The organism is Bacillus sp. 22475 (assembly GCF_052044835.1).
GTDB lineage: Bacteria > Bacillota > Bacilli > Bacillales > Bacillaceae_G > Bacillus_A > Bacillus_A cereus.
In genome coordinates this window covers 1-49,886 of sequence record NZ_JBQENW010000032.1, presented here as the reverse complement: position 1 = coordinate 49,886, position 49,886 = coordinate 1, and the positions used below count along the sequence as shown (strand labels likewise).

The following is a 49,886-nucleotide window of genomic DNA, read 5'->3' as shown; positions in this document are numbered from 1 at the left end:
TGCTAAGAATGTAACATTGCTCTATATAGGACAAACCAAAAGAAGCTTTATACAAAAGATAAGAGAACTTAATAAAGAGTGGACTTTTGATGAGAGCGAATTAAAGATTACATTAGGAATAATAGAATTTCCTAGTGGTGAAATTTACTCTGAAAAGAAGGTAAAAGAGATAAAATCTCTTTTGATTTTACGACATACCCCATTAGAAAACGAAACATCTTTATTATACTATAGAGGGAAATTTAATTTAAAAATTATAAATAAGGGAAGAAGAGGCTTAATTGTTAAAAAGCTTTCTACAGGAGATCTAATGTGGACGTAATTGGAATCACCTTTGAATAAAATTGAAGGTTTCTTAAGTGCAGAAGCTTATCAATTTTTAATGTATTAAACTATTTTGAATAACATATGTCAGATACTTGAAAAAACACAAATTATATTATGATATGAAATCCTGTATGGAAAGTGTAGTTTATTTCTATTGTTTAATAAAAATATTAAGAATTTTAGGGATAATACATAAAGAGTAGAGGAGAAAGTAAAAACGGAGGTTTGAAGAATGGGACAAGTAAGCAGATTTCAAGAAAAACAACAGAATCGTCGTCAAAAGGCAATTTTTAATATTGCATTTACTTTGGTATTAGTGACAGTTGGTATAGTGACATACCAGTTGTTTACCCCTTCTAATACATCAAAGAAAGCAATTGCTCAAGAAAAGAAAGTAACAAAGATAGAAGAGAAGAAAACTAAAGATAAAGAAACAGCAAAGATAGAAGAGAAGAAAACTGAAGATAAAGAAACAGCAAAGATAGAAGAGAAGAAAACTGAAGATAAAGAAATAGCAAAGATAGAAGAGAAGAAAACTGAAGATAAAGAAGCAGCACAGTTAGAAGGGAAACAAAAAGTAGAAAAATCGGTAAAAACGAACGGAACTGAAAATAAAGAGGAAGAAAAAACGGTATCTCAAGAAAAGGATCCTCAAACTAATCCTTCATGGAAGCCAATTGGTACAGAGCAAGGAGCAAAACCTGATATGAAATTTAAAGAAGGAACAGTAGATTGGAGTGAGATGAAAAAAGCAATCTCTTATGCTGTTGATGTTCCAGAGAGCCAATTGATTTTCGATTTTATTGGAAATAATGGTAATAATAAAGCCTACGGTAATGTACGAGATAAACAAAGTAATAAAAAATATAAGGTTAATATTGATTGGGTAGAGAATCAGGGGTGGAAACCAGTATCTGTACAAGTGGTAAAATAAATAGTAGAAATGTAATTATATGTTTAAAAGTTTACTCTTGTAAAACTCATAAAAGAGTTTGTTTCAATCAGGACCCTTTTGCTATGTTGACAGGATTAATTACTCAGGCTCAATTGTGAGATCCTGATGCAGACAAAGTTCGAAGTTTATTAAAATCTATCTAATTTAGTGCTTCGAAAGGTTCAAAATTGCATTTTTAAAGCATTAAATAATTAATGGTACCTTTTGAAATATTTTTGGTCTCATTTCATTAGAAACAATTCCGTCTATATAATATCTTAATGCAAGGTTGGCCTATGTTCTATGAAGATATTAAAGAATTATAGGAAACATTGATAAACGGGAATTATTTTTATTACAATATTTATGCATCTTTAGGCCTAAATAGCTGGGTATTAGCTAAGAAACTTGAGATATTAGACTCCTATTAAGTTAAAAATGGTCTTAAGTGTACTTCCCATAAAGAAAATTATGTAAATAAGCTGTCCATATGGGCAGCTTATTGTATTTTTTGGCTTAGCTTGTTTTTTTCGAAGTGCTGGCGGTTCCTCTACAAGTATTCTTGCATTTAAATTATTTTTAATATATTATATTTATATGGTTATATAGAGATTGATGTATACAAAAAAGACTCAAATCTATTAATAAGATTTAAGTCCTTTTCAAAGATAAAAAGATTGTACCGAAATGGAATACAACTTATACTTTTCTTTTTAATATGTATCTAGTAAAAAGACATTTTTTATCAATAAAATTGTATTTTCAATATAAATGGAAGTTCATTTATATTCAATGATAGGAAATAGTGGGTCTAGAACATAGAGGAACAAAGAACCATACAGAGAAATCTGAAGAACCTGAAAGCTATTGTATGTAGTTTGTTCATCTCAAGTACAATAAAAGAGTCTTACCTCTGTAGGCAAGACTCCACTAGTATCGTTGTATAATATTTACATATCAACTAAAAAACAAAAACCATATAACACCAAGTAGCAGAATCCTAATATTCCTCCTACAGCTAATACTTGTTTAAACCAACTTTTAAATTTTACATTACTGTAAATACCTTGAACTTTTTCCATATTTCCTCCTATTAAGGAGAACCCTTAAAGACTCTCACTTCGTTATGGTACCATTAAAGAATGACTAATAGAGGTTAAATATTGTCAAAATGTATAAATATGCAATATTGCATACAGAAATGTATTGTTACAAATGTAAGCGTTTACTATAATAAGGGTATAAAGTTTAATCACATCCCAGTATTAACAAAAGAGGAGGAAATAATATGGAAATCGCAATGGCAGTTTTAAAATTTATAGGTGGAGCAATCCCATTAGTTCAAGAGCTTCTAAAAGCATTTATGTAAATTCACTATTTAGCAATTATTTATAAAAATTATCATTCGTATGAGTAAAGCCCCTTTAACAATATTAGGGGGCTTTTTAAATTTCTAAATATTTAAGGTTACGTCACATTAACATCAAGTTAAAAGTAAATTTTAAGAATAAATCTATAGAGGATATTTTATAGTGAATCAAGATCCTTTTACAAAGTTGTAGGCATTAAACTCCTACGGCTTTTATTATACTTTATTGAAGTAAAAAGTCTCTTCAGAAAATCTAAAAGGACCTTTTTAGATTTTTAAATACATGACCTACTGATAACTGGGGAGTGTAGAGAATATATATTTGATTTTTAAACAAATATGACAAATTACATGTGTAAGTTAGGTCGATCTTTATCGTAGATTAAAGGGACTTGAATAAAGTTCTTTTTTATTTGTAATCACATCCCAGAGTGGCCCCTAACCTAATACCGGGAATCGTCTCCTATCCCCTTATACGCTAAGATATTTTTGGAAGTAAAAACCCAAACTTAGACCCCGAATTTGCTTTAACGTGAGGAGAGTCTAATGTCGACTGTCAGAAACGTGTGACAAAAGTCTTAAAAGAATTATTAAACACCTATCGAGGACAGAAAATAGTATTAGGCACTCATGGAGCTGTAATGACTTTGATGTTGTATGAGCTTAGCTTGATAGCGATGGGGTACCGCCAACAAGACTCGAATTTTGCACGCTAAGCAAAAAAACAATAAGCTGTCCACATGGACAGCTTATTTACATAATTCTTGTTATTGGAAGTCGTTTTGAAATTCTATATGTTTACTTTTTTCTTGTTCTTACGAATAAACCACAACACCACAGTTAAAAATAATAAAAAGCTCAGTAAAAAGAGCGGTATTTTTTGAATAAAGAAAAATCCTTTCCAAAAATCTAACCTAGTACTATCAGGAGAATCTGTTGCCATCCCACCTATAAAAAAAGACAACGGAATAGTAAGTATATTTATCCCTAAACCGATCATTACGAATGATAGATTTTTACTCCAGATTTTTGGTAATGCAGCCATAATAAATAAAACTAATGCAGTAACAATTATAAGAAACAGTACTCCAAAATAAAATGCAAAATATAAAAAAATTCCCATAATCCCCCTCCAAGACTTTAATTGTACCATCAATAAGGGCAATTTTGGATGAATATGATATTCGTATATAGTTAACACAACGCCCCATTATCGGTAGCAAATAATTTCATAGAATCCTTGTATGTACAGGGGTTCTTGTTTTTTGTCTATGTATCTCTTATATAGGATTTTATACATCATTGATATAGCGGGGATATGAGGGATCCTCGCTTTTCTTTTTTTCATAAAATTTTGTATGAAAACAGTTGAGTTATAATGCTTTATGCTGAAAAATAAAAACTTTTCTTTGAATTTGAAAAGAAGGTGTTACTTTGTCAAGTGTTGAAGAAAATGAGATAGCAACTTTTGCTACAGATAGTGTAGCGGATACAGAACACGAACTTCATCACATGAGGGTCATCCGAAATCGGTACTTGAGTTAATTGTCAGCTGAGGTCTTTGGAATTGAATTGACGGGTAACTTTAACAAAATAAGGAGTACAATTAAACAGCCTAAAATATGCAAGTTTTTATGCGGAACTGCTTGCGTATTTTGGCTATTTTTGCATTCGTAAAAGATACTGCTATAAGTAAACAGCATTTTTGAATTGCAAAATACCCCCATGACATCAATAGTATAAGTACCAAAAAACGATAATAAAAACTGTCTTCATCAGTTTCTACTCCTTATGTGGATCATAAAGTTATTATCCCGTTTATTGTGGGCTGACTAAAGTTTCCCTTTATCTCTCCGTCTCAAAAAACTCAATCCACTCCCCATCAGGACCAGCGAAGAATATGTAACGTGTTCCATCTGGTAATGTTTCGATTTCTTCTCCTAGTAAAAAGGTTACGCCGTGTTTTAGTATTCTTTCAATTTCATCCTCTAATGAATCTACCTTAAAGCAAATGTGATGTACTTTTCCTTCTGCTGGCAAGGAAGAATTGTAGCCTTCAATGAGTTCGAGTATCGTTTCTTTCGATTCTTCCACACCTAAAAAAGCGAGTTTTAAATCTGGATTCGGGTGCCCCATACGTTTAAGGAGCTGTAAGCCGACTACTTCTTCATAAAATGAGATAGATGCTTCTAAGTTTGCAACCATAAGTCCTACGTGTTCAATTCTTCTAACTGGCATGTAGATTCCTTCTTTCTGAAAATTATATACAATATATTATTGAAAATTAAGAAAATAAGCAAGATAAAAACCTTACAAATTTTAGCGTGTTGTATGGTATAGTGAGAAAGTATGTTTGGGGAGAAGGAAGGAGATTATACGATGAATACAACTACTCAAACTCCTTCATTATCAGAAACGATGAAAGAGTGGCATTATGCATTAGCATATGAAATTAAACATTGGAAAACGATAGGTGGTAGTAAAATTTCTATCATGAACGGTCGTTTTTTATATACAGATTATGAGAATACAGTGTATATATTTCAGCTTATTTCGGAAGTAAGCTTACCTGAAGGTTCACCAATTCGAATTGAGTTCGATGGTGAGGAAGCGACAGGAGAAGTATTATCTGTACATGGATTAGAAATAGAACTGAAATTAAATGATTATATACAAGGTGAAATAAGAGAAGCGGTTTTATACAGTGAACCGTGGCAACTTTTAGAGCAACTGCAAGAGCGATTGAAAGAAGCACGTAAAGATAAGCTGAAACGTAATCGTATAAAGCGTCTTGTTGATGGGACGAGCAGTCCGAAACATATTGAGAAGATGAAAAATCCAAAAAATGAACTGGCATATCGTTCGTTTTATAATCCGACAACGTACGTATGGGGACCGCCGGGAACAGGGAAGTCTTACAATTTATCACGTATTATTTCGGCTCATTATCAAAAAGGAAAATCGGTACTTGTGTTAGCTCATAGTAACGCGGCAGTAGACGTATTAATGAGTGAAGTAACGAAGCAAATTGAAAAGAAAAAGAAATGGACGCCTGGCGAAATTGTTCGTTACGGTTATAGTCAGCATGAACATATACGAAATCATGAAACGTTACTTGCATCTAAGTTAGTTGAAACGACGAACGGATCATGGGGTGAGGAAAGACTCTACTTAGAAGAGTCACGCCAAGATCTTCGTGAAAAAATCTTATCGTATAAAGCAACATCTGCTGATAAGAAGCGTATACAAGAGATTGAAAGTGATCTTCGAAAGCAAAAGGCTAAAATTAAAGAAGTAGAAAAAGAGTATATTGAAAATGCGAAAGTAATTGGTGCAACTTTATCGAAATGTGCCATTGATTCACTTATTTATGAGCGTACATTCGATTTAGTTGTCGTAGATGAAGTGAGTATGGCGTTCGTTCCGCAAATCGCATTAGCTGCTTCACTTGGAAAACGTATCGTCGTTTGCGGTGATTTTTTACAATTACCTCCAATTGCGATGGCAAACCATGAACTCGTTCGCAAATGGCTTGGGGAAGATATGTTTTACCACGCTGGGATTGTTGATTCTGTAAATAAATCAGAAGCGCATCCGAACCTATTTATGTTGCAGGAACAAAGACGTATGCATGCGGATATATCGAAGTTTACGAATTCATTTATTTATAAAAACAGAGTATATGATCATCCGTCTGTTTCAGAGCGTAAAGAACTTGCGCAATTGCAGCCGTTCGCAAATGAAGCGAGTGTTTTATTTGATACGAGCCAAATGGGAGCTTTTTCGTTAAAAGATGCTGCTTCTGGTTCACGTTTTAACATTATGTCTGGTTTAGTAGCGATGCAAATGATGTTAATCGGATTGTTAGACGGTGTTCAGTCGATTGGTGTTGTGACACCTTACAGGGCGCAGTCACGCTTTTTATCGACGTGTATTAGAGAAATGTTGCAGAGAACGAAATATCAAAACATACCAGTTTTAGCGGCGACAGTTCATAAGTTCCAAGGTTCTGAAAGAGATATGATGATCTTTGATACAGTTGACAGTTATCCGCAGGAACGACCTGGCGTATTATTCTTTGATCACAAAAACCATCGCCTCGTCAATGTAGCAGTGACAAGGGCGAGAGGGAAGTTCATTCAATTATCAGATTGCCATTATATGCGTAAAAATCTTTCTAGAAAACAAGCGTTATCGCAATTAACAGCTCATATAGAACGTCATGGAGATGTGTATGATCGCACGACATCGAGACAATTGTGGGAACGGAAAATTTCGAAACGTTTACGCTGGTTTATGGAAATGAATCTTGAAGAGCCGAAAGGGCTATTAAAAGATATTCTAGCCGCAAAACGAAAAATTATTATTTCACTTCCAAGTACAAAACAAGTGGATAAGCGAGTATGGCAAGCGTTAATGCGTACAAATGCACAGATAACAGTTTATAGTGATGGACCAGTTCCACTGAAAAATGTAAAGTTACAAAGACAAAATAAAGCATTCCCGTTTATCGTAATTGATGATGAAATCTTCTGGGCAGGCGCACCGCTCACATCTCAAATGATATTTGAAGGTAGCACGGAATTTCCGTACGTATGTGCAAGACTGCAAGCACCAGAAACAATTGGTGTATTAAAAGGATTTTTAGATATTCGGTAAATTCGGATAGGAATTCCTTGACTTTTACTTGGAATGAACTTAGAATAAAAAATAATTTAATATAATTTTATGAAAATTCTTATCACGAGAGGTGGAGGGACTGGCCCTATGATACCTCGGCAGCGGATTCGTTATGAATACTGTGCCAATTCCAGCAAGGTAACTTGAAAGATAAGAAAGAAGCTCATTTTGACTGTATATACAGAAGCCTCTTTCTATCTTTTAGAAAGAGGCTTTTTTACGTGAAAATAAAAGGAGGAAGAACAATGGGAGCGACAGGAGTAACGTCACAAAGAAAAACAATTGAAGAGAGTATCGAAAGAAATAAGGAAAAGTACATAGAAACAAGTCATGATATTCATGCGAATCCAGAGATTGGTAACCAAGAGTTTTATGCATCTAGAACGTTAAGTTTATTGCTAGGCAGTGCAGGATTTCAGTTGCAGCACAATATAGCCGGACATGAAACGGGATTTATCGCGCGAAAAAGCTCTGGAAAACAAGGGCCAGCAATCGCATTTTTAGCGGAGTACGACGCTTTACCAGGACTAGGCCATGCGTGTGGTCACAATTTAATCGGCACAATTAGTGTTGCAGCAGCAATTGCATTATCAGAAACGCTTGAAGAAATTGGCGGGGAAGTTGTTGTGTTTGGTACGCCAGCAGAAGAAGGCGGGCCAAATGGTAGCGCGAAATCAAGTTATGTAAAGGCAGGTTTATTTAAAGACATTGATGCGGCGCTTATGATTCATCCGAGCGGAAAAACAGCGACAACGAGTCCTTCACTAGCAGTCGATCCACTTGATTTTCATTTTTACGGAAAAACAGCTCACGCTGCAGCTTCGCCAGAAGAAGGGATTAACGCATTAGATGCGGTTATTCAGCTTTATAACGGTATTAATGCACTTCGCCAACAACTTCCGTCAGACGTGAGAATTCATGGCGTCATTACAGAGGGAGGAAAAGCACCTAATATTATTCCTGACTATGCCGCAGCAAGATTCTTCATCCGCGCAGCAACGCGAAAAAGATGTGCAGAAGTAACAGAAAAAGTAAAAAACATTGCTGAGGGAGCAGCGTTAGCAACAGGTACAAAAGTAAAAATTCATCAATTCCAAAATGAAATCGATGAATTACTCGTAACAAAAACATATAACGATATCGTAGCGGAAGAACTAGAACTATTAGGTGAAGATGTAAATCGTAAAGAAAGAGTAGGGATCGGTTCAACCGACGCAGGAAACGTAAGTCAAGTCGTACCGACAATTCATCCGTACATTAAAATCGGACCAGATGATTTAATTGCACATACGAATGAATTTAGAGAAGCAGCACGTTCAGAACTTGGAGATAAAGCATTAATTACATCGGCAAAAGCATTAGCAAATACGGCGTATCGATTAATTACGGAAGAAGGGTTGTTAAAGAAGGTGAAGGAGGAGTTTAGAGAGGCGCAGAGGAATCAAGGGTAAGGGGATTAAAGTGCTCTTTTCAAAGAGTAATCCAATTAATAAGTAGAGATACAAAAAGAACATTGAAATATCAATGTTCTTTTTTGTTTACTAGTCATTGATTTTGTTGGTTTTTCTCAAGAAAGAGAAACTTTTACTGTTAGTGAGGATAATACGTATCCCTTTATCAAAACGACAATTTCTCCTCAAATTCACTCTTTAATACTATTAAAGGAGATGACAAGCCAAATTGCATTAAGGAGTCTAAAAATGCAGCGAGGGAATCCATCGAATCGCTCATGACCTTCATCATATAATTAAATTCCCCACTAATTCGAAATAAATCTGTTACTTCAGGAGCTGCATTACAATACTGGATAAAATCAGAGCATTGGCTCGTTTTAAACATGATGAATGCTTGAATGTTTTTATTAATTTTTGCAGGCTCAAATTTCGTTCGATAAGCCGCTATAACTCCTTGATCTTCAAGCTTGTTAATACGTTCTTTTACAGCAGGTTGCGTCATGGATATAATTCGTCCTATTTCTGAAACAGAAATTCTCGCATTTTCATACAACAAGTTCATAATTTTATGATCGATTTCATCCAGTTTTACGGCGTTTTGCATTGTGTAGCCTCCTTATTTTTGTTTTCTAAAGTAAATTACGAATTATAACTATAATATCATAAGCGAATGGACTAAATTCCCTATAAATCTATATTTAAAATGATTGGTGTTTACATGAAAATATAAGTATAGGTTTTTATCAAACGGAAATTTAGGAAGGATGGAAAAAATGAAGAATCTTGATGGAAAAGTAGCGTTAGTAACAGGAGCGAGTCGCGGAATTGGCCGTGCGATTGCGATGAGATTGGCGAAAGATGGAGCATTAGTTGCGATTCACTACGGTCGAAATAAGGCAGCTGCAGATGAAACGATTAGTGAGATTGAATCTAATGGAGGAAAAGCGTTCTTAATTGAAGCTGAACTCAATTCAATTGATGGTGTCAAAAAGCTAGTAAAACAGTTAAAGAATGAATTACAAATAAAAGTTGGTACATCAGAGATTGATATTTTAGTAAACAATGCAGGGATAGGTACACAAGGAACGATTGAAAATACGACAGAAGAAGTTTTTGATGAAATTATGTCTGTAAATATGAAAGCACCATTCTTTTTAATCCAGCAAACATTACCATTAATACGAGCAGAGGGCCGCATTATTAACATTTCATCAGCTGAAGTAAGGCTTGGTTTTACAGGCTCAATTGCATACGGCTTAAGTAAAGGTGCGCTTAATACGATGACACTGCCTCTAGCTAAACACCTTGGAGAAAGAGGTATAACAGTGAATACAATTATGCCTGGATATACGAAGACAGATATCAATGCAAAATTGCTAGATAATCCAGAAATACGAAATTTTGCTACAAACTCATCTGTGTTCGGACGAATAGGGCAAGTTGAAGATATTGCAGATGCAGTAGCATTCCTTGCTTCTTCTGATAGCCGCTGGGTAACGGGGCAGATTTTAGATGTTTCTGGTGGGTTTTGTTTATAGGGGCACTACTCCATACCCATTAAGCTAATTAAGTAAATTACTAGATATGAAACGATCCTCGTTTCATATCTGGTGATGTATAGAAAGGTAGGGATGCTAAAGAAGCCTATTCAAACATGATTTTTTCGCTAGGCAACTTGAATAAGGGGGCTATTTTTTATTGTTACTGTAAAATAATCAAATTTTATTTTACAGTAACAATAAAATAAATTATTGACCGTTTGGTACAAAAAAGGTATTCTATTAATGTTATCTTTAAAATGAGAGGAGGATACGATTGAATAAACGTGGCAGACCTCGAGAGTTTGATTATTCCTCAATTGTAGATGTTGCAATGAAAACATTTTGGTTAAGAGGATATGAAGGGTGTTCTACACAAGATTTATGCAGTGATACAGGACTTGGAAAAGGAAGTTTATACAATACTTTCGGTAGTAAACATGAACTGTATAAACAAGTATTAGAACGCTACCATGAAATTGGGATTAGGGAACAAAGGAAATTGTTACATACTTCAATTCCAGTTAAAGAACGATTAAGTAATTTTTTTGAATGGGCATTGAAAGAAGACTTTGAGAATATGGATCAAAAAGGATGTTTATTGATTAATGCCAGTATAGAACGTGCTAAAAACGATTTAATGGTACAAGAAATTTTCTCGAAGCATGTTGAACTTCTTAAACAAGCTATTGAAACAGTGATGGAGGAAGGATTGCAAACAGGTGAAATTTCAAAGAAGCAATCAGCTGAGGAATTAGCTAGTCTGCTTTTAAGCAGTTATTACGGATTTCGTGTTCTTAATGTATCGATGCAAAATCGGATGTTGTCTGAACAAGTTATCAAAGGAACAATAGAGTCTATTTGTGGCGCTTAGTGCGCTCTTTTTTCGCACTATTTTTGTACCGATCATTACAATAATGAATAAGGAGTGTTTTTATGCCATCGATTATTTATTTATTAGCTTTAGCAATCTTTTGTATGACTACATCAGAATTTATGGTTGCAGGTATGATGAATGAACTTGCTCTTGCATTCCAGGTTCCTGTATCATCTATTGGGTATTTAATTTCAGCTTATGCAGGAGCAATGGTAATAGGAGGCCCCATTTTAACTGCAATCCTCTTACGAATGCGCAGCAAACAAGCATTATTGTTTTTAATGTTCATATTTTTAATTGGTCAATCGCTCGGAGCTATCGCTTGGAACTATGATATTATGATGATTTCACGCATTATAACTGGTATTGCTTCAGCTTCAGCTTTTGGAGTTGCGATTTCCTTTTCTGCGACATTGGTTCACTCTGATTCAAGGGGAAAAGCTGCATCAATTGTACTTGCAGGTTTAATGTTCGCAACTGTATTAGGTTTACCTATAACGACCGTTATTTCGCAATATTTTGGCTGGCGTATTAGTTTTGGGGCTGTTTCTGTTCTTGTGCTAGTATCAGGGATTATGATTCAACGGTTGTTACCATCCTCTTCAAATAAAGAGCAATTAAATTGGAAAGACGAACTTCTGCGATTTAAGAATATTCATCTTTGGGCAGCGTATATAACAAGTATGTTCATTATTGGTGGTACGTTTGCAGCATTTAGTTATTTCACTCCTATCTTTACAAATGTTACAGGGTTTTCAAGTGCAAGTATTCCATATTTACTTGCTCTCTATGGTAGTGCGACGGTAATTGGGAATATAATAATTGGCAAGTTTGCTGATAAATTTACAATGAAAATACTTACGGGTGGATTAATTATATTAATCATAGCGTTGTCTTTATTTGCTTTAAGTGCAGAGAATAAATACATTGCAGTGATTTCTACGATTTTTATTGGTTTAACTGGTGTAGCATTGAATCCAGCTATGGTTGCGAGGGTGATGAAGACAGCTAGTAATGGCATAATGATAAATACCGTTCATAGTTCTTTTATTACGCTAGGTATTGTTATTGGTTCGTCACTAGGTGGTATTGGGATCAGTAAAGGATATGGTTTTGTATCTCCGCTATGGATTGGAGCTTGTTTAGCTATCCTTGGGGTAATTTCGTTATTCCCATATTTACATAAAAGCAAGGCAGATTAAGATGTTTAAAATTTCTTTATATGGGGTACCGCCGCATCACCATCAAGCTAATACTTCCATATTCCCCTAAATTAAAATTTTCTTTCTCTACAGATAGCTATTCTGAGAAGCCGCTCATTTTTTCGTTTTTGAGGCATTTCTTTTTCTTAAGTTGATGGGCAGGTATGGTGACCTCTATTAGACGATAGTGAATGAACAATTTCGGGGTTCAGTTCAACTTTATTCAAAATAAGATTTTTTTGCAGTAAAATTAATGTTAGTGGAACTTTTTTAATCAAACTTTTTTAAAAATTAACATAAATACTTGCAATATTTAAATTAGTACTATATAGTTCTAGTTATGACAAAGATAAAATTAATGAATCAAAAACGTGTGATTGAAGTAGCTGCAACATTATTTTTAGAAAAAGGGTTTGCTTATACAAGTATGGATGAATTAGTACGTGTAAGCAAAGTTTCAAAGTCTAATGTGTATTATCACTTTTCTAATAAGGAAGTATTATTAGAAGGGGTCGTTGATTATTGGATTGAAATGTATCAATCTGCAATTGATGACATACTTTCTCAGAACCAATTTTTAGTTGAAGATCGTATCCAACTGTTTTTAAAGCAATTATCACAAGGAGTTCAGTCGAGAGAGTATAAGGGGAGCTGTCCATTTATTACTCTTTATATTCAAAGTCCTAAACAGGCCACGCAAATAAAAGAAAAAATAGGTCTTTTTTTTACAGGATTACAAAAGAAAGTTTCTCTATTACTTAAACAAGGGGTAGAGAATGGAGAATTTAGAAATACGATTAATATTGATGAGGTTGCATCACTTTTTATTACAAATCTTGAAGGAGCGTTATTTATTTCAGAAACATTGAAGGATGCAACTGTAATCACGAAAACAGCAGATCATTTTTTAAAATTGCTTCGATAAAAGAAGCATTTTTTTTACATCAAATTAGTACTGATTAGTACTAAAAAGGAGATCTTATATGAGAACACTATTTTTAATTGGTGGAACAGGCTTTATTGGAAAGCAATTAGTGACAGAATTAGCCAAAGAGGATGTTAAAATTCTTCTTTTAGTGAGGTCAAAAAGTAAAGCAATACGCCTTTTTCAAGAAAGAGGCATCTTAAAAAAGGAAGTTATGCACTTTATTGAAGGTGATTTGACGAAAATAGATTTAGGTCTAAGTGCTGAAGATAAGGAGAGGGTATTGAAAACGGATGTGATTATTCACGCAGGAGGCCCCATGGATATTCAAGCGACAAGTAAAGAGGCAGCTTCCGTATTTTTAAATGGTGCCAAACATATTAGTGAATTAGCTAAAAGTATTCATCAATTGAAGGGCTTGCAACAATTTATTCATGTTGTAGGTTATATGAGTCCCTTTGATGATAAAAATAGCAAGATTGCAATTGATGTGTTTAAAGAAGGAAACAATTATTTGAAAATAAAAAATCCATATGAGAGAACAAAATTTTTAGCAGATCTTTATATCCGTCACCAGGCAGCGGCAGTAGGTTATCCGCTTTCTGTAATTAATCCGCCAACTGTAGTCGGTAGTAGTAAAACAGGGAGTACAGAGCAGATAGCAGGATTAGGTTTGCTTGTGATGAGTATGCGAAGAGGGCTCATGCCAGTGATTCCTGGAGGTAAGGGATATAGGTTACCACTTATTTCAAACGATGAGCTTGCGAAGTTTATTGTGCAGGTTTTCAGATTGGAGCAACCGACTATTCAAACATATACACTTGTTGAAGACAAACAGTACGATCAGAACATCGCTGAATTATTAAGTATTATGTCGGAAAGTATGAATATGGGGGCACCAAAAATCTCTGTCCCAATGCCACTTATGAAAGCAATTATGAATAGTGGAGTAAGTAAAATAACAAAAATTCCTTCTGATGGACTGAATTTTATTACAAAACGAAAATTTTCAAATGTTTCAGCGAAAAAAATTATGGGAGGAGATTGGTTTAAGGAGACGAATGTAATGAAATTTTTCCCTGCCGTAGTAGCTGATCTGGATTATCGAATGATGTATCAAAATGGCCAACATAATCAATTATTTAAACGAACATTATGCGATAACACTACCCTTTACCAATTACAAGGAGAGGGTAAACCGTTTATATTATTACATGGTTTATTGAGTGATGGAGAGGATTTATTTCCTTTAGCACAAGAGCTTCATGAAAAAACTGGTCAACCTGTATGGATCTTGGATCTTCCAGGTTTGGGACGTTCTCCTTTTAAACTAGAGAAAAATCTTCTAGATATCTATTTGAATGTAGTGAAAAAATTATTGGAGAAAGCTACGAATGGTGCACATCTAATTGGCCATTCATTCGGTGCGTTTATTCTTCTGGAAGCATTGGTACAAGAGTACATAGATAAGAAGTATTCAATCACTTTACTTCAGCCACCTGTTGTTAAAAAAAATGCTAAATTGTTAAATGTTCCTCAATTTATGAACAAATGGACATTAAAACTGGCAACTACTAATTTGATAGGGCGTTATTTATTAAGTAATGGTTTGTTTGAAAGTATCGAGAGTATCCCTGAACATTATATTGAAAAAATAAGAAACAGTTTTACTTCTCCTAGAATTTTAAATACTACGGTTCAGCTTAACAGTTTACTACTGAAAAACAATCAAGGTGATTTCAATGAAGTAACAAAGTATAACCTTCACATTATTTGGGGGGATTATGACAGAGGCTATTCTGCTCCATCGCATCTTGGTAAGGTTGATTTTGTTCCATATGGCCATCATTTTCCTCTTAGCCATCCGAGTGAAACGGCAACATTAGTAATAAAAAATAGTAATATTAGCAGATGAGAGTGTGGGATAAATAAAAAGTGTGTAGTAAGATCGTTGTGTCTTTGAAATAAAATCTTACTGTTTGGGGTCCCGCCACATAGCTATCAAGTTAATATTTTAAATTACCCCCATAACGAAAATTTTATATCACTACAACAGTCATTTATGAGAAGTTAGGCCATTTTATTTATTGTTATGCTGTTTTCTTGTGACACAGAGTACAATTATAGGCAACATCTAAAATATTAAAGACTTTCTTTTTTTCATAACAGTGGAACTTTCGCCGTTTTTCTGTAGGAGGATAAACAGGCGAAGCAGGATTACTTGAGTTGAAAGCTCTTGATACAATCCGATATAAGCTTCGTAAATTTCGTGGGTTTGTCCTGGTTATAGCTGGAATGAATTTGACAATTGTTACAGAAAAAAGAACTGACATTCTTACAAATCTGGAAAATTGATAATGGCTGTTTATGAAACTTTCAATATTTATAATTAAAGTTGGTGCTACTTCTTTATTGCATTAGATAGCAATGTAATTTATAATACGTTTAAATGATTAAATTATTAAACGGAAGGTAATGTTAGCGAAATGAACTGTAATGATAAAGTAATGCATATTTTAGAAAATTTAAGACCATGTTTCCAAGGGTTGGGAGATCCAACTCGTCAGCAAATTGTATCGCTTTTAATTGATAAAGATAGCTTGAATGTGACACAAATTGCGGAGCATATTCCCATGTCAAGACCTACTGTATCTCATCATTTGAAAATATTGAAACAATCAGGGTTACTTCGAGTTCAGAAAAAAGGCACTGAAATGTATTATTGTCTTGAATTTTATGAAACAATAAATCTTTTAAAAGAACTTGTTTCTTTAGTTGAAGATGAATGTAAGAATTAGGTACTCATTTATAGTTTAGGGACAGCTTTTGTCCCTTTTTTTAGCGAAATTATGTTAAAAGGTTTAAGTTTTTAATCATTTAAACATATGATCTCAAACTAATTAAAATGGAGGTTTCAGATGAATAAGAAAACAGTATTAATTGTTGGTGGGTATGGTGTTGTTGGTAGTCAAATTGCTCAAATTTTACATGATCGACATCCTGATTTGGAAATTAGATTAGGAGGAAGAACTTTAGGGAAAGCGTTACCTTTTGAATCAGATAGAGTAAAAATAGTCACTGTAGACAACACATTAGATGATCCGTTAAGAAATTTGGATGATAATTTCACATTAGTTGTTAATGCGGTTAATGACCCGCAAGATAGACTACTTCTATCTGCAGTTCAAAAAAAAATTCCATTGGTTGACATTACTCGTTGGACTGAACGTTTTAAGAGTTCTATTGATCGATTAAAAAATGTTGAGGTCCAATCCCCTGTTGTATTAGCTTCAGGGTGGATGGGAGGGACAGCAGCTCTTTTTGCTAAAATGTATTCAAAAGAACTTCAAGAGGTTACGGTTGATATCAACGCACTATATTCTCTTCAAGACAAAGCGGGACCAAATTCAACAGCATATATGGACCGGTTAACGATTCCATTTGAAGTCAAAGCTCGAGAGGGAATGCGACAGGCTTATCCAATGACTGATCCAATCAAAGTCAGCTTTCCCAACGGTTATATAACCAAATGTTATCGTTTGGATACTCCTGATCACGTAACCCTGCCAGAATCAATTCATGCTGTTTCGGCTAACTTCCGGATTGCTTTTGATAGTAAAATATCTACATATGGACTGGTTTCTCTGGTGAATACAGGAATTTGGAAACTGATCAGTGGAGAAAAATTTAATGACTTACGAAAAAATATTCTTTATAAACCCGGAAGTGGAAGTGCACATAACATAGTTATTCACCTTAAAGGTTATGATGCTAATGGTGTATTGCATAGACGATGTGTGAACATATCAGATCCGTTAGGACAGACACATCTTACTGCTTTAGGAGCAGCTGTCCAAGCAGAGAATATTTTACAAACATCTGATATTGTGGTTCCGGATGCTAAAATTTACTTTCCGGAAAATTTATTAGATTTGGGTATGAATGCATCTGTAATTTTAGATTTTTATAGGGAATATGGGGTTAATATTACGAAAGAAAATATATAAAAGGTATCGTTCTATTCGTGGTAGTACACATATGGCTATCAAGCAAAGAAGAGCAAATACCCCGAATAACTTAATGGCAGTTTAGTTTAATAAGAACCAATGGTAAAATGATGAGAATTAATTATGCTATGGGGCTGGTCAGTTGTAATTTTATAAAGGAGTTGTGAAAAGTTGAAATATCGCAAAGCAAATATCGATGATATTGATAAATTGGTCGAGTTAAGAAAGAAGCAATTAGTTGATGAGGGGATAGAACCTAATATAGATATTGGTAGAGAACTATATGCTTTCTTTAAAAATAAACTAAGTGAAGGTACTTTAATTCAATGGCTAGTGGAAGATAATGAAGAAACTATAGCTTGTGGTGCAGTAATTTTTTATGAATTTCCACCTTGTTACACCAATAAGACTGGAAAAAAGGCTTATATCACAAATATGTATACTAATGAAAATTATCGTGGGCAAGGAATCGCAACAAAGCTGTTAACTAAATTAGTTGATGAAGTTAAGATTTCAGGTATCTCACAAATATGGCTTGGGGCTTCAAAAATGGGTAGATCAGTGTATAAAAAGTTTGGTTTTATGGAAACTGATGAATTTCTAGAATTAGGGTGTTTGTGCCCATCCACCGAAAAAGGGGAATAAGACAAGATATTCAAATGTGGAAAAGTAACTCTAAAATCAACCTTTATTGTATATTTTGGAGTTACTTGACGTTTACTTTTCTACGGAAAGTTGACACTTTTATCCTATGCCTAAAGGCGGATTGAATTCCTGCATAGGCTTTCCAGTATCACTGAATTTGTAAAGAAAAGTTGTGAACAATTGAAAAAATAATGGTTGAAATAATGAAAGGTGAGAAGGAGTTTATTTCTAATAAGCGAAATATTATATTGTAATGTTTTATCCTAAATTATTTGTAAAGGTGGATACATAATGACAGTAAAGAAGCTTTATTTCCTCCCAGCAGGTCGTTGTATGTTGGATCATTCTTCAGTTAATAGTACACTTACACCGGGTAAACTACTAAACTTACCTGTTTGGTGCTATCTTTTGGACACAGAAGAGGGACTTATTTTAGTAGATACAGGTATGCCAGAAAGTGCTCTTAATAATGAGAATCTTTTTAAAGGTACATTTGTTGAAGGACAAGTTTTACCTAAAATGAATGAGAACGATAGGATCATAAATATTTTAAAGCGTGCCGGATATGAGCCAGATGATCTTCTTTATATCATTAGTTCTCACTTGCATTTTGATCATGCAGGAGGAAATGGCGTTTTTACAAATACACCAATTATTGTACAGCGTGCTGAATATGAGGTAGCACTCCACAGAGAGGAATATTTGAAAGAATGTATATTGCCGAATTTAAACTATAAAATCATTGAAGGGGATTATGAAGTAGTGCCAGGTGTGCAATTAATATATACACCGGGACATACGCCAGGGCATCAGTCATTATTAATTGAGACGGAAAAATCAGGTCCAGTGTTGCTAACTATTGATGCATCATATACGAAAGAAAACTTTGAAAATGAAGTACCGTTTGCTGGATTTGATTCGGATTTAGCTTTATCTTCAATAAAACGTTTAAAAGATGTTGTTAAGAAAGAAAATCCGATTATTTTCTTTGGACATGATATGGAGCAAGAAAAGGGCTGTAAAGTATTCCTAGATTATTTGTGATATAGCATATAAAAAGTCATGGGCTCGTTTGAGGTGCCCCCTGAAAGTTAGCTCATGACTTTTTGTTTTGGGTTGTTATAAAATTCTTAAGTTGATGGGCATGGGGTCCCGCCAACAAGACGCGAATTTTGCACGCTAAGCAAAAAAACAATAAGCTGTCCACATGGACAGCTTATTTACATTATTCTCGTTATTGGAAGGTATTTTTAACTTTTCCTGATCTTAAAGAGTCAATCTTTTTTTGTTTATATAATTTATCAATAATTATTCTTTTTTCTCCGGCTGATAGGAAAGAATAACGACACCTGAACTGGTCGTTCTTGTTTCTATAAGTTTTAATGCTTTTGTATTGCTCTGGTCTTTAAAGAGACGCTTTCCGCTTCCTACGATAACGGGATTGACTATAAAGTGATATTCATCAATGAGGTCATGTTGCATTAATGTTTGTGTAAGATCACTGCTGCCATAGATTAAAAGGTTCTGACCTAGCTGTTCCTTCAGTTTCGATATTTTTTCTACAATATTACCTTTGATAAGATTTGCATTCCATTCGGTTTTTTCCAAAGTTGTTGAAGCAACAAATTTAGGCATGCTGTTCATCTTATTAGCAAAACCCTCTTCATCAATCATAGAAGGCCAAGCAGCTGCAAAACCTTGATAAGTTACTCGCCCTAGTAGAAGCGCTTCACTTTCAAACAGTAAATCGGATTGAAACTTTGCTACTTCTTCATTGAAGTATGGAGCAGTCCAAGCTGGTTCCTCCATGACACCATCTAGTGAGAGGTACATCGATACAATTATTTGTCCATTTTGTTCTCCTTTAGTTTTAAATTGAGATTTTTACATATTGGTAACACAATTATTAATTCTTCAGTTAGAGAAATTCTTCTTTTTTAATAGTTTCGACAAAATGTATTTATGTATGTTTCGGAATAACTCAATATATATTAATAACTTCGAAATATTGTATAACAGATAATTTTTATGCATTATTGATTAGCATTGTTTATTGTGCTAACGAATCAGGATAGTGTGGCGACCGACTAAATAGTTGCTTATCCTCATTTATTTAGAAGGGAAGTTCTATCATTTCGCGAATTTATTAGACATAGACGAGTGCTATAATTTTCTATATCTACATAAAGAGGTGACTACGCATGAATCAAAGACCGTCAGAAGTAGAATATGCCGGGAGCTCCGGCGAATATATCCGTTTGGTGCCGGACGGTAACATCATCGACATTCTGCTCGCCCAGGAAAAGCGAATGACCGAGCTCCTGGCATCGTTGACCGAAAGCCAGGCCGCATATCGGTATGCGGAAGGAAAATGGACGCTGAAAGAAGTCGTGGGCCACATTACAGACGCGGAACGCGTCATGACCTACCGCCTGCTCCGGTTCGCAAGAGGGGACCAGACGCCTCTGACCGGTTTCAATCAGGAATTATTCATACCTCCTTTCGGAAGCTGGACAACCGCGCAATTGGCCGAAGACTACCGGGCCGTACGGCAATCAACGGTTACATTACTGCGCGGGCTACCGGCTGAGGCATGGAATCGTAAGGGCACAGCCAACAACCTAAGCATTACGGCGCGCGCCCTCGCGTACGGCGTCGCAGGACACGAACTTCATCACATGGGGGTCATCCGAAATCGGTATTTGAGTTAATCGCCGGCTGAGGCCATTGGAATGGAACTAACACCTCTCATACAATCTTAGATAAGGTTCTTATGGGGGTCCCGCCCCACAACCATCTTAGACTATTTTTGAAATTAAAAGCACGTTACTATTCTCTTATGTTAATGAGAAAGGGTGACGTGCTTTTTATGAATATGTACCAAAAACAAGAGTTATCTTTATTTGCGGAAGAGTTATATCGATTTTTCTCATTTGGGGGTATTTGTTTTTCTTAGATTGGTGGTGATGGGGCACTACTCTATAATGATCAAATTAAAATTTAAATAGTTACAGAGACTCCATTACTCGGAAATATTGCAACTATTAAGTTGTAAAAGAACCGTAGTTTTTCATTTTTGAAAAGGCGATGGTCCTTTTTAGTTGTAGCAAAGTTATGATGCGAGGAAGGTTTTTAGATTAATCAAAAAAACTTGATTAATTGTTTGCATAAAGAACTCACCAACGTATATACTATAAATATCAAAAAAAGTTGATGAAGGGAAGTGAACTACAGTGGTACAAGATTTTCAGCTCTATGAGAAAAAGTTTAAAGCGTTGGCGGATCAGAAACGTTTAGAAATCATGTATGAACTTTGTCAGCGAGGCCAAACATGTGTATGTGATTTAACAGAAGTTTTTGAAATGACACAATCTAAGTTGTCCTATCATTTAAAGATTTTATTAGACGCAGGTTTAATTGTAAAAGAAACAAAAGGTACGTGGAGTTATTATGATTTAAATGATGCGGAAGTGAATAATTTATTATCAGAAGAATTGTGCTGTATCTTTAGAAAAACAGGAAAAGGTAGCTGCTGTTAAAATTTTAATTTATTAATCAAAAAAACTTGATTAATGATATATAAAGAGGAGGAATAAGGTATGAGATATGTTCACGTCGGTATAAACGTTACGAATTTAGAGAAGTCTATTGAATTTTACGAAAAGGTATTTGGTGTTTCACCAGTTAAAGTGAAAACGGATTATGCAAAATTTTTATTAGAGACGCCAGGACTTAATTTTACGCTGAACGTACGAGATGAGGTGAATGGAAATCAAGTAAATCATTTCGGTTTCCAAGTGGATACAGCTGAAGAAATTACATTACATAAAGAACGATTAGAAAAAGAAGGTTTCTTTGCGCGTGATGAGATGGATACGACTTGTTGCTATGCAGTACAAGATAAGTTTTGGGTAACGGATCCCGATGGTAATGAGTGGGAGTTCTTTTATACAAAAGCACATAGTGATGTTCATAAAATAGAAGATCCATCTTGTTGCACGACTTCAAATGAGATAGTTAAAAATTCTTGCTGTTAATAGGAGATGGAAAATAAAATGAAACGTTTATCTTTTCTAGACCGATATTTAACACTATGGATCTTTCTAGCGATGGCTGTTGGGATTGGTTTAGGGTTTGTGTTCCCTAGTGTAGTAGACGGACTGAATACATTACAGGTTGGAACGACGTCTATTCCGCTTGCTGTTGGATTAATTATAATGATGTATCCACCGTTAGCGAAAGTTCGCTATGAGGAAATGGGCCGAGTATTTAAAGATGTAAAAGTGTTAGTGCTATCTTTAGTACAAAATTGGATTATTGGTCCGGTACTTATGTTTGTGTTAGCAATTATTTTTCTTCCTGATAAACCAGAATACATGGTTGGTCTCATTATGATTGGGTTAGCACGTTGTATTGCAATGGTAATTGTTTGGAACGATCTTGCTGATGGGGATAAAGAGTATGCGGCAGGTTTAGTTGCTTTTAATTCGGTATTCCAAATGCTCTTTTTCTCAGTTTATGCATACGTATTTGTAACTGTAATTCCAGAATGGTTAGGGATTGAAGGTGCTATTGTCGATATTACAATGATAGAAGTAGCAAAATCAGTATTTATCTATTTGGGAATTCCTTTTATAGCAGGTATGTTGACACGCTTTGTACTAGTTAAGTTAAAAGGAAGACAGTGGTATAAAAAGGTGTTTATACCTAAAATTAGTCCACTTACATTACTTGCATTGCTATTTACGATCATCGTTATGTTCTCTTTAAAAGGAGAGATGATTGTTAGCGTGCCACTAGATGTGGTAAGAATAGCGATTCCGTTATTAATCTATTTTATTGTAATGTTTTTTGTTTCTTTCTTTATGGGAAGAAAAATTGGTGCAAACTATCCGGTGACGACAACATTAGCATTTACAGCAGGTAGTAATAACTTTGAGTTAGCAATTGCTGTAGCAGTTGGTGTGTTTGGTATTCATTCGGGCGCAGCATTCGCTGCTGTTATCGGTCCTTTAGTTGAAGTACCTGTAATGATTGCACTTGTAAACGTCGCTTTTTGGTTTAAGCGTAAATATTTTAAAGATCAACTAATATAATTTAAAAACAAAGGCGGAAAACAACATGGAAAACAAAAAAACAATCTATTTCTTATGTACAGGAAATTCATGCCGAAGCCAAATGGCAGAAGCGTGGGGTAAACAATATTTAGGAGATAAGTGGAATATATATTCTGCAGGAATCGAGGCACACGGAGTAAATCCAAATGCTATTAAAGCAATGAACGAAGTAAATATCGACATAACAAATCAAACATCAGATATAATTGATGCAAACATTTTAAATAGTGCTGATTTAGTCGTTACACTTTGTAGTCATGCAGATGCTGTCTGTCCATCTACTCCGCCGCATGTGAATCGTGTTCACTGGGAATTTGATGATCCAGCAGGAAAAGAGTGGTCTGAATTTCAACGTGTTCGTAATGAAATCGGTGAACGTATAAAGCGATTTTCTGAAACAGGGGAATAAATAAAGGTAAGAGCCAATCTTCTATTGTGTTGGAGATTGGCTCTTTTTTATTATGTATTTCATTTACTTATCGCATCGCTTTAAAACCACTCTTAGGAGTAATACAGAATATTATGTGAAGATGGTAAAGTTTCATTTTATAAATTTTACTTTATTAAAAGTTGATTTGTTAGAAAGGATAATCATTTATTGCTATAATGAATGGATGCGTGGCAGGAAATAGATAGAAAGATACTGCTAGTAATTTATACTTCAAATGTAGGGAGATTGAACAGAGTTATGGGGAATGAAAAGGAAATTAGTTCCGCTAAATTAATATGGAAGATGACGCGCCCGCATACATTAACGGCGACGTTTTCTCCTGTAATTTTAGGGACAGTGGCATCACTTTATGTTGCCAAAATTGATTGGCTTTTATTTATTGCGATGATGCTTGCATGTTTAGCGCTGCAAATAGCAACGAACTTATTTAATGAGTACTATGATTTCAAACGTGGATTAGACACTGCTGAATCTGTTGGCATCGGTGGCGGAATTGTCCGTCATGGATTGAAGCCAAAAAATGTGTTAACAGTTGCGCTTTTATTATATGTCGTAGCAGCTTTTATTGGCATTTATATTTGTATGAATAGTAGTTGGTGGTTAGTGGTTATTGGTTTAATTGGGATGGCAGTTGGCTATTTATATACAGGCGGTCCATTACCAATTGCGTACACCCCGTTTGGAGAATTAGTTTCTGGGTTGTTAATGGGGACATGTTTTGTACTCATTGCTTTCTTTATTCAAACGAATACTGTAACGATTGAAAGTGTATTGATTTCCATTCCAATTGGAATTTTAGTAGGTGCAATCAATATGTCAAATAACATCCGAGATATCGAAGAAGATATTAAAGGTGGAAGAAAGACATTAGTAATCCTCCTTGGGAGAGAAAAAGCTGTGGTAACACTAGCGGTAGCCTTTTTCATTGCGTATTTATGGATTGCCGTAATTGTATTAATGGGTTATATAAGCCCTTGGGCATTAGTTATGTTCTTAGGTTTGAGAAAGCCAATTTCTGCGATTCAAAGTTTCCAAAAAGGGGCAAAGGATCCTGGATATATGCGCATCGCAATGAAATCAACAGCGATGACAAATACGATTTTCGGCTTCTTGTTGTCAGCAGGATTATTAATTAGTTATTTGTTTTAAATAACTTAACCCCAATTTCTCGATTTTAATATAGAGAAATTGGGGTTTTATTTTGAGTTTTTTACGTTATAAACTATTATCATTTGAAATGTATATACCAATAAATTGCAACTTCATCACTTGTCTTATCCAAACCTTTATAAACAAGAAAATCAAACCCACCAATTACAAATCCACATTTTTCATAAAATTTACATGCTGCGACATTATTATTTTGCGTTTCAAGCATGATACCTGGCATATTTCCTTTTTTTGCCCACTGCTTTGCTTGATCAACTAATTTTTTGCCAACTCCGATTGTACGATATTTTTTATCTACCGTTATATCCTCTATGTAAGCATAGTGGTTCCAATTCTTTTTCAATACCATTAATCCAATGATTTGGTTATGTAACAGAGCTATGTAAATGACTTGATTAGGTTTATTTATATATTCATTGTAAGCCAGTTCTTCATTATCATCTTGATTTTGTAAATAACTTTTTTCATAACTTGGAACGTCTTCTACTGTATATTCTATGCGTCTATTTCCTTTGGAAAGAGAAAGAATTAACCGAGCATTCACTATAAAACTGTCATCAATCTCCGGGAGATTATCTAAATCATTTGTTTCTAACTCTCTAATTACAAGGTTCATCGGAGTACCTCCACATAATAATATTTCTTCTAGTTCTTCATTTGGTTCAAATGAATTCCAATTACAAAATTATAATAGAATTTCAATAGTACGGCCATCTCTGTATTTTATCTTTATACCGGTATGCTATTATCTTGATTTGAAAATGTTATTTAGAAAGAGTAGTATTTTTTATTTTGGATGTATATGCAGTTTTCAAATTTAACTGTAGTAGAGAAACAAATATTTTTTAAAGAGTGGATGTAATAGGCTATTCTTTAACTAATTTCGACATTATCTGCATTTTATCTTCACCTTCCTCTATTAATCTATTTATTGTAAATATCAGCTGAAGTTAATGTTTAGCTGCATAAATAATGAATATGAAAATGAGTAGGGAAAGGATCGAAACATAATGAAAGAATCACAAAATAAGAAAAAAACAAGTGTAGTAACTAAGGCAATACTATCTCTAGGAATTGTTTTAGCAACGACCTTTTTCACGTTCTTTTTAATAGGGAAATGGAACTCTATCCCAGCGAAAGGGGTAGCTAATGAAAGTATTAAGCTAGCTAATACGCAACAACAAGGAAAGAAAGAGGACACATCGCTGGCAAAACAGAAAAGAGCTGATGGAAAACCAGTAGGAAAGGTTGTTTATTTAACATTTGATGACGGTCCTAGCGAATTAACTGGCAAATTTTTAGATGTACTAAAAGAGCAACATGTTGCTTCGACATTTTTTATGCAAGGTAGCAATTTACAGAATACTGGTTTTCAGGAAAATGTAAAACGAGCAGTAAAAGAAGGACATTATATTGGTGCACATAGTATGACACATAATAGTGATAAGCTATACAAAAAAGGACAATTTGTAACGGAGATGAAAGAAACGTTAGCTCTTATTCATAATATTACAGGTACAACTCCTAAACTAGTCCGTCCCCCATACGGATCTGCACCAGGATTAAAGGGGCAGGACATTCGTAACAAAATTGTAGAAGCAGGAATAAAAGTTTGGGATTGGACGATAGATTCAAATGATTGGAAATTAAAAGGTAACCCACAGCAAATTATAGAAAATGTAAAGCGTACAACAACAGAAGATGTGGAAGTAGTTCTAATGCATGAAAAACCACAGACATTACAAGCGCTTCCGGAAATTATTAAATTTTATAAGGAAAAAGGATATGAATTCGGGGTATACAATGAAGCGGATCATTTTCAACTAAACTTCCAGAAAGATCAACGTCTATAGTATCAAATAAATAAATAAATTAAGAGCATGTTCTGATTTATCTTTCTTCAGGACATGCTTTTTTTGCTCGTTTCTATAAGCTTATTACTACCAATTTAACAAAGCATCATTTACAAGTTACTTTATGGATAACTCATTTTAGAATAACTAACTTATAGAAAAAATTGAATAATTTTCATGTGTAAGGAGATTTTAAGAAGGATATAGAGGGGATATTTTCCTGTTGTTTTCTAGATAAATGATTACTTACAAAAAACATTTAGTGGAACTGTTTTTTAAAGCTATTCTGTCAAGATATTATTAACAATTGGGTTCAAAACATAACCACTCGATAAATGGGGTAGTATGATGAAAAAACTTAGTAGAAAGCGTTTGAGAAAAGATATTCAGGAACTTGAGAGTGCAAGTATGCTGCTCCAAAATGATCAAGAGTGCGAACTCAAGCAGAGTGTATCTGCGAATGAAGAAGTTTTGAGACAAGTTTTTGAAAATTGTTCCGATATTGTTTTTCGTCCAATAATCATAGATAGTCAAAATGAAATTCTCTTTATTTATATAGATGGATTAATTGACACTAAAGTTGTGGAACAAGTTGTTTTGAAACCAATGATGTTTGAAGGTCTGCCTAGTGGAGTAAAGAGTGTGGATTCGGTAGGAGAAATTATACAAAATCAGCTAATTGCGGTTTCTCAAGTAAAGACAATCTCTAAAGTTCGTGAGGTTATAGAAGCAGTATTGAAAGCGAATATCGTCATTTTAACAGAAGGAGAGAGTCAAGCTCTAGTCGCTGATTTAAAAGGTTTTGAAAAACGAGGTATTGAAGAGCCGGCTGCCGAGATCTCTGTTCGTGGCCCTCGGGACGGGTTTACGGAAACGATAAGGGTCAATACGAGCCTGATTCGCCGAAGAATTCGAAGCCAAAAACTAAAAATGGAACCTTATTCGATTGGGGAATTGTCACAGACAGATGTGGTAATTGCCTATATTGAGGGAATTGCACCTGATTCGGTTTTGGATGAAGTTCGCCAAAGGGTAAAGCGAATTCAAATTGATGGAGTATTGGAGTCAGCTTTCATTGAAGAGTTTATTGAGGACCAACCCTTTTCGCCCTTTCCACAAATTCAAAATACTGAGCGGCCAGATGCGGTTTGTGCAAGTTTATTAGAGGGAAAAGTCGCCATTTTAGTAGATAACACACCTTTCGTTTTGATTGTTCCTATGACATTTTGGACTGGTCTACAAGCAGCGGAGGATTATTATGAACGCTCCATCTACACAACTTTTGTTCGATGGATACGTTTAATATTAATTAATATTTCATTATTTCTTCCTTCTCTCTATGTTGCTATTACAACCTTTCATCCTAAATTAATTCCGACAAATTTGCTTATTAGTATTGCAGCTGCGCGAGAAGGCATTCCGTTCCCGGCTGTCATAGAAGCGCTAATGATGGAGTTTTTATTTGAAGGCTTGAGGGAAGCGGGGGTTCGGTTACCAAAACCTGTTGGATCAGCAGTTAGTATTGTCGGAGCACTTGTTATCGGGCAAGCTGCTGTGCAAGCAGGTATTATTTCCGCACCTTTGGTCATTGTTGTGGCGACGACTGGTATTGCGTCATTTGCGTTCCCGCGCTACAACTTAGGAACAGCTTACCGGATGTTACGCTTTCCGATGCTGTTATTGGCAGGGATGCTCGGGCTATACGGTGTTGCAATAAGTACCCTTGCGATTTTGATTCATTTAACTAACATTCGTTCTTTTGGCATTCCCTATTTAAGTCCAGTTGCACCACAAACTCCTCGTGATTTAAAGGATGTTTTTCTCCGAACACCTCGTTGGAATATGACCCACCGCCCAATAATGGTATCTGGTGAAGAGAAAGTCCGTTTTCCAGGTGGACAAAAGCCAGATGAGAAACGGGGAGGGGAAACAGAATGAGCCTGCACAAGGCACTCTGTATGATACTGGTCATTTCTTTATGCTTCTTGACGGGATGTTGGGATCGGACAGAATTAAATGATTTGGCAATAGAATTAGGATGGGGACTTGATCAAGCGAAGAATAATAAGATTGAAATTAGTGCTCAGTTTATTATTCCATCAAAAATGGGAATGGGACAGAGCGGAAGAAGTAATGCAGGAAAAGCGTTTTTTACAGAATCGGGAACGGGAAGGGATACACATGAAGCTATACAAATGATGCAAACAAAAATGTCGAGAGAAATTTTTCGAGGGCACCAGCGTGTAATATTGATTGGAGAAAAAATGGCTAAAAGTGGTCTTGCTCCAGTTTTAGATGCATATAGCCGCGATCCTGATATTCGATTACGAGCAGGTGTGTTTGTCATAAAAGGGAATACTGCAAAAGATTTTCTGAAAGCATCCATCCCTTTAGAGTCTATCCCGGCACTTGGGGCACTTAAAGAGCATATGCAAATAGAGGCAGCGGGAGATATGTCTTTATTAAATTTTCTTATTGCTGGTACGAGTGATGGAATCACCCCGATTTTGCCCGTTATTAAACTAAATGTGTCTCATAAAAAAGGTAAAACCGTGGTCAAAGGGTTTCAAATTGTAGGCGGTGCTATATTTAACAACGATTTCAAATTGGTAGGATACTTGAACATGCAGGAATGGTTAACTACTCTTTGGATAGTGAATCGTTTAAGTAAACAGACAGTTACAGCAACGGCCTCTAAAGGAAATGGTAGTGCAAGTTTATATATGACAAAGATCAATAGAAAAATCATACCTACTATACAAGGGGACACAATTAAGTGTGACATTGTTTTTTCTGGTGAAGGAACAATTCAGGAGAACAATACGAATTTAGATCTTTCGCAGCCAAAAAATCTTACTCTTTTAGAACATGTATTGGAAAAACAGTCCGAAAAGGAAGCTCTCCAAACTATTAAAAAGGTTCAAAAACAATACGGAACCGATATCTTTGGATTTGGAGAAGCCATTCATCAAAAATATCCATCCGAATGGAAAGGGTTAAAAAAGAATTGGAGTAAACAATTTCGAAAAGTGGAGGTTTCTGTTCATACACAGCTCACTATTCGGCGAGTAGGACTGACTGGACCACCGTTGCAGTTGAAGAAAAATGAAATGAAAAAATAAGGAGGAATATAGAGTGTGAGAAATTCGATGAAAATCTCTGGCAGGCAAATCTTTTGGATGATGTTCACATTTGAAGTGGGACAATCACTCCTTCTAGTTATTCCAGCGACGATTCGTACTGTCAAACAAGATGCGTGGATCTCGATTTTGATTGCAGGAGTGATAGGGGTTGCTCTTACTTTTTTGGCAACTACACTTGGTTCGCTTTATCCGAAACAAACTCTCATTGAATTTAGTCAAACTATTCTTGGTAAATGGCTAGGAAAGCTACTGATGATTCCTTACTTCTTTGGGTGGTACATGATAATTTGGATAACCGTCCGTGAATTTGGTGAGTTCATTATTATCGCTTTGTTTCATAATACACCTTTGTGGGTCATTGTCTTTACTGCGATGTTATTGCTCATTTTTATCATTTACCAAGGAGGGGTGGAAGGTATTGGACGTTTAAGTGAAATCATAGGGCCAATTGTACTTTTAATGATAACGTTTGTAATCATTTTGAATGTTGGCAATATGAATTGGGATTATATGCGGCCTATTTATCACGATTCTGGCTGGCTTCCCATCCTTAAAGGTTCCTATACTCCTGTAGCCGCATTTTTTGGAGAGGCTGTTATGATGATGATGTTCGTTTTCTTTATGGATAAACCAGAGCAAGCGTCATCAAGGGCGATGTTGGGGGTAGGATTAGCCGTTTTCATGGTAACGATCGGAACATTAGCGGTCATTTTAACATTCGGTCCGAATTTGTCTTCAAGTTTTTTGTATCCGGTTTACGATTTGAGCCGATACATATCTGTCATGGAGTTCATTCAAAATGTGGATATTTTGATAGTTATTATTTGGTTTTTTAGTATTTTTGTGAAATTGGCGTTATACATGTTTATCGCTTGTTATGGAACAGCGCAAATATTTCATTTGAAGGATTGGCGAAAAGTAGCGTTAGTTCTTGCTCCTATTTCGTTCATCATAGCTGTGTCAGTTAAAAATATCCAAACGTTTACCCATTATTACTACATATTTTTCGTAATTCCAATTGCATTTCCCGTTTATGAGCTAGGGATTCCTTTACTGTTATTGGTGGTTGGCAAAATTCGAAGGAAATATGCATAAACCCAATCGGTAATATGTTTGGAGGGCAGGTATACTTTTAGTTTTTTGACTAATATAAAAAGAGAAAAATCCTATTCATAAGTGTAGGATTTTTTGTTTGTATATTACGTTACAAGAGTTTCTTTATTTTCTTCGGAATGTCCTTTTTAGAAATGTATGCAACAGAGTCTTTATAGTAAGAGTATTTTGTTTGGGATAGTAAAAAACGTATATTACAATATGAAAATTCACTTTAATATTAAAGGATACATGACAACGATTCCTATAAATTCTTCTCAATAATTGAAAATAAAATCAATCCAGATTATTATATTGTTATTGTAATTATAAATGTAATTACATTTTATTGAAGGAGGATACAAAGATGAAAAACTCAAAAGGCTCTATTGAATCAGAGATAAGCAAAGCAATTACTCACTGGGAAAAGGACTACCTAGGACGCGGGTCTATATCCGTTAAGATAGATATATTACGGGATATGATTATCGTAAATTTACAAGGTATTTTAACGCCGGCTGAATATACGGTTTGCGAAACGAAAGACGGTATGCTAACGATAAAGAAAAATCGTTCGGAGCTAGTTGAATCTGGAATTGAAGATTTGAAAGAGATTATACTAGAATTAACTGAAGAAAAAGTGAAAAGCTTTCATACGGATATAAGCTCCCGCACTGGTGAACGAGTAATGATTTTTAAATTGTTTCATAATCTTGAGGAAAAATTTTAAAAATTAAAACCACCGTAGGGTTAGTGGGAGATAATTAAGAAACCTAAAAGTTTTGCGCTTTATTTAAATTTATTAACATGATAATAATTAAAAACTTGAAATTATTTACGTATACTGAATTTTAATTGGAATAACGCTCAAAAAAACTGATAAATAAATTGACAAACTGCTTAATATAGTTTATCTTATAATTGTTTTAAAAAATTAATAGATGCTTATTTTAACTGTTTGCTATAATTAAGGCTTTAGCATTTTTTTAATATGTAATATTGACTAAATGAAAAAGTTTCTTAATTGAAAGATAGCGCATAACATAAATTGATATATTGATTGCATAATCTAGGAGATCAGAGATATACTGTTATTTTTAATAGGAGTAATACATACATTACTATCCTCTATAAAATGGGAGCTCTTCAAAAAACTTTATTGAAGTTAGTTGAAGTGAAACCGACAATCTCCATAATTCAATGATGATATAAAATCATTGAATTATGGAAGTTGTCGGTTTTTTTTATGGGGAAAAAACGATGCACGAAAAAGAGTGAATGAAAATTGAAATTTAAAAAACTATCGTAATTAAAAGGAATTTTTATAGGTTATTTTCGCTTAGAAGGGAGTATTTAACATGTTAATTTCACTGAGTTCATCAACACTGTTAACTTTATTTTTTATGGCGCTTAGTGCTTCTTGGCTAAGTGGATTATTGTTTTTACATGCAAGGGTACCTTTACGTTTTGTTCATATCCATATTGGTATCGCTGCTTTGCCTTCATTGGTTTCTTTACTCGCACTTGTTAATAACAATGGAGATAGAGTTGTGGGGCCTTGGCATCTAGATACTTTAGCTTGGTTAATGGCTTTCTTTGTTCTTACAATTGGTTTAATCATTCAGCGTTTCTCTGTACGTTACTTAATGGGGGATCACTCATATCGAAAATACTTTGCACTTTTTACATTTACTACAGGTGTATCTTCGGTTGCATGGTTAAGTGATGATCTTCGCTTAATGCTCATTTGTTGGGGAGCAACGCTTATAGGATTGGTTCTACTTATAGGGCTAAATAAAGGGTGGAAAGTAGTTAGTGAAGCAACTAAAATCTCTGGCTATTTATTTACAATAAGTTGGATTGCCTTACTATCAGCTATCATTTGGCTTTTTCAAGTAACAGGACAGTGGCAGTTAACATCAGTTTTAACGAATGAAAATGTAGCGCTACATGGAACATTGGAGAGCACAGGAATTAACTTATTAATTATATTAGCTGTGATGATTCCAGCAGCACAATGGCCTTTTCAAAGATGGTTAATTGAGTCTGCTGTTGCTCCAACTCCTGTTTCTGCTATTATGCATGCGGGTTTAGTAAATGCTGGCGGTATCATGTTAACTAGATTTTCACCTCTTTTTCATGATGATATTGCACAAATAATTTTACTAATTTTCTCTAGTATTTCTGTCTTAATAGGTACAGGAATTAGTTTAGTCCAAGTTGATTATAAACGTCAGCTAGTAGGCTCAACTATTGCACAAATGGGATTTATGCTTATTCAATGTGCATTAGGCGCCTATTTAGCGGCTGTTATTCATTTAATTTTACATGGTTTGTTTAAAGCTACACTATTTTTACAAGCTGGTTCTTCCGTGCAACGTTTTGGGGTAGTGAATCAGTCTAATGAAAAGATGTCCAATTTATGGATTATAGTCGGGCGTGTTTTAGGATTATTTATAGCAATTACTTTCTGGTTTATGACTTCTGGAGAGGGGTATCAACTAGTTAGTGCGTTAATCTTAGGATGGTCACTATACTTTTCATGGAAACAGCTTGTTGTTTTTGGAGAGGGAAGAATGGGACGAATTGCTGGCTTAATTGTTTTGATTGGATTTTCTCTCATTTACTTTACTGTTCATAATTCTCTTTATAAATGGTTGCATACTGATATTTATCAAAGTGTTCAACCTTCAGCTCCAGCCGTTATCTTTGTTATATGTATTTTACTATTTAGTAGTGTTATTAGTACTTTCGTTACTCGTCATCAATCTTCTACTTTATTCGCTGTACTTTATCTTTGGTTAGTTCGAGTAGGTGAGGCGAGACGAAAGTCAGTAGAAAGTCACCCAAGCTATCTGAAACATTATGTATCAAAGGGAGGTAATTCGTGATGAGCATACCGTCAATATTAAAGAAAGATACAAACATTGATATGCAAGAAAATAATATAAATGATTTAGTTGCATCTGCTAGCCGAGTTATTGCACCACTTTGGCCTATCTCTACGTTTGCAGCTCACCACCCTTGGATGGGACTTGAAAAGCAATCATTTGATCAAGTCGCAAATTGGTTAAAAGAAGCTCGTAATGTGGATATTTATCCTAGTGCCTCCATGATTCATTCGGCAAAAGCAAAAGGTGAGATTGAGGAATCATTTTTACAAATGAGTTTGTCTCGTTGGCTGGATTCACAATCTTTTAATATTCCGCGAGAGAAAGCAGAGCGATTTTGCCAAGCAGCTTTAAAGTTAGAAAAATTACCTTCTAGTCTATTATCATCGCCAGAATTAAATAAATTGGCAGAAGAAATGAGTTATATAAATACAGCAAGTATGAAAGCCTCTGTTATGCAGCCAATAAGTTCGCTTATAGAGAATCAAAATAGTGAAAACCTATCTGATGTTCTTAATTATCATATCATTAAATGGTGTAAATTATATCTTGATGACTCCGGATCAAGTTGGACGATGCCAAATCGAGAGAAAGGTTTTTATCGTGCATGGCAACACCTTATTAAATTTGATCCAGCGCTCAGTAAAAATGAGCGTAAAGTTTTAAAAGATTGGCCACAAGATGCCGAAGTAGCTTTAGCGAGAGTATTATCTGAACTAGGAATTTCTGAATCTAACATACAATCTTACCTTGAAGGGCACTTGCTTTCTTTGCCTGGGTGGGCAGGAATGATACGATGGCGCTCACAACAATCAATTCAGGAACAGGAACTTCTCATAGAATATTTAGCAGTTCGAATTTCTATGGAGCTGGCTATTGCAAAACCTTATTTACCTTTAAAACATCAAAAGGTTGAGAAAAAAGTTTCGATCGTCCCACTTATAGCTTCTTGGATCTATTGGGGGAATATTTCAACACGGGAATGGTTACAAATGTCTGCAGCTGAACAACGTGAATTCTTAGCATTTGCTTATCGTTTTGATGAAAATATTCGCAGGAAACTTTGGCTGGAAGCTTGGGAACAGACGCATGCAGAGCAATTAAGGGAAAAGATTGTTGCTAAACAACGTGCAACTAATGATAAAAAACGTGTATTAGCTCAATTAGCATTCTGTATTGATGTACGGTCAGAACCGTTTCGTCGCCACCTTGAAAAATTAGGTCCGTTTGAAACATTTGGGATAGCTGGTTTCTTTGGATTACCAATTGCAACTAGTGAACTAGGTAGCAATAACAACCATCCTTCTTTGCCAGTTATACTCAAACCGAAACATCAAATAAAAGAGCTCACAAATGAAAATGAACTTAAATCTTATGAGCAACGTAAGAGGGTAGGCAGTTCGGTACGTTATACATTTAAAACGATGAAACAGAACGTACTGACAAGTATGGCGCTACCTGAGTTAAGTGGTCCTTTACTTGGTCTACAGATGGTGACAAGAAGTTTTGTCCCAAGAGGAGTTGGTGGTTTCATTCGTAACCTTCGTAAAACTATGTTACAAAAACCTGATACAACATTCTCGCTTAATCATGTTCATGACACAAAGGGTGAGATACCTATCGGTTTTACGAAAGAAGAAAAAGTGAACTATGTGCGTCAAGCTTTAAAAATGGTGGGATTAACAGAAGGTTTCGCTCCTTTAGTTGTCATGTGCGGCCACAGTAGTCAAAGTACGAACAATCCTTATGCTGCAGCGCTTGAGTGTGGTGCGTGTGGCGGAGCAGCGGGAGGGTTTAATGCAAGAGTTTTCGCTACTTTATGTAATCTTCCAGAAGTGAGAGAGGCGTTGTTTGCTGAAGGTATTAAAATTCCTGAGGACACCATTTTTGCAGCAGCTGAACATAAAACAACAGTGGATGAATTGGAATGGATTTACGTCCCAGAACTTTCGGAAACTGCGCAAGAAGCATTTGATTGTATCGAGTCGATTATGCCAAATGTGAGCCAACATGCAAATAGAGAGCGTTTAACGCAATTACCAAATTTTAAAACGAAAATAAAAAATGCGAGTAAAGAGGCACATCGATTTGCAGAAGATTGGAGTGAAATACGTCCAGAATGGGGATTAGCTCGTAATGCATCTTTTATTATCGGGCAACGAGAATTAACTCAGGATTGTGACTTAGACGGTAGGGCTTTCCTCCATAATTATGATTGGAAACAGGATGAAAGTGGCGATATATTAGCTAACATTATTGCAGGACCAGGAACAGTAGCTCAGTGGATAAATCTACAATACTACGCTTCAACTGTAGCTCCTCATTATTATGGTAGTGGAAACAAAACAACCCAAACCGTAACGGCGGGTCTTGGTGTTATGCAGGGAAATGCAAGTGATTTGTTGCCAGGCTTACCTTGGCAATCCGTTATGCAGTCAGATAGTGAGACGTATCATTCACCACTTCGTTTACTAATTGTAATTCAAGCACCTATTAAATATATAGAACGTTTGCTAAATAATGATTTCACATTTCGAGAAAAAGCTCAAAATGGATGGGTTAGACTTGCAAGTGTTGATCCAGAGGGACGCTGGAAAAACTGGTAACAATCATGCAATGCATAATCAACTATTGTTACTAGCTTAAAAGTTTCATAAATACAATAATGAAGAAGGAGTGCTCCATATGAATTCAAAGAATAAAAAAGTTTTATTGTTAACAGACATTAAACATGGAATAGAGCCTATTATCCAACAAGTAACTAACATTCAACAAGAAAACATGTTGACTATACACAGCTACGATTCTGTAATTGTACATCCTTATGGAGATATAATGAGATCTATTATTATTGCTATTTATCAGGAAAATGTTGAAGAAATTTTTGTTGTAGGAATAGAGGATAAAGAAACTGATGTAGTTAATCTACAAATTCAACGTGATTCCATAAAAAATAACAGGGAACTAGACTATCTCTTTGAAAATTGCATGCCTGAATTTTCAAGTGGTAGCCTTGATGAATGGCTAAGTGGAAAAGAAAATGTTAGTGAAAATATTGAGAAGAGTATAGATATGATTTGTCATCATCCACTAGTACCGTCTGATGTTAAAGTTCATGGTTTCAAGATTGATAGAACAGGGGAAAAAGAAACGGTTGTTAAAGTTTCTGTTAATAAAGTAGTGAAACAAATGCATTCTTATGTGTAAGTTATCGATAGATAAGCAACTTTTATTTGGTAGATACTATAATATGTTAAATATTTGGAGTTATTTCCTTTAAAAAGAGTAAAAGAAATCTTCTATAAATGGAGATCTTTTGCTCTTTTTATAATAAAAATAAAAAATTATTTGACGTTTTTTCGAAAAAATTTTTAAGACAAGGCTTTTAGGTTTATGAAAACCTTTATTCATGATAGCAAGATAATTTTGATAAGAAGTATATAGTAAGAATGATTTGGAGATACCGATGGGGATATAACTATTTTATTTAGGACGGTGCAATTAAAATGGATTTACAGAAAGGGAAATTATATTGGAACACGACTTTTTCTAATACACCTTCTTATCCTCGTTTGGACGAAGATATAAAATGTGACGTACTAATAATAGGAGCAGGAAGTTCGGGTGCTCAATCAGCATACTATTTGAGTGAATCAGATTTAAATATTGTTATCGTTGATAAAAGAAAGGTAGGACATGGAAGTAACCTTACAAATACAGCACTTATTCAATATTTAGGTGATAAGATGTTTTTTGAACTTGTAAATACATTTGGGGAAGAGTATGCAGTTAAGCATATGAAACTATGTGAACAAGCTATTAATGATATTGAATATGCTGATCAAAACTTGCCTTATTGCTCTGACTTTAAACGACGTGACAGCTTATATTATGCAAGTTATGAAGAGGATATAAAGAAATTAGAAAAGGAACTGTATTATTTACATAAGCATGATTTTAAAGCGGCTTGGTTATCAGAAAAACAAATTGGAAAGAGATATCCATTTAAAAAACGTGCAGCTATTTATACGTATAATGATGGTGAAATAAATCCTTATAAATTTACACATAGTTTATTAGAACAAGCCTCTAATAAAGGAGTTCACATTTATGAAGATACAGAGATTGTTGGCAAAAAGTTAGAGAAAGAATGTGCTATCTTTTATACAAAGGAGGGCAATTCTATTACTGCCAATAAAGTAATTGTGGCTGCAGGATATGAAGGATTGGAATTTAAAAAGGAAAAGAACGCTACACTGATTAGCTCATATGCAATTGTTACTAATCCTGTGGAAGATTTATCTTCTTGGTATAAACGCACTCTCATTTGGGAAACTGCGAGACCATATATTTATATGAGAACTACTGCAGATAATAGGATTATTATAGGTGGATTAGATGAAGATACAAACATTGCTCAAGAAAGAGATTCAAAATTAATCCATAAAAAAGAGAAATTAGTGAATGAATTTAATAAGCTCTTTCCCAATATAACAGTTGAACCTGAATTTTATTTAAGTGCTTTTTATGGTGGTACTCATGATGGTTTACCTATAATTGGAATGTATGAAGAGTTTCCAAATTGTCACTTTATCTATGCGTATGGAGATAATGGATTAGTTTATAGTATGGTACTTTCTAAAATTGTTCGAGATATAATTATTAACGGTTCAAGTCCAGATTTGAATTTATATTTACAAACTAGACCAAAACTAAATGAGTAAACTGCATGTATACAAAATCATAGTAGTAAGGAGCTTATTTAGGGTTCCATTATAAAAAAGCGCTATTTTAAATGTATTAGTTTCATGTGACTATTTGTTAAATCCATTCATTTTACTAAGTTCAGTTATTTGTATAATCCATTCTTTTTTTAGGTAGGGTAGAGTTGCTTGGATATGATGATATTCCCATTCTTCCTCAATGGTAGGGTAAAGATTAAATAAGTATTTTTCTTCATCATTTGTTACACTTGCTTTAGGATTGCCAGTAAGTTTAAAATAAATGTCGCACCATCCGCTATAGTTTGTTAACATGAATAAAAAATTAGGACATGTGAATTCGATGAGGTATATTTCTTTCTCTAATTGAATATCTGATAGTAATTCTCTTGCAGTCTCATAAGTAGGCTTCTTTTGGTAACCATTGCATGAATGCCATGCCCAAATGGGTAAATCTATAATAAATTCAATACCTTTCTGTTTCATGTGTCTTACAATGTATTTATATGCTGTGCAATCTTCTTTACTAACAAAAATAGGATCGGCTATAAGCTTACCTTCATTCAAAAGTGTATTTATGGCATTTTGGTTTTGAAAAGTCCATAGGATTGTTGAATCTATAGATGTATTTAAGTTTGATTGTTTATAAAATTGTTTTTTCATCTTTCTCTCCATTTTCTTTTTTATTTTATAAGAGTTTAAGATAAGTACAAAGTGCATTATATTTTTATCTTTATTAAGAGTTGGAAAAATCCATTAAAGATAGAAGAGTTTGTTTGCAATTACAAAAAATGATTCTTATAATCATTTAAAAATAACAGAAGTATTTGTTCTAATAAAGAATGAATTGTGCTTTAAGAATTAGAAAGGATAGCCATGCAAAATAAAATTATTGTTATGTTTCAAAAAGATTTTCGTTTATATGATAACCCAGCTCTATTTGAGGCTGTTCAGTCTGGTGAGGTTCTTCCTGTATATATACAAGATGAAACTTTTTCAATAGGAAGTGCGTCAAAGTGGTGGTTGCACCATGCTGTAATAGATGTAAAGAAGCAACTTGAGGCATTGGGCTCTACTTTAATAATTCGTAAAGGACGTACGGAGGAAGAAATACTTTCTCTCATAGAGCAATTAGATATAACGGCTGTATATTGGAATATTTGTTATGATCCGGACAGATTACAATCTAATCAAAAAATGAAAATGATGTTAGAGGATAAAGGTATTATCTGTAAAGAATTTAATTCGCATTTATTATTAGAACCGTGGGTTATTAAAAAGAAAGATAACACTGAATATAAGGTGTTTACGCCTTTTTACAATGCATTTCAAAAGCAGGTAATACCTAAACCTATTAGCAGAGTGCAGAGTATAAAGTGGGGAAACTCTTTACCAGCAAGCTTATCTGTTTCAGAATTACACTTGTTGCCGACTATACCGTGGACATCTCATATGGAAGTAATATGGGATCCGACAGAAGAAGGGGCATATAAAACATTCAAGAAATTTTTCTCTAGCAAATTAGTCTCTTATAGTGAAGGAAGAGATTTTCCAGATCAAAATGTCCATTCGATGTTGGCACCGTATCTTTCATTTGGTCAAATATCAGTAAAGCTAATGTTTCATTACTTAATAAATAAAAGTACCGAAAGACAATGTAGTCTTTTTGAAAAACAAGTTAATAGCTTTATACGTCAATTAATTTGGCGAGAGTTTTCTTATTATTTACTATATCATTATCCATTTACAGTATATAGACCTCTTAATAAGAGCTTTGAAAATTTCCCGTGGGATAAGGAAGAGGAGTTATTAAGAGTATGGCAAAAGGGGAAAACGGGTTATCCGTTTATTGATGCGGGAATGCGAGAACTATGGCAAACAGGTTTTATGCATAACCGGGCAAGAATGGCTGTAGCCTCTTTTCTTGTAAAGCATTTGTTAATTCCGTGGCAAAAAGGAGCAAAATGGTTTATGGATACACTACTAGATGCTGATATTGCAAATAATACAATGGGATGGCAATGGGTTGCTGGAAGCGGAGCAGATGCATCACCGTACTTTCGTATTTTTAACCCCATCACACAAGGAGAAAAGTTTGATAAAAATGGAGAGTATATAAGAAGATGGGTACCAGAATTAAGAGATATCCCAAACAAATATATACATAAACCTTGGGAAGCACCTGAGCGTATTTTACAAAAATCCAATATAAAACTTGGGGATACATATCCTTATCCGATTGTTGATCATAAGGCAGCACGAGAGAGAGCCCTTTGTGCATATAAAAGTATGAAAGAATTTGTATGAAATAGGTTAAACAATATGTATTTGGAATTTAAATATTAGGATTTTATCCATTACAAGGACATACTAATCATATAAAGTTTCTATAATCTTCTAGTAAAAAGGAGAATGTTTATGAAAAAATCTAGTATTATAGTATTTTTACTAACATATGGTTTGTTTTATGTTTCTAGTGTTTTATTCCCTATTGATCGTACTTGGTATGATGCGTTAGAAAAGCCGTCTTGGACACCTCCAGGTATGACAATCGGAATGATATGGGCTGTATTATTTGGACTTATTGCATTATCAGTTGCAATTATTTACAACAACTATGGATTCAAGCCAAAAACATTTTGGTTTTTATTCCTTTTAAATTATATATTCAATCAAGCGTTCAGCTACTTTCAATTTAGCCAAAAGAATTTGTTTTTAGCAACAGTAGATTGTTTACTAGTCGCTATTACTACGTTACTTCTCATTATGTTTTCTTCCAATTTATCTAAAGTATCGGCATGGTTGCTAATCCCATATTTTTTATGGGCTACATTTGCTACATATTTATCTTGGACAATTTATAGTATAAATTAAAGACGTAAATGAAAACTTGAGCACAATGAAAATGCTCGAGTTTTTATGTTTATTAATGGTAATCTAAAGTATAGAATATACACATCTTAGGGAGGGCATATATGTGAAGAAATGGATAAAAATTACTCTGTACTCTTTACTAGGTATTTTAATTATGGGAAGTGTTACTTTTTTAACGTGGTCTCAGTTTACTTACAAACCAACGAAAGAGGCTTTGTCTTTAGTAGATGATAAAAAAGATGAAAATTATATAGTTTTTGGAGAGAAAGATGCAAAAATAGGAGTTATTTTTTATCAAGGAGCTAAAGTAGAAGCGGAGGCTTATAGTTACTTAGGAGAAGCACTTGCAAAAGATGGGCATTTTGTAGTAATGCCTAAGTTACCATTAAACTTAGCGATATTTGGAATAAATGAGGTAGATAGTGTAATTGAACAGTATCCTGAAGTTCAAAAATGGTATGTTGCTGGGCATTCAATGGGTGGAGCTATGATTTCTAGGTATGCCTTTCAACATGAAGAAAAGGTAGACGGGATTATTTTCTTAGGTTCGTATCCTGCAGATGACTTCTCTACTAAGTCGATTCCAATGTTATCAATTTACGGGGAAGTAGATGCTTTAGCAACTGTAGAAAAAATAGAGAACAATAAAAAGTTTATGTCAAAAAATACAACTATGCACATGATAAAAGGGGGGAATCATGCTAATTTTGGCATGTACGGTGAGCAAAAAAGTGATAATGCGAGTTTAATTACGCCAAAAGCACAACGAGATGAAACAGTGAAAGTAATTGAAGAATGGTTATTGAAACAATGATAACGAATTTAATAAATCTACCGAAAGAATTCTCCCAGCGGTAGATGGAAGAGAGAATAAAGAGCCAACTCGTATGAATTGGCTCTTTTATTTATTTGCTATCTCCAATTGTCCCCTTATTTTCTCCGGAATATCCTCTTTAGAAATAATATCGTAAGAATACACATACTTTCCTTTTACATGAATTTTTAAGTAAGTTTTTCTTATAAAATCATTAGGCGTGTTCGTTCCAACATTATATTCTTTTTCATTGCTTAATTCATCAATAGCTTTTAGTGAGTACATAGCTTTTCCTTTTTGATGATAATCCGGAACACCATATCCTTTCGCAACGGCATATACATTTTTTTCTTCAGCAATCGGATTAAATCTGTCTAAATCCCCGCGTAATATGAAAGGTAGTAAGTATATAGGAAGGCCTATTCCTAATATGCAAATTACAAATTTTCTCATTATCGTTTCTCCTCTTGTTCATTTACATGCTTCAGTATAGAAAAAAATTCTTATGAATAAAGGGAGATTTTCTTAAGTTTTTCTTAAAAGAGTTTAAAGGTTATTTTAACCAAACATTATGTCACTAGAACATATAGAAGAGAAAAGAAAAACTATCATCAACATGTTAAACATGTATCTTTATAGGGTAGCGAGTATTGGGGAATTTACACAATTTAGATTCTGAAATTTTAAAATTAGTAGTTGTTAGGGAAGAGAGAGGGTTTAGAGTTTCAAATGTGTGTCAGTTACAATTGAAAAGTTACATCAACAACAAAAAGGAATACATGAGTAAAAAAGACAGCAAGAAATGTATCTAATGTCTTAAAAGTGTAATTGTAGGAACTATTAGGATATTTTTCCTTAATATATGCATACTAAACATACTATAAAAGGTACATAGAAAGTGAGGGAATCATGGCTAAATTTTTGAGGCGTTTAAAATATAGAGACAACCCTAAGTCATGTTCAATACGAGACAATACTCATTTTCAGGAAAAAAATATTGAAGACTCCCTCTTAGACGCTGATTTATCCAAAAACATAGCTCATATTCAGAATATATTTCGTCAAGCGCCTGATTTAGTAATTCGGCAGTTTCAAATAACAGTAGGTGGATTAGAAGCAGCCTTAGTATACTTATCTGGATTAACAGATAAAGAATTGATTCAAAATCATGTTCTCAGTCCTTTGATGAATATTGATTTTGATACTAATAGAGAACTTCCAATTCCGTTAGGACAAATTAAGATTATTAATACATTAAGTCAGATTGAAAATGCTATTTTTGGGGGAGATAGTGTTTTATTAATTCACAGTCGAACAACAGCACATCAATTGGATACAAAAGGGTGGCCACAAAGAAGTGTTGAGGACGCACATAACGAAATAGCTCTAAAAGGAGCACATCAAGCTTTCATAGAAACTGGAAGTCAAAATATCGCAATGATTCGAAGATATATTCCTCATCGTGAATTAGCGATAAAAGAAATAATAATTGGTGTACGGAGCAAAACCAAAATTTCTATTTTATATTTGAAAGATGTAGCTTCTGAAGATGTGCTGAAGGAATTAGAAACACGAATTCAAAATATTACAATCGACGCTGTTGCTAGTAATGGCGAACTTATAGAATTCATTGAAGATCACCCTTACTCACCGTTTCCGCAATTTATATTAACTGAAAGACCTGATTTGGCTGTATCTCACATTCTACAGGGTAGATTTGTAACTGTAATGGATCATTCACCTAATGTGTTAATTACTCCAACAAATTTTATTTCCTTTTTTCAAGGAGTCGATGACTACGGTACAAGGTGGTTAGTTGCTTCGTCTATTCGGTTGCTTCGTTTTGTCGCCTTTATGGTTGCTTTATTTCTGCCTGCGAGTTATGTTGCGTTTATTTCCTTTAATTTTGAAGTTATTCCTGTAGAGCTATATTTATCTATTGCTGAATCAAGAACGCGCGTACCCTTTTCCCCAGTTATGGAAGCGTTACTTATGGAAATAACATTGGAAACGATGAGAGAAGGGGCTTTACGGATACCTACTCCGATTGGTCAGACAGTTGGAATTGTAGGTGGTATTGTCATCGGCCAGGCGGCTGTTCAGGCGGGAATTGTAAGCAATATTATGATTATTGTTGTTGCTGTTACCGCCATCTCTTCTTTTGTTATCCCTAACTATGATATGGGAGCGGCAGTAAGACTTTTACGCTTTCCAATGATGCTAGCAGCTGCCTTATTTGGAATTGTAGGACTTGTTATCGGGTGGATGACTTTAATTGGGCATCTAAGTAGTCTTAAATCGCTAGGTACTTCTTACGGAACACCATTAGCACCCTTTCGTTTTGCAGATATGAAAGATGTTTTTGTACGCTTTCCTTTATGGACAATAAGAAGGCGTCCTAAGGGGAATGGAACCGATCAAACTATTCGACAAGGAAAGAATCGTAATAAAAGGTGAAATTATGAAAAAGTATGCCTATAATGAAATCACTCTTATGCAGTATATTATTTTAATTAATGGAGTGCAGGTGGGCACTGGCGTTTTATCGCTTCCACGTGTGCTTGCAGAAAAGGCTGGAACAGATGGATGGATAGCTATATTGATTGGTTGGATTTTCTCCACAATATCAGGTGTGTTTATAGTGAAAACAGCTGCAAGATATCCTGAGGATACGATTTATGATATTCTTATACGATTGTTTGGAAAAATAGTAGGGAAAGCATTCGTTGTTATTTACATGATGTACTTCGCTTTTTATTCTTGTATCGTTCTTATAAACGCTATGCTTTACCTTAAGGGATGGTTTCTCCCGAAAACGCCTGACTATATCGTTATCTTTTTGTTTTCGATTCCTACCTATTTTGTTGCACGTAACGGTCCTAGTATTTTAGGACGATACGCCGAACTTTTTTTTTATATGGCGCTTTGGATTCCGATATTTTTTTTAATCCCTCTTATAGGGAATGGAAGCTGGATGCCTTTCTTTCCGCTTTTAAAAGAAGGGTGGAAACCGATATTAACCGCTGTACCAAGCACTGTTTATGCTTATTTAGGGTTTGATATTGCTTTCTTTTTATATCCATTTTTACAAAAAAAACAGTATGCAGTCCATGGAATGGTTATAGCAAACACCTTAACGATGTTATTTTATTTATTTGCTACTATTGTTTGCTTTGCCTATTTTAGCCCTGATAGCATTACGCAATATAATCAACCGGTAATAAATTTACTGAAAGTAATTGAATTTCGTTTTTTAGAACGTTTTGACATGATTTTATTGGCTGTTTACTTAACCATTGTTTCCACATCATGGATCCCTGCCCTATACTGTTCTGTATTTTGTTCAAGCCAATTACTTGGAAAACAAGATCACAGCTCTCATGTAGTTGTTCTCTTATTGCTTATTATCGGATTCACATTTTGGACTCATCCTAGTTGGAATGAATCTGAAATTTGGCAACAGGTATTATCGAATACTGGATTAGGAGTAACATATATATTACCTATTATTTTATGGCTGTATTGCTGTCTATATGAGAAGTTTCGCCGGAGGAGAATACATTGAAAAGAAAAGTACTATGTTGTATTTTGTTATTGGTGTTCTTGATGACTGGATGCTTCGATCAAAGAAATGTTGAAGATGTTTCTCTTACTCTTATTCTTGGTATCGATTTAGATCCTAATGATAATTTATTAGTGTATATATCAAGCCCTGTTTTCAATAAAGAAGCAAAAATAAAAGAAGAAACTACTGGTGTGAAATCTGCTACGGTTCGAAAAGCAAGAGACCAATTTGATGCTACGGTTATGGCCCTTACCGCCGGAAGTAAAACACAGGTTATTTTAGTTGGAAAAAGGCTACTGAAACAAAAAAACTGGGAAATTTACCTTGATCCATTTTACCGTGATCCCAAAAATACTGTTACCGCAAGGGTTGTCGCTGTAGATGGACCTGTTTCAGACGTCATCTTCTATAGTCCAAAAGATAAACCAAGGCTTCCTATATATTTAACAAAACTAGTTGATACCGCTTTTTTAAGAAATATCACGGTGAAAACAACACTTCAAGAATTATATGAACAAAGAGCAGACAAAGGGCTAACAGCAAATATTACTGAACTGAAAAAAAAGAATAAAATATGGGTGACAGGTACAGCCTTATTGGATGAAAAAGGAAAGTATAAATTAACACTGAAACCTGATGAAAACAAACTCTTACGCATTTTGCAACAAGGGACTGCAGGGGAGTTACCATTTACAGTTCCAATTAAGCTAAATTCAGATAGTCAAGATAAAGATTTGATAAGTTTTACTGCCTATGGTATTAAAGTAAAGACAAAGGCAAGATATGATGATCATTTTATATTTAATGTAGATGTAAAGATGAGAATCGGTATTACAGAACGACTTTTTTCGTTTAACACTAGAAAGGATGCAGCCAAATTACAAAAGGCGATTGAAACTAAGCTAGAAGCTGATTTCAAGCAATTAATACAAAAAATACAAACCGCCAAAATTGATCCTATTGGGCTTGGAGGATATGCAAGAACATACACATATCCTAAATGGAAAAAAATACAAAATAATTGGGGTAACGAATTAGCAAAAGGCGATGTAAACGTCAAGGTTAAGATTAAAATTGCCGGAATGGGTACGATTAAGTAACATGAATTCAACTGTGATTCGTACTAAGATTGCAAGTACTGTCTGTTTTAGAAGGAGAAATGCCTTTAATAATGAAGTTAAAAGTAAAAAATGAAATTATGAAAGGTAAATTTCAAATAATGCTAATGTTTTATAAAAACATTGTATACGAAGGGATGTACCATTTATGATTGACGAGAAAACAATACAAATTGTGCAGTCAAAGGCTCCAGTATTAAAAGAACACAGTATAGAAAAGGAAATGATTCATTATGAATCATTTAGCCCATTTGCAATTTTAGGTGAGTAACTAATACCGGATAGGGTTATAGTCATAATAATGTAAGTAAATAGTTTTTTTGCGATACTTCAATAGTGAAGTATCGTTTTCTTTGTATAATTAAAGCCCAACTATGGATTCTGATGTAATGTTGAAAAAGGATCGCAAGTAATGATCGGTCTGTTCTAATACTAAGTAACTATGATGAAATTGAATCTAAAAAGTATTATGCTAATAAAATAGCGAAAAAATTTTGGAAAAGCAAAAAATAATAGAGCTTAGATTTGCAATAATAAATGTTTTTTTCATTAGATAATTACTTTACCAATAATCGGGATGTTTGCGGATACATTTATTTTTGGGATACATAATTATATTTAGAGAATACCCAGTTACAGTATTTGAATTTTTAATAAGAAGGGATGCGAAGGAATGAACTCACAGAGACAAGGCTATGCAGGCTGGTGGCAAGGCGGACACGGTGGTTGGCCGGGTGGACACGGTGGTTGGCAAGGCGGTTGGCAAGGTGGACACGGTGGTTGGCAAGGTGGACACGGTGGTTGGCCGGGCGGACACGGTGGTTGGCAAGGTGGACACGGTGGTTGGCAAGGTGGACACGGTGGTTGGCAAGGCGGACACGGTGGTTGGCAAGGCGGACATGGTGGCTGGCAAGGCGGACATGGTGGCTGGCAAGGTGGACATGGTGGTTGGCCGGGCGGACATGGTGGTTGGCAAGGCGGACATGGATATTAAAAAGATACTATAAAATCATTTTTTTATGCAAAGTTTGTATATTTAGTATCGTTGTATATTTTCATTTGTATAGTAAGGATATAGTGAAAACAGCAAAAAAATCCTGTGAAGTAAGGATTCTATCCATAAAATTAAAGCAGTGGAAATGTCAAAAGAACAAAAGACACCGCTTTTTATTATTCAAGGAGAACGAGACTATCAAGTTCAATCGAAAATCGAAATCCCTCTTTGGAAAGAACAATTAAAAGAACGAGATAACGTTGATTATCGACTATATCCAAAGTTAAATCCCTTATTTACAGAAGGTTATGGAGAAATAAGTAAACCGGATGAATATTATAATCCTGCTAATATCCCTGAGTATGTTATAAATGATATTGCTGCTTGGGTGCAAGGAAGAACGAAATAAAATTAGCAACCATATGTTTTAATAACGACTTTCTTTCTGTAATCAAAATAGAAACATCTTTATTAGGTTATATGTTTCTTAAAAGCACTCTTTGAAAAGGAGTGCTTTTTTCTTACGATTAGTCAACCTGTATTTTTAGGTTTTTACTGGAGTGAATATCAGAATAAACATATACTTATTATCATGCATAACAAAGACCCCTAATATATACTCGTTTTTTGCTAGGGGTGAGATATGATATGATGAATGAAACTATGATATTAGGCCGTTAACCGATAATCATAGTGTATATCATGTGTAATAAGGTGAAAGAGAAGTTTCAAGAACTTATTTACACATGCAATGGACGCAACTTTATGACATTTGTTATAGGGTTGCGTTTTTAATTTATCGTAATACTCAACAATGTGATTTTGTCCGTAACGTCGTTGTTTAATCATGTTCTGGATGATGAGAAAAAGGAGCTTCCGCAAATGTTTATTTCCACGTTTGTTAATTTTATCTTTATAAAAGGTTTTACCTGATTGAAAACGGCGTATATCAATACCTGCAAATGCATTGAGCTGCTTGTTATTGTTAAAACGAGTAATATCTCCTATTTCAGCCATCAAGCGTACTGCAGTATTCGGGCCAATCCCAGGAAGACTGAGAATGATACCGTATTCTGCACGTTGCTCGGCTATATATACCATCTTGTTAATACAGCATTCTTTTTGGTGAAGAAGCTCTTGATAGCGCTTTGCATATAATTTGAGTTGATCACAAAGAACATCGTTCTCAGAAACAGCCGGATAGGAAGTTTTCGCTATTTCAATTATCTGAATCGCTTTTTTCTCGGCTGTAATATTTGATATTTTTTTATTGGTGTTGGCACGAATACGATTTTTTATGATTGTTTTTGAAAGACCTAAAACACAATCTGGGTGGGGGAATAGTTGAACAAAATTTAAAAACAAATCAGATTTACTGGTAAACATTCTTTCCAATTCAGGAAAAGTTAATTGAATTACTTTGTGCATACGACCACGAATTATCGATAATTCACTGTCCAATTCGCTATACCATCTAGAAAGAGATTTTAGCTGATGGAATGAGTTGATAGTTCCATTAGATACCCTTCGGGTAACTGTGAAGTGAGTGAGAGCTAATCGATGTGCGTCGCTTCGGTCGGTCTTATGAATCCGTAAGGAATCACATTGTAGTTTGGCTTCTAATGGGTTTAATAAACAATACGTATACTGGTTATCTTGCATAAATCGTTCTAGCTGCCTGGAATAGATACCTGTTGATTCGAACACAATTTCAGGTAATTCACCAGTATTATCTGCAAGTTCATGAATTTTTTCTTGTAGCTTTTCGAATTCGGGTTTAGAATGCTTGATTTCACTTTCAAATACACATTGTTTTTGTGCATTATAAATTACCATGTAACTTTTACCCATACTGACGTCAAACGCAATTACGTGTTCCATAAAGTTCCTCCTTAGGTGAAATTGAAGTCTTCAACTTACACTTATCGATTCCCATTTCTTATACACGATCTCGAGGACCAACATACTAAAAACTGATTCAAATAAGGTAAGTGAAGAAGGTCAGTTTATTTTACGGATTCAAGATCCCAAAGCACCCACGACCCTTTCTTCACTTCTACTATATAAAAAATAGTAGTGCGAACCAATGCCTTGGTCTGCACTACTAATCTTAGTATGTTTATTT

45 protein-coding genes, 3 pseudogenes and 1 riboswitch are annotated in these 49,886 nt (G+C 34.6%); of the genes and pseudogenes, 39 read left to right on the top strand and 9 right to left on the bottom strand.

The window, feature by feature from the left end:
* Both ACTJJY_RS27880 and ACTJJY_RS27875 read left to right on the top strand, forming a co-directional pair.
* Positions 1 to 322 (top strand): sodium:proton symporter (locus ACTJJY_RS27880; RefSeq protein WP_440607093.1); only part of this gene is annotated, 322 nt, incomplete at its 5' end.
* A gap of 237 nt (positions 323 to 559) precedes the next feature.
* A complete protein-coding gene (locus ACTJJY_RS27875) occupies positions 560 to 1,261 on the top strand; it encodes a YrrS family protein (RefSeq protein ID WP_095690579.1) in 702 nt (233 codons plus the stop codon).
* 950 nt (positions 1,262 to 2,211) lie between these two features.
* On the opposite strand, the gene ACTJJY_RS27870 is transcribed toward ACTJJY_RS27875, so the two are convergent.
* Positions 2,212 to 2,343, bottom strand: coding sequence for a hypothetical protein (locus ACTJJY_RS27870; protein ID WP_255255480.1), 132 nt, complete (start codon positions 2,341 to 2,343; stop codon positions 2,212 to 2,214).
* A gap of 99 nt (positions 2,344 to 2,442) precedes the next feature.
* Here ACTJJY_RS27870 and ACTJJY_RS27865 point away from each other — a divergent pair.
* Positions 2,443 to 2,630, top strand: a pseudogene (locus tag ACTJJY_RS27865) (hypothetical protein).
* Between the two features lie 497 nt (positions 2,631 to 3,127).
* Positions 3,128 to 3,286, top strand: a pseudogene (locus tag ACTJJY_RS27860) (histidine phosphatase family protein); the annotation flags it as partial.
* Positions 3,287 to 3,420: 134 nt separating this feature from the next.
* Here ACTJJY_RS27860 and ACTJJY_RS27855 read toward each other — a convergent pair.
* Both ACTJJY_RS27855 and ACTJJY_RS27850 read right to left on the bottom strand, forming a co-directional pair.
* Positions 3,421 to 3,753 (bottom strand): hypothetical protein, encoded by a 333-nt coding sequence (locus ACTJJY_RS27855; protein WP_095690580.1) that lies wholly within the window; start codon positions 3,751 to 3,753, stop codon positions 3,421 to 3,423.
* Positions 3,754 to 4,475: 722 nt separating this feature from the next.
* Positions 4,476 to 4,868 (bottom strand): VOC family protein, encoded by a 393-nt coding sequence (locus ACTJJY_RS27850; RefSeq protein ID WP_095690581.1) that lies wholly within the window; start codon positions 4,866 to 4,868, stop codon positions 4,476 to 4,478.
* A 111-nt stretch (positions 4,869 to 4,979) separates the two neighbouring features.
* Here ACTJJY_RS27850 and ACTJJY_RS27845 point away from each other — a divergent pair, with 111 nt between their 5' ends.
* Together ACTJJY_RS27845 and ACTJJY_RS27840 are read left to right on the top strand one after the other, a co-directional pair.
* On the top strand, positions 4,980 to 7,289 hold the full coding sequence (locus ACTJJY_RS27845) for an AAA domain-containing protein (RefSeq protein ID WP_141241017.1): 2,310 nt from the start codon (positions 4,980 to 4,982) through the stop codon (positions 7,287 to 7,289).
* Positions 7,290 to 7,365: 76 nt separating this feature from the next.
* A riboswitch (SAM riboswitch) is annotated at positions 7,366 to 7,467 on the top strand.
* Positions 7,468 to 7,555: 88 nt separating this feature from the next.
* Entirely contained in the window at positions 7,556 to 8,761 is a 1,206-nt protein-coding gene (locus tag ACTJJY_RS27840) for a M20 family metallopeptidase (RefSeq protein WP_095690583.1), read from the top strand.
* A gap of 166 nt (positions 8,762 to 8,927) precedes the next feature.
* Here the strand turns inward: ACTJJY_RS27840 and ACTJJY_RS27835 are convergent, their stop codons facing one another.
* Positions 8,928 to 9,368 (bottom strand): Lrp/AsnC family transcriptional regulator, encoded by a 441-nt coding sequence (locus tag ACTJJY_RS27835; RefSeq protein ID WP_001178563.1) that lies wholly within the window; start codon positions 9,366 to 9,368, stop codon positions 8,928 to 8,930.
* A gap of 169 nt (positions 9,369 to 9,537) precedes the next feature.
* Here ACTJJY_RS27835 and ACTJJY_RS27830 point away from each other — a divergent pair, with 169 nt between their 5' ends.
* From ACTJJY_RS27830 to aiiA, 9 genes are all read left to right on the top strand, one after another.
* Positions 9,538 to 10,302: an SDR family oxidoreductase gene (locus ACTJJY_RS27830; protein ID WP_144465349.1), complete on the top strand. Its 765-nt coding sequence runs from the start codon at positions 9,538 to 9,540 to the stop codon at positions 10,300 to 10,302.
* A gap of 277 nt (positions 10,303 to 10,579) precedes the next feature.
* Positions 10,580 to 11,176, top strand: a complete 597-nt coding sequence (locus ACTJJY_RS27825; protein WP_001042196.1) for a TetR/AcrR family transcriptional regulator — start codon at positions 10,580 to 10,582, stop codon at positions 11,174 to 11,176.
* Between the two features lie 62 nt (positions 11,177 to 11,238).
* Positions 11,239 to 12,381 (top strand): MFS transporter, encoded by a 1,143-nt coding sequence (locus ACTJJY_RS27820; protein WP_098126755.1) that lies wholly within the window; start codon positions 11,239 to 11,241, stop codon positions 12,379 to 12,381.
* A 358-nt stretch (positions 12,382 to 12,739) separates the two neighbouring features.
* On the top strand, positions 12,740 to 13,306 hold the full coding sequence (locus ACTJJY_RS27815; protein WP_001072312.1) for a TetR/AcrR family transcriptional regulator: 567 nt from the start codon (positions 12,740 to 12,742) through the stop codon (positions 13,304 to 13,306).
* Between the two features lie 58 nt (positions 13,307 to 13,364).
* Positions 13,365 to 15,221: an alpha/beta fold hydrolase gene (locus ACTJJY_RS27810; protein WP_340783331.1), complete on the top strand. Its 1,857-nt coding sequence runs from the start codon at positions 13,365 to 13,367 to the stop codon at positions 15,219 to 15,221.
* Between the two features lie 571 nt (positions 15,222 to 15,792).
* Positions 15,793 to 16,104 (top strand): ArsR/SmtB family transcription factor, encoded by a 312-nt coding sequence (locus ACTJJY_RS27805; RefSeq protein WP_050845349.1) that lies wholly within the window; start codon positions 15,793 to 15,795, stop codon positions 16,102 to 16,104.
* A gap of 120 nt (positions 16,105 to 16,224) precedes the next feature.
* Positions 16,225 to 17,313, top strand: a complete 1,089-nt coding sequence (locus ACTJJY_RS27800; RefSeq protein WP_095690587.1) for a saccharopine dehydrogenase — start codon at positions 16,225 to 16,227, stop codon at positions 17,311 to 17,313.
* A gap of 171 nt (positions 17,314 to 17,484) precedes the next feature.
* Positions 17,485 to 17,958, top strand: a complete 474-nt coding sequence (locus ACTJJY_RS27795; protein WP_440607092.1) for a GNAT family N-acetyltransferase — start codon at positions 17,485 to 17,487, stop codon at positions 17,956 to 17,958.
* A gap of 291 nt (positions 17,959 to 18,249) precedes the next feature.
* A complete protein-coding gene (gene aiiA / locus ACTJJY_RS27790; RefSeq protein WP_440607091.1) occupies positions 18,250 to 19,002 on the top strand; it encodes a quorum-quenching N-acyl homoserine lactonase AiiA in 753 nt (250 codons plus the stop codon).
* A 264-nt stretch (positions 19,003 to 19,266) separates the two neighbouring features.
* Here aiiA and ACTJJY_RS27785 read toward each other — a convergent pair whose 3' ends face one another.
* Positions 19,267 to 19,767 (bottom strand): dihydrofolate reductase family protein, encoded by a 501-nt coding sequence (locus tag ACTJJY_RS27785; protein WP_257143373.1) that lies wholly within the window; start codon positions 19,765 to 19,767, stop codon positions 19,267 to 19,269.
* A gap of 392 nt (positions 19,768 to 20,159) precedes the next feature.
* On the opposite strand from ACTJJY_RS27785, the gene ACTJJY_RS27780 reads away from it, so the two are divergent.
* From ACTJJY_RS27780 to menA, 6 genes are all read left to right on the top strand, one after another.
* Positions 20,160 to 20,669 carry a DinB family protein gene (locus ACTJJY_RS27780; protein ID WP_098128209.1) on the top strand — a complete coding sequence of 170 codons (510 nt, stop codon included), beginning with the start codon at positions 20,160 to 20,162 and terminating at the stop codon, positions 20,667 to 20,669.
* 522 nt (positions 20,670 to 21,191) lie between these two features.
* Positions 21,192 to 21,497, top strand: a complete 306-nt coding sequence (arsR, locus tag ACTJJY_RS27775) for an arsenical resistance operon transcriptional regulator ArsR (protein WP_002182884.1) — start codon at positions 21,192 to 21,194, stop codon at positions 21,495 to 21,497.
* A 60-nt stretch (positions 21,498 to 21,557) separates the two neighbouring features.
* Positions 21,558 to 21,995, top strand: a complete 438-nt coding sequence (locus tag ACTJJY_RS27770) for an ArsI/CadI family heavy metal resistance metalloenzyme (RefSeq protein ID WP_098128207.1) — start codon at positions 21,558 to 21,560, stop codon at positions 21,993 to 21,995.
* An 18-nt stretch (positions 21,996 to 22,013) separates the two neighbouring features.
* Complete coding sequence (gene arsB / locus ACTJJY_RS27765) at positions 22,014 to 23,054, top strand: ACR3 family arsenite efflux transporter (protein ID WP_440607090.1); 1,041 nt, start codon at positions 22,014 to 22,016, stop codon at positions 23,052 to 23,054.
* 25 nt (positions 23,055 to 23,079) lie between these two features.
* Positions 23,080 to 23,484 carry an arsenate reductase (thioredoxin) gene (gene arsC, locus ACTJJY_RS27760; RefSeq protein WP_440607089.1) on the top strand — a complete coding sequence of 135 codons (405 nt, stop codon included), beginning with the start codon at positions 23,080 to 23,082 and terminating at the stop codon, positions 23,482 to 23,484.
* A gap of 279 nt (positions 23,485 to 23,763) precedes the next feature.
* Positions 23,764 to 24,675: a 1,4-dihydroxy-2-naphthoate polyprenyltransferase gene (gene menA / locus ACTJJY_RS27755; RefSeq protein ID WP_000526090.1), complete on the top strand. Its 912-nt coding sequence runs from the start codon at positions 23,764 to 23,766 to the stop codon at positions 24,673 to 24,675.
* 79 nt (positions 24,676 to 24,754) lie between these two features.
* Here the strand turns inward: menA and satA are convergent, their stop codons facing one another.
* A complete protein-coding gene (satA, locus tag ACTJJY_RS27750) occupies positions 24,755 to 25,312 on the bottom strand; it encodes a streptothricin N-acetyltransferase SatA (protein WP_001054996.1) in 558 nt (185 codons plus the stop codon).
* Positions 25,313 to 25,706: 394 nt separating this feature from the next.
* Here satA and ACTJJY_RS27745 point away from each other — a divergent pair, with 394 nt between their 5' ends.
* The 9 genes from ACTJJY_RS27745 (at position 25,707) to ACTJJY_RS27705 (ending at position 38,399) form a co-directional block, all read left to right on the top strand.
* Complete coding sequence (locus ACTJJY_RS27745; RefSeq protein WP_071731960.1) at positions 25,707 to 26,549, top strand: polysaccharide deacetylase family protein; 843 nt, start codon at positions 25,707 to 25,709, stop codon at positions 26,547 to 26,549.
* A 345-nt stretch (positions 26,550 to 26,894) separates the two neighbouring features.
* Positions 26,895 to 28,487 (top strand): spore germination protein, encoded by a 1,593-nt coding sequence (locus ACTJJY_RS27740; protein WP_095690591.1) that lies wholly within the window; start codon positions 26,895 to 26,897, stop codon positions 28,485 to 28,487.
* Positions 28,484 to 29,671 carry a Ger(x)C family spore germination protein gene (locus ACTJJY_RS27735; RefSeq protein WP_071740790.1) on the top strand — a complete coding sequence of 396 codons (1,188 nt, stop codon included), beginning with the start codon at positions 28,484 to 28,486 and terminating at the stop codon, positions 29,669 to 29,671. Before ACTJJY_RS27740 ends, ACTJJY_RS27735 begins: the two co-directional genes overlap by 4 nt.
* 27 nt (positions 29,672 to 29,698) lie before the next feature.
* On the top strand, positions 29,699 to 30,787 hold the full coding sequence (locus ACTJJY_RS27730; protein WP_000703146.1) for a GerAB/ArcD/ProY family transporter: 1,089 nt from the start codon (positions 29,699 to 29,701) through the stop codon (positions 30,785 to 30,787).
* A gap of 364 nt (positions 30,788 to 31,151) precedes the next feature.
* Positions 31,152 to 31,514 (top strand): DUF2294 domain-containing protein, encoded by a 363-nt coding sequence (locus tag ACTJJY_RS27725; protein WP_440607088.1) that lies wholly within the window; start codon positions 31,152 to 31,154, stop codon positions 31,512 to 31,514.
* Positions 31,515 to 32,142: 628 nt separating this feature from the next.
* Positions 32,143 to 33,675 carry an NADH dehydrogenase subunit 5 gene (locus tag ACTJJY_RS27720; protein ID WP_095690593.1) on the top strand — a complete coding sequence of 511 codons (1,533 nt, stop codon included), beginning with the start codon at positions 32,143 to 32,145 and terminating at the stop codon, positions 33,673 to 33,675.
* Positions 33,675 to 36,281, top strand: a complete 2,607-nt coding sequence (locus ACTJJY_RS27715; RefSeq protein ID WP_098128230.1) for a DUF2309 domain-containing protein — start codon at positions 33,675 to 33,677, stop codon at positions 36,279 to 36,281. The genes ACTJJY_RS27720 and ACTJJY_RS27715 overlap by 1 nt, the downstream gene beginning before the upstream one ends.
* Positions 36,282 to 36,360: 79 nt before the next feature.
* Positions 36,361 to 36,882, top strand: a complete 522-nt coding sequence (locus ACTJJY_RS27710; protein WP_065484320.1) for a carbonic anhydrase — start codon at positions 36,361 to 36,363, stop codon at positions 36,880 to 36,882.
* A gap of 299 nt (positions 36,883 to 37,181) precedes the next feature.
* Positions 37,182 to 38,399 carry an NAD(P)/FAD-dependent oxidoreductase gene (locus ACTJJY_RS27705; RefSeq protein WP_095690595.1) on the top strand — a complete coding sequence of 406 codons (1,218 nt, stop codon included), beginning with the start codon at positions 37,182 to 37,184 and terminating at the stop codon, positions 38,397 to 38,399.
* A 90-nt stretch (positions 38,400 to 38,489) separates the two neighbouring features.
* Here the strand turns inward: ACTJJY_RS27705 and ACTJJY_RS27700 are convergent, their stop codons facing one another.
* Positions 38,490 to 39,059 (bottom strand): DUF3841 domain-containing protein, encoded by a 570-nt coding sequence (locus ACTJJY_RS27700; RefSeq protein WP_065382363.1) that lies wholly within the window; start codon positions 39,057 to 39,059, stop codon positions 38,490 to 38,492.
* A 213-nt stretch (positions 39,060 to 39,272) separates the two neighbouring features.
* Between ACTJJY_RS27700 and ACTJJY_RS27695 the strand changes: the two genes are divergently transcribed.
* The 3 genes from ACTJJY_RS27695 (at position 39,273) to ACTJJY_RS27685 (ending at position 42,084) form a co-directional block, all read left to right on the top strand.
* Positions 39,273 to 40,703, top strand: coding sequence for a cryptochrome/photolyase family protein (locus ACTJJY_RS27695; RefSeq protein ID WP_440607087.1), 1,431 nt, complete (start codon positions 39,273 to 39,275; stop codon positions 40,701 to 40,703).
* A gap of 111 nt (positions 40,704 to 40,814) precedes the next feature.
* Positions 40,815 to 41,270 (top strand): TspO/MBR family protein, encoded by a 456-nt coding sequence (locus ACTJJY_RS27690; protein WP_000749744.1) that lies wholly within the window; start codon positions 40,815 to 40,817, stop codon positions 41,268 to 41,270.
* Between the two features lie 103 nt (positions 41,271 to 41,373).
* Positions 41,374 to 42,084, top strand: coding sequence for an alpha/beta hydrolase (locus tag ACTJJY_RS27685; RefSeq protein ID WP_095690597.1), 711 nt, complete (start codon positions 41,374 to 41,376; stop codon positions 42,082 to 42,084).
* A gap of 87 nt (positions 42,085 to 42,171) precedes the next feature.
* Here the strand turns inward: ACTJJY_RS27685 and ACTJJY_RS27680 are convergent, their stop codons facing one another.
* The gene (locus ACTJJY_RS27680) at positions 42,172 to 42,537 is read right to left on the bottom strand and encodes a YxeA family protein (protein WP_095690598.1); all 366 of its coding nucleotides are present in this window, start codon (positions 42,535 to 42,537) and stop codon (positions 42,172 to 42,174) included.
* A gap of 456 nt (positions 42,538 to 42,993) precedes the next feature.
* Here ACTJJY_RS27680 and ACTJJY_RS27675 point away from each other — a divergent pair, with 456 nt between their 5' ends.
* The 6 genes and pseudogenes from ACTJJY_RS27675 to ACTJJY_RS27650 all read left to right on the top strand — a co-directional run.
* Positions 42,994 to 44,541, top strand: a complete 1,548-nt coding sequence (locus ACTJJY_RS27675) for a spore germination protein (RefSeq protein ID WP_053564049.1) — start codon at positions 42,994 to 42,996, stop codon at positions 44,539 to 44,541.
* Positions 44,542 to 44,545: 4 nt separating this feature from the next.
* Positions 44,546 to 45,649 (top strand): GerAB/ArcD/ProY family transporter, encoded by a 1,104-nt coding sequence (locus tag ACTJJY_RS27670; RefSeq protein WP_440607094.1) that lies wholly within the window; start codon positions 44,546 to 44,548, stop codon positions 45,647 to 45,649.
* Positions 45,646 to 46,749 carry a Ger(x)C family spore germination protein gene (locus ACTJJY_RS27665; protein WP_078401738.1) on the top strand — a complete coding sequence of 368 codons (1,104 nt, stop codon included), beginning with the start codon at positions 45,646 to 45,648 and terminating at the stop codon, positions 46,747 to 46,749. The genes ACTJJY_RS27670 and ACTJJY_RS27665 overlap by 4 nt, the downstream gene beginning before the upstream one ends.
* A 166-nt stretch (positions 46,750 to 46,915) precedes the next feature.
* Positions 46,916 to 47,038 carry a flavoprotein gene (locus ACTJJY_RS27660; RefSeq protein WP_095690599.1) on the top strand — a complete coding sequence of 41 codons (123 nt, stop codon included), beginning with the start codon at positions 46,916 to 46,918 and terminating at the stop codon, positions 47,036 to 47,038.
* A gap of 402 nt (positions 47,039 to 47,440) precedes the next feature.
* Entirely contained in the window at positions 47,441 to 47,761 is a 321-nt protein-coding gene (locus tag ACTJJY_RS27655; protein ID WP_089171378.1) for a hypothetical protein, read from the top strand.
* A gap of 115 nt (positions 47,762 to 47,876) precedes the next feature.
* Positions 47,877 to 48,170 (top strand): annotated as a pseudogene (locus ACTJJY_RS27650) (alpha/beta hydrolase); the annotation flags it as partial.
* A 260-nt stretch (positions 48,171 to 48,430) separates the two neighbouring features.
* Here the strand turns inward: ACTJJY_RS27650 and ACTJJY_RS27645 are convergent.
* Positions 48,431 to 49,642, bottom strand: coding sequence for an IS110 family transposase (locus tag ACTJJY_RS27645; RefSeq protein WP_440605350.1), 1,212 nt, complete (start codon positions 49,640 to 49,642; stop codon positions 48,431 to 48,433).
* Positions 49,643 to 49,886: the final 244 nt, after the last annotated feature.

Bases quoted from the DNA above. Each gene is read 5' to 3' on its own strand.
- ACTJJY_RS27875 (WP_095690579.1), top strand. From the start codon at position 560: ATGGGACAAGTAAGCAGATTTCAAGAAAAACAACAGAATCGTCGTCAA.
- ACTJJY_RS27680 (WP_095690598.1), bottom strand. From the start codon at position 42,537: ATGAGAAAATTTGTAATTTGCATATTAGGAATAGGCCTTCCTATATAC.
- ACTJJY_RS27815 (WP_001072312.1), top strand. From the start codon at position 12,740: ATGAATCAAAAACGTGTGATTGAAGTAGCTGCAACATTATTTTTAGAA.
- ACTJJY_RS27845 (WP_141241017.1), top strand. From the start codon at position 4,980: ATGTTTGGGGAGAAGGAAGGAGATTATACGATGAATACAACTACTCAA.
- ACTJJY_RS27835 (WP_001178563.1), bottom strand. From the start codon at position 9,368: ATGCAAAACGCCGTAAAACTGGATGAAATCGATCATAAAATTATGAAC.
- ACTJJY_RS27655 (WP_089171378.1), top strand. From the start codon at position 47,441: ATGAACTCACAGAGACAAGGCTATGCAGGCTGGTGGCAAGGCGGACAC.
- ACTJJY_RS27770 (WP_098128207.1), top strand. From the start codon at position 21,558: ATGAGATATGTTCACGTCGGTATAAACGTTACGAATTTAGAGAAGTCT.
- arsB (WP_440607090.1), top strand. From the start codon at position 22,014: ATGAAACGTTTATCTTTTCTAGACCGATATTTAACACTATGGATCTTT.
- ACTJJY_RS27660 (WP_095690599.1), top strand. From the start codon at position 46,916: ATGATTGACGAGAAAACAATACAAATTGTGCAGTCAAAGGCTCCAGTA.
- ACTJJY_RS27690 (WP_000749744.1), top strand. From the start codon at position 40,815: ATGAAAAAATCTAGTATTATAGTATTTTTACTAACATATGGTTTGTTT.
- aiiA (WP_440607091.1), top strand. From the start codon at position 18,250: ATGACAGTAAAGAAGCTTTATTTCCTCCCAGCAGGTCGTTGTATGTTG.
- ACTJJY_RS27810 (WP_340783331.1), top strand. From the start codon at position 13,365: ATGAGAACACTATTTTTAATTGGTGGAACAGGCTTTATTGGAAAGCAA.
- ACTJJY_RS27840 (WP_095690583.1), top strand. From the start codon at position 7,556: ATGGGAGCGACAGGAGTAACGTCACAAAGAAAAACAATTGAAGAGAGT.
- ACTJJY_RS27710 (WP_065484320.1), top strand. From the start codon at position 36,361: ATGAATTCAAAGAATAAAAAAGTTTTATTGTTAACAGACATTAAACAT.
- ACTJJY_RS27645 (WP_440605350.1), bottom strand. From the start codon at position 49,642: ATGGAACACGTAATTGCGTTTGACGTCAGTATGGGTAAAAGTTACATG.
- ACTJJY_RS27670 (WP_440607094.1), top strand. From the start codon at position 44,546: ATGAAAAAGTATGCCTATAATGAAATCACTCTTATGCAGTATATTATT.
- ACTJJY_RS27700 (WP_065382363.1), bottom strand. From the start codon at position 39,059: ATGAAAAAACAATTTTATAAACAATCAAACTTAAATACATCTATAGAT.
- ACTJJY_RS27725 (WP_440607088.1), top strand. From the start codon at position 31,152: ATGAAAAACTCAAAAGGCTCTATTGAATCAGAGATAAGCAAAGCAATT.
- ACTJJY_RS27805 (WP_050845349.1), top strand. From the start codon at position 15,793: ATGAACTGTAATGATAAAGTAATGCATATTTTAGAAAATTTAAGACCA.
- ACTJJY_RS27735 (WP_071740790.1), top strand. From the start codon at position 28,484: ATGAGCCTGCACAAGGCACTCTGTATGATACTGGTCATTTCTTTATGC.
- ACTJJY_RS27800 (WP_095690587.1), top strand. From the start codon at position 16,225: ATGAATAAGAAAACAGTATTAATTGTTGGTGGGTATGGTGTTGTTGGT.
- ACTJJY_RS27715 (WP_098128230.1), top strand. From the start codon at position 33,675: ATGAGCATACCGTCAATATTAAAGAAAGATACAAACATTGATATGCAA.
- ACTJJY_RS27850 (WP_095690581.1), bottom strand. From the start codon at position 4,868: ATGCCAGTTAGAAGAATTGAACACGTAGGACTTATGGTTGCAAACTTA.
- ACTJJY_RS27785 (WP_257143373.1), bottom strand. From the start codon at position 19,767: ATGGAGGAACCAGCTTGGACTGCTCCATACTTCAATGAAGAAGTAGCA.
- ACTJJY_RS27745 (WP_071731960.1), top strand. From the start codon at position 25,707: ATGAAAGAATCACAAAATAAGAAAAAAACAAGTGTAGTAACTAAGGCA.
- menA (WP_000526090.1), top strand. From the start codon at position 23,764: ATGGGGAATGAAAAGGAAATTAGTTCCGCTAAATTAATATGGAAGATG.
- satA (WP_001054996.1), bottom strand. From the start codon at position 25,312: ATGAACCTTGTAATTAGAGAGTTAGAAACAAATGATTTAGATAATCTC.
- ACTJJY_RS27830 (WP_144465349.1), top strand. From the start codon at position 9,538: ATGAAGAATCTTGATGGAAAAGTAGCGTTAGTAACAGGAGCGAGTCGC.
- ACTJJY_RS27730 (WP_000703146.1), top strand. From the start codon at position 29,699: ATGAAAATCTCTGGCAGGCAAATCTTTTGGATGATGTTCACATTTGAA.
- ACTJJY_RS27695 (WP_440607087.1), top strand. From the start codon at position 39,273: ATGCAAAATAAAATTATTGTTATGTTTCAAAAAGATTTTCGTTTATAT.
- ACTJJY_RS27820 (WP_098126755.1), top strand. From the start codon at position 11,239: ATGCCATCGATTATTTATTTATTAGCTTTAGCAATCTTTTGTATGACT.
- ACTJJY_RS27870 (WP_255255480.1), bottom strand. From the start codon at position 2,343: ATGGAAAAAGTTCAAGGTATTTACAGTAATGTAAAATTTAAAAGTTGG.
- arsC (WP_440607089.1), top strand. From the start codon at position 23,080: ATGGAAAACAAAAAAACAATCTATTTCTTATGTACAGGAAATTCATGC.
- ACTJJY_RS27740 (WP_095690591.1), top strand. From the start codon at position 26,895: ATGATGAAAAAACTTAGTAGAAAGCGTTTGAGAAAAGATATTCAGGAA.
- ACTJJY_RS27855 (WP_095690580.1), bottom strand. From the start codon at position 3,753: ATGGGAATTTTTTTATATTTTGCATTTTATTTTGGAGTACTGTTTCTT.
- ACTJJY_RS27720 (WP_095690593.1), top strand. From the start codon at position 32,143: ATGTTAATTTCACTGAGTTCATCAACACTGTTAACTTTATTTTTTATG.
- ACTJJY_RS27675 (WP_053564049.1), top strand. From the start codon at position 42,994: ATGGCTAAATTTTTGAGGCGTTTAAAATATAGAGACAACCCTAAGTCA.
- ACTJJY_RS27780 (WP_098128209.1), top strand. From the start codon at position 20,160: ATGAATCAAAGACCGTCAGAAGTAGAATATGCCGGGAGCTCCGGCGAA.
- ACTJJY_RS27705 (WP_095690595.1), top strand. From the start codon at position 37,182: ATGGATTTACAGAAAGGGAAATTATATTGGAACACGACTTTTTCTAAT.